Origin of the sequence: Parabacteroides massiliensis (genome assembly GCF_900155425.1) — a bacterium.
In the GTDB taxonomy this organism is placed as follows: Bacteria; Bacteroidota; Bacteroidia; order Bacteroidales; family Tannerellaceae; genus Parabacteroides; species Parabacteroides massiliensis.
This window is the reverse complement of sequence record NZ_LT700190.1, coordinates 401,788-459,458: the sequence shown is the minus strand read 5'-3', so window position 1 is coordinate 459,458 and position 57,671 is coordinate 401,788. Positions and strand designations below refer to the sequence as shown.

The window sequence follows — 57,671 nt, the reverse complement described above, 5'->3', positions numbered from 1 at the left end:
CCGACAGCCGTTATAACTTCGTAAGTCCGGAAAACGACCTGACCAATCTCGGTGTGCCTATCGTTACAGAGAAAACGACATCCGAAGAAGCGTCTAATAACCCTCGGGCTTCCGTAGATGCAGTATACGATCTGATCTTGAGCGATTTGCAACAAGCCGAAACTTATCTGACCGGATATAACCGTACGGATAAAACCCAGCCTAACCTGGCTGCCGTGTATGGCCTGTATGCCCGTGCCTACTCGAATCTTGCTTCACGCGTGAAGACATCGGTCGATCACAAGGATGAAGCCGGTTATTGGAAAAAGGTAGAAGAATATACGAATAAGGCTATTGCCATCGCGGACTGCACACCATTGACAGAAGCGGAATGGACCGATCCAGTGAACGGTTTCAATAATCGTAATTCACAGAACTCATGGATGTGGGCAACCTCGATTTCGGAAGGGAATACGTCCGCTTCTTCCACCGGATCATTCGTTTTCGCCATGATTTTCGGAACTGAAACAAACTTTAGCGTCTATGGCTGGCGTGTCGGACGTTCGCTTGACCGCAAATGGTATGAACGTCTTTCCGACAACGACTTCCGTAAGAAATCATGGTTGGCTCCTAATTTCTTCTATGAATCCAAGAATCAAAAAGAGAATGAACCCTATTTGGTGGAAAAAGATGCGGATGGAAAGTTCATTAACAACAAATGGTCTGTCAATGGCGTAAACACAAGTACGACCCAAAGTGATTGGAGCGACGATTATTCCGGATATGGACCGGCCAAATATCAATATCAGCTGAACAGCTCCGCTTCATGGATCCGCTCACGCATCAATTCATCCAACGGTTTCCAGTCATGGCCGTGGTTGTATGTGAATATAAAGTTCCGTCCCCACAACGGCGACTATAGGACTTACACGGTAGGAGGTGCAACCGATTATCCTATCATGCGTATAGAAGAGATGTATTTCCTGAAAGCAGAAGCGATTCTTCATACTACAGGAGTATCTGCCGCAGCAACTGCTTTGGAAGATATCGTGAAGACACGTAATTCGACTTATACTTGCACGGCTGCTACCGACGCTGCATTTTTGGATGAATATATTTTCCAGAAAGGCGTAGAGTTCTGGGGAGAAGGCATCAATTACTTTGACGCGAAACGTTTGGAAGTCGGAATCCATCGTGCATATAAAGGATCCAACTGCGAACGTTATCAGCATTGCCTTGATATGGACGGAGTATATGTTGGCTGGACCCCGGGGTGGAACCAGGCTGAGTTGAATGCCAATCCTGCCATCTATCATTACAATAATCCGTATACGACTCCAACGACTTATTATGTATTCAAGTCCAATGATGAACTCAGGCCCTATTATGGCACTGAGATAAAATAAGCATTTCAAAACACCGGTGTTTCGATTGCAAAACATATATGTTTTAAAATCAAATCACCGGTGTTTTGAAAAAGAGGGTCCTATCCTTTACTTATTTCTAAATCATGGTTCTAATAGAATAAATATTATCTTTGCAGATAAATTACTTATTCTATTAGACCATGATTAGAAAATCTATTTCAATTTTAGCTCTCTGCGGATGTTTGCTTGGAGGAGCTTCCTGCAAAAACTCCGCTGAAGAGGCCTCTGCCGATCGCGATCTCTCTATCGCCGATTCCATGTTTACCCACATCCTGGACAAGTATAACGTCGAGAAATACGGCTTGTTGCAGGAGACGTATCCGGCCAATCCCGAAAACAAGGTCACGTACCTGGCGGAAGGAGCCGAACAGAAACGCAACCAGGAAGTATCGTTCCTCTGGCCCTACTCAGGGATGCTCTCGGGCGGGATCGCACTCTACAAGACAACGGGAGACGAGAAATACCTGAAAATACTGGAAGAACGGATTCTGCCGGGGTTGGAACAGTATTGGGACAATATACGCGAACCGTTCTGCTACCAGAGCTATCCGATGTTCAACGGGGAAAGCGACCGTTTCTATGATGACAACGACTGGCTGGCGATCGACTTCTGCGACCTGTACGCACTGACGAAAAACGAAAAATACCTGGAGAAGGCACAGGCGCTATACAATTATATATACAGCGGATGGGACGATGTGCTGGGCGGCGGCATCTACTGGTGCGAGCAAAAGAAGACATCCAAGAACACCTGCTCCAACGCGCCCGCAACAGTTCTCTGCATGAAACTGTACAACCTGACAAAAGACAACGCTTACCTCGAACAGGCCAAGAAGACATACGACTGGACCAAAAACAACCTTCGCGACCCGGAAGATTTCGTTTACTGGGATAATGTCCGCCTGGACGGAAGCGTAGACAAGGCCAAATATACCTACAACAGCGGACAGATGATACAGGCCGGCGTCCTGCTCTACCAGCAATCGGGCGACGAAGCCTACCTGAAAGACGCACAGGAAACCGCCCAAGGCGCCTACCAACGCTTCACCGAAGTACGCAAGGCCGTAGACGGGACGGAAACCCGTTTCTACACCGCCAGCCCTTGGTTCAACGTGATCCTGCTGCGCGGCCTGACAGCCCTCTATGAAGTAGACCATAATCCCGAATATATCCGGACGATGGCGGACAATGCCCGTTATGCCTGGGATCATACCCGCGACGTGAACGGATTTCTCGACAACGACTGGACCGGGCTCAAGACCAAAGAGCACAAATGGCTGTTGGACAACGCTTGCATGGTCGAACTTTTCTCCGAAATCAACAACATCAAATAAATAACAAACAAGATGACAACACGCAGAAATTTTCTGAAAACAGGCGGCATCTCGTTGGCAAGCCTTATGGTCGGCCAACATTCATTCGCCCGCATGGCTGAAAAAGCCGAAGACAAATTGACGGGAACCGCCTCCACCATGCAATATGTTTGTAAACGTCCGGCTCCGGACAAACGGCAGTTCACATCCGAAGCCGTAGAAAAAGCAATCGCCACAACAAAGGCCAAGCTGAAAGACCCGAAACTCGCCTGGATGTTCGAAAACTGTTTTCCGAACACATTGGATACGACTTGCGAACACAAGATGCTGAACGGCAAACCCGACACTTTCGTCCTGACCGGCGATATCCACGCCATGTGGCTCCGCGACTCGTCGGCACAAGTATTCCCGCACATCCAGTTCGCCAATGACGATCCGAAAGTGAAAACCATGCTTGCCGGCGTTATCAACCGCCAGACTTGGTGCATCAACATCGATCCGTATGCAAACGGTTTCAACGAAGGACCGACCGGAAGCGAATGGAAAAGCGATTTCACAGACATGAAACCGGAACTGCATGAACGCAAATGGGAAATCGACTCGCTCTGCTACCCGATCCGCCTCGCTTACCATTTCTGGAAAAAGACCGGCGACACCTCGCCTTTCGATGCCGATTGGGACAAAGCGATGAAGACTGTCTACAAGACTTTTATCGAACAACAGCGTAAAGACAACCTCGGCCCGTATAAGTTCCGCCGCAAGACAGACCGCCAGGGCGACACCTTGCTGAACGACGGTTGGGGCAGCCCGGTCAATCCGGTCGGCCTGATCGTTTCGTCGTTCCGCCCGTCGGACGATGCTACCCTGTTCGGATTCCTGATCCCGTCGAACCTGTTCGCCATCACGTCGCTCCGCCAATTGGCCGAGATGATGCGTAAGATCAAAAACGACAACGATTTTGCCCGCCGCTGCGATTCTTTGGCTGACGAAGTGGCGGCAGCTGTCGAAAAATACGGCATTGTCAACCATCCGGTGTACGGCAAAGTGTATGCTTTCGAAGTAGACGGTTTCTACAACCATGTGTTTATGGACGACGCCAATGTCCCGAGTTTGCTCGCACTGCCTTACTTGGGATGCGTAGATATGGACGATCCTATCTACCAGAATACCCGTAAGATGGTTCTAAGCGACTCAAATCCTTATTTCTTCCAAGGCAAAGCCGGCGAAGGCATCGGCGGTCCGCATATCGGTTTCGGATATATCTGGCCGATGAGTATCATCATGCGCTGTAACACGACACATGACAACGAGGAAATCCGCAAATGTGTCAAGATGCTTCGCGACACGGATGCCGATACCGGATTCATGCACGAATCGTTCTACAAGGATGATCCTGCCAAATTCACCCGCTCCTGGTTTGCGTGGGTCAACACGTTGTTCGGAGAGATGATCTACCGTCTGGTAAACGAAGGCAAAGTCGATATCCTGAATCATTTAGGATAACAGGCTACACAGGATAATTTCATTGACAAAGGCCGGTGTATCAAATATACTTGTCTTCCATGTGCTTGGCACAGGAACAAATATATTTTGACACACCGGCCTATTTTGACATAGCTCCATACCCCACACATGGTTTTCTCATACAAAGCCGACAATACGTGCAACGATTCTTTCCCCACATTCATCTATATAATAGGAACATTAAAAACACGATTGTTTATGAAAACGATTTTACATTCAATGATTTTATTCACCTTTTGTCTCTTTTCTTGTACAAATGAGGACGACGGGAATTTCGGGAAAGACACTCCACGCCATGATATTCCTCTTTCTACCAAGTCAAACGAGCTCAATGCGCAAGTACAGAAGTTTTCTTTCGATCTCTATCGGGAAGTTGCCAAGGCGGAAAAAGAAGAGAACTTTTGCCTCTCTCCTTTAAGCGCAAGCCTCTGTCTCGGCATGATCATGAACGGCGCGGACGGCAATACCTATGCGGAAATGCAGAAAACCCTCGGATTCGAAGGGTTCACGAACCAACAGATCAACGAATATGTACAGATGATGCAAACCGAACTTCCCAAGCTGGACGGACGAACGATTTTCACGAACGCCAACAGCCTTTGGGTAAAAAACGGCTACACGTTGCTTCCCGAATTTATCCAGACCAATAAGACCTACTACGATGCAGAGGTCTGCAACGAACCTTTCGACAACAGCACGCTGGAAAAGATCAACAGCTGGTGCAACAAGAAAACAAACGGATTGATTCCGGATATTATCGACGAGATACCCGGTAGCGTAATCAGCTACCTCATCAACGCCATCTACTTCAAAGGCATCTGGACGAACGAATTCAAAAAATCCGATACCCAAGACAAGCCTTTCTACATGGCAAACGGACAGACCATAAAGGTTCCGACCATGACACAGACGCAAAGCAACAAATTCTTCGCCGACGAAGAAGTCATGACTGTCGAGCTGCCTTACGGAAACGAAGCATTCAGCATGTTTCTGTTCATGCCGGCCGACCCGGATAAAAAGAATATAGACGAGCTAATCGCCGGGCTGGACCAGCAGACATGGCAACGCTGGAATGAACAATTGCACACAGAGACAACAACGATCTATCTTCCGCGCTTTCTTGTCAAAACAGAAAAGGACTTAATCGAAACTCTAAACAGCCTCGGCATACACGCTGCGTTCGATCATTCTATGGCTGACTTCACTAAAATGTCTATCACAAACGATCTTTACATCGGACTCCTCAAACAAAAAACCTATATCGAGCTAAACGAATCCGGAACGGAAGCAGCAGCCGTAACAATAGGAGGAATGATGGAAAGCTCCGCTCCTTCTGATGACCCGCTCGAAATTCGTTTCGACCACCCCTTCGGATATGTGCTGAAAGAAAAAAGTACAGGAGCGATTCTTTTTGCCGGTAAAGTCGGGAAGCCGGAATGATTTTTCTTTTCTATATTTGTGAGAAATATAGAACAACTGCCTTATGAAAAAGAAATTAGTCGTACTGACCGGCGCCGGGATGAGCGCGGAGAGTGGGATCTCGACTTTCCGCGACTCGGACGGATTATGGGAGAAATACAGGGTGGAAGATGTGGCAACGCCGGAAGGCTTTGCTGCCAACCCGGAACTGGTACTCAACTTCTACAACCAACGACGCCGGGAATTATTGAACACAAAACCTAACGCCGGGCATATCGGGCTTGCCGACCTGGAGAAAGAGTTTGATGTCCACATCATCACCCAAAACATCGACAACCTGCACGAGCAGGCGGGAAGCAGCCATGTGATTCATCTGCACGGCGAACTGATGAAGGCCTGCTCCGTACGCGACCTGAACACGACTTACGACATTTCGCCCGAAAATCCGGACCTGCATATCGGAGACAAGGATCCTTACGGAGTCCAGCTCCGTCCCTTCATCGTCTGGTTCGGAGAACCGGTTCCGATGATCGACCCGGCAATCCGTCTGGTGGAGGATTGTGACATTTTCGTGGTGATCGGGACTTCGCTCAACGTATATCCGGCAGCCGGACTGCTGAACTACGTGCGCCGTGGCCAGCCTATCTACCTCATCGACCCGAAAGAGGTGAAAGCCTATCGCAACGACATACGTTTCATCCGGAAAGGAGCATCGGAAGGGGTGAAAGAACTGAAGGAGTTATTACTGCAAAATCATTAATACATTCTTAAAATCACTTACGTAATAGAAGTATTTCGAGGCTTTTCTATTACTTTTGCGACATAAACATATAGAATACGTATTATTGAGAATGGAGCATAATCCGACGAAGATTCCTTCGCCTTTACTTTCCTTGGTTCCCATACTTGTTTTGGTAACCTTCTTATTTGTGACAATACGCACATTCGGAAGTGACGCCCTCAGTGGTGGCAGCCAGATTGTGCTGCTTACCGCCACCGCCGTATGCTGCCTGATCGCCATGACCTACAGCAAAGTGCGCTGGAAGGCGTTGGAGTTGGCGATGATCAACAATATCACCGGTGTTGCGACGGCTCTGATCATCCTGTTGATCATCGGGGCGTTGTCGGGCAGCTGGATGATAAGCGGTGTTGTCCCCTCCTTGATCTATTATGGGATACAGGTCATTCACCCTGATTTCTTCCTGGTATCGACCTGCCTCATCTGTGCGGTCGTCTCGGTCATGACGGGGAGTTCATGGACTACCATCGCCACCATCGGGATTGCCCTCTTAGGCATCGGGCAGGCACAGGGTTTCTCCGACGGGTGGACTGCCGGGGCAATCATTTCGGGAGCCTATTTCGGGGACAAGATATCTCCGCTTTCCGACACGACTCTCCTTGCCTCATCGGTAACAGACACGCCTCTGTTCAAACATATCCGGTACATGATGATCACAACGGTTCCTTCCATGCTGATCACGCTCGTAATCTTCACGGTAGCCGGACTTTCGCACGAGGCGACGGCAACGGACCAGATCGGACAGTACTCGATCGCCCTGGACAGCACGTTCCACATCACTCCGTGGCTGCTGATCGTACCGGTCGTCACCGGCATATTGATTGCCAGAAAGGTGCCGTCGATCATCACGCTATTCATCTCGGCGGCACTGGCGGGCGTGTTCGCACTGATCTTCCAGCCTCATCTATTACAAGAGATTTCCGGTTTGCCGGTGGAAAATATCCAATCCAATTTCAAAGGCTTGTTAATGACATTCTACGGCAGCACAAGTATAGAGACGGGCAATCCGGACTTGAATGACCTGGTTGCCACGCGAGGCATGTCGGGCATGATGAATACGATCTGGCTGATCCTTTGTGCCATGTGTTTCGGCGGGGCGATGGCGGCAAGCGGGATGCTGGGCAGCATCACCTCCGTATTCCTGCGCTTCATGAAACGGACGGTCGGGTTGGTGGCATCGACGGTCACATCGGGACTGTTCCTCAATATCTGCACGGCCGATCAATATATTTCCGTTATCCTGACCGGAAATATGTTCAAGGATATTTATGAAAAGAAAGGATATGAAAGCCGCCTGCTAAGCCGTACGGTGGAAGACGCTGTTACCGTCACCTCCGTACTGATCCCATGGAATACCTGCGGTATGACGCAGGCCACGATCCTCGGAGTGGCAACATTCACCTACCTGCCCTATTGTTTCTTTAATCTAATCAGCCCGTTGATGAGCATCACGATTGCTGCAATCGGGTTCAAAATAAAAAGGAAAAATGAAAAAGCTGAAAGTCTCGTTACTGGCTAAGGTTGTCATTGCCATCGCAGCCGGTGTTGTGTTCGGGCAGTTTCTGCCCGGCGGGTTCGCCCGCATCTTTGTTACGTTTAACTCTTTGTTCGGTAACTTCCTGTCGTTTTCGATCCCACTTATCATCTTAGGGTTGGTGACACCGGCCATCGGGGAATTGGGCAAAGGGGCCGGCAGATTGTTAGCGTTGACCGCACTGATCGCATACGGCTCGACAATCTTCTCCGGTTTCTTCACCTATTTCAGCAGTTCGGCGATCTTTCCTCACATCCTTCCGGTCAACGCAGAGTTGACGGCAATGGAAAATCCCGAAGACTTCATGCTGCAACCGTATTTCGTCGTTGCCATGCCGCCATTGATGGATGTCATGACAGCTTTGCTACTCTCCTTCACCGTCGGGCTCGGCTTATCTTATATAGATGGAGGAACATTGCGTGAAGCCTTTTCAGATTTCCAGAAAATCATTACGAAACTGATCGAGACGGTGATCATCCCCTTGTTGCCGCTCCATATATTCGGTATTTTCCTGAACATGACGGTGAGCGGGCAGGTCATGAGCGTGATCACCATGTTCCTGAAGGTGATAATCGTGATCTTTGTCCTGCACGTGTTGCTGTTGCTTATCCAGTTCACGATTGCCGGCAGCATGAGTGGGAAAAACCCGTTGCGATTACTGAAAAACATGCTTCCGGCTTATGCGACCGCGCTGGGGACGCAGTCCTCAGCCGCCACCATCCCTGTGACATTGGCACAGGCGGTCAAGAACGGGGTACGGGAGAATATCGCGATCTTCGTCATTCCCCTTTGCGCCACCATCCATCTGGCCGGCAGCACGATGAAGATCACCGCCTGTGCGATGGCAATCATGTATATGTCGGGCGAACCTGTCACCTTTACTTCCCTTGCTGGGTTCATCATGATGTTGGGTGTCACGATGGTCGCTGCTCCCGGAGTGCCGGGTGGCGCTATCATGGCAGCGCTCGGATTGCTGCAAAGCATGTTAGGGTTCAACGAGACCTTGCAGGCATTGATGATCGCCCTCTACATCGCGATGGACAGCTTCGGGACCGCTTGCAATGTGACAGGCGACGGAGCGATAGCAGTCGTGGTAGACAAGATCGCCGGCAAGGACAATCCGTCACAAAACTCTAAAGTTCAGGCTTAACAGGAAGAATTCGTTTCATCACATCGACAAATATGGATGCCATCCGTTGTTGGATATACTGATCTTTTCCACGCTTCGGATGCCATCCGTATTTGACACCATCTGTCATTTGTGAATCCTGAGCATAAATCAAACTAATCTGTTCACCGGTTACGGGGTGTGGCACCTCTTTAGAGAAACCTATATTCTTATCAAACTCAACTAACGGCAATCCCCATTTGGCGGCCAATTGACGAATCGAACCGTTCAACCGAGTCCGTGCGTCATGCCAATGTGTACAAAGCACGATAACGGCTGGTTTACCTGTTTTGTTTCCATAATATCTGGATTTTTCGTCAAACTGAAGATTATAGCATTCCGTAATATAGCGTTTGATAACATAATCATAGGCGGCTGCATAGTTAGAGCGATCGAAAGGAATCGGGTAGTCTGTATACTTTGCTTTCAACATCGAATCTTCAAACACATCTTTATCATGTACTTGCATAATAACAAGCGCATCTATGTTTTCCAATTCTTCCGGAGAATAGAGCGTTCCATCTATCATTCGGTTTGCCGTGTTTGCAATTGCTTCCCCACCTATCGCCCTATTCAGGCAAACGGCATCCAGTTTTTCACAACCCAATTCAAACCAACCATTTTCAGGAGAAGCAAAAGAAGCGCCTGTCAATAAGAGCGTATACTTGCAGGTGCTTGGTTTTTCCTGACAGAAAAGAGGAGTAATGCCTATAAAGGCCAACAATACTAAAAATAATTTTTTCATAAAAACACGTTATACAAATATATCTGAACACAAATATACATGTATTTCATAGCTCGCACAACCTTTCGACTCCTTTTTCCCGCATCATTGTTGCTGCGATATGCGCACAGGCATAAGCGTCGGCCATGGCATGATGGTGATTGGTCAGGTCGTACCCGCAATGGGCAGCGACAGTCTGTAGCTGGTGGTTGGCCAAGAAAGGATACATACGCCGTGACAGACGACAGGTACAGTAGAACTGATATTTGGGATAGGCAAGATCGTAGGCTTCATGGGCAGCCCGCAGGCAACCTTCATCAAAGGAACTGTTATGGGCGACCAACGGAATATCCCGAAGTTTGCCGGCGATCCCGGCCCAGGCTTCCTCAAAGTCGGGAGAGTCGATCGTGTCCTGCATGGTTATGCCATGAACGGCGGTGGTAAACCGGGTGTAGAAATTCGGATACGGACGAACCAGGGTATAAATGGAATCGATCACCTTATTGTCCTCTATAATAGCAATCCCGATACTGCAAATACTGCTGCGTTTTCCATTAGCGGTCTCAAAGTCGATTGCGGCAAAACGTTCCATACTTTTCAAATTGACAATTGATAATTGAGTATTGGCAAGTAAGACAACGGACAACCGACAATAAAAAAAAGCTTCATTGCCCTTTCTTTAATTGTCAATTGTCCATTGCCTATTGTCCATTATTTACTGAAGTCTCTCGGTGCCGGAACTCCCGGAAGCGGCTTGCGGTTCTGGAGTTCCTTCATGACCTCCTGGATGGCACGGTCGAGCTGCTGGTCTTCACCGTTCCATTCCTTGACGGGATCATTATCGATCAGGATATCGGGATCGACACCGTGATTTTCGATAATCCAGCTGCCGGTCTTCGGGTCATAGCTCGTGAAGAAAGGAACGCGAATGTCCGTCCCGTCCATATAAGGCAAGGAACCGCTGATGCCGACGATACCGCCCCACGTACGCGTCCCGATCAGTTTACCCAATCCCAGCGCACGGAAGCCCCACGGGAAGAGGTCGCCGTCGGAAGCTGAATATTTATTGATCAAGCATACTTTCGGACCTACCTGCACGGCATCAGGAACAGTTCCGATACGGGCCGAACCGCGACGCATCGTCAGCCGGTACGGTTCGCGAGAAAGACGTTCGAGGATCATCGGCGAAACATTACCGCCGCCATTAGCGCGGTCGTCGATAATCAGACCTTCCTTGTCGAGCTGCGGATAGAAATAGCGGGAAAATTCGTTCAGCCCTTCCGGTCCCATGTCCGGGATATAGATATAGCCGATCTTGCCGTTCGATGCTTTGTCGACTTTCTTGATGTTATCCTGTACCCAGTTATAGTGATACAACGAATATTCTTCTTCCAGCGGACTGATCACGATCTTGCGTGCTCCCGCCAACTGCGGTTTGCTGTTCAGCGAAATCTCCGTCGGGACATCTGCCTTGCCGACCAGCAATGAATACATGTCCTTCACACTGTTTGTCGGTACACCGTCGATCGCCACGATAAACTCGCCCGCCTTCGCTTTGATGCCCGGCTCCGTCAACGGAGAGCGCAGCGACTTGCTCCAGGAAGCACCCGGCAGTATCTTTTCCAGACGGAAGAAACCGCTCTTATCACGGGATATTTCAGCGCCTAACAGCCCTGTTTTAATACGATCGGGACGTTCAACTTCACCCGGATTCACATACGCATGACCGCAATTCAGCTCGCCGATCATCTCGCCGATGATGTAGTTCAAGTCCAGACGTGTCTTGGCATACGGGACGAGCACCTGATATTTCGCCTTGATCGCATTCCAATCCACCCCATGCATATTCTCCAGATAGAAACCATCACGGTAAGCCCGCCATGCTTCATCGAAAATCTGTGCCCATTCCTGCGGATAATCGACCTTGATCTTCATGTTCGACAGGTTCACCGGATTGCTCAGGTCTGCTTTGCCCGAAGGAATATCCGTCACATAAAGAGCATTTCCCTTGAAGAAGAGCGCTTTCTTGCTGCCGGATCCGACACCCATAGAAGCACCGTCGGCCACCACGTCTTCTTTCTGTTTTTTCAGGTCGAATACTTTCGTACCACCACGTCCCCAGTAGTAAACCTTGTTTCCGTCCGAATAGAAATTTCCGTAATAGGAAGGGCTCACCGGCAACTTGACGATACGGTCCGTAATCCCGTCGAAATCGATCTTGACAATAGAAGCAGCAGGCTCGTTTTTCTTTGCCTCATCTTTCTTTGCCGGTGTATCTTTCTTTGATTCCTCTTTGGCCACGGCTACTTCCGCATCCTTCTCCATGAAAGGAGAAGGAGTGTCTTTTGACAACAACGCCAGGTAAACCCCGTACATATTATTATAGACATGGTTCCATTCCAACGATCCATAGGTCGGATTGAAATCGCGGGCAGATGCAAAGACCAGATATTTACCGTCCTCGCTGAATACCGGTGAAGAGGAATTGTACCACTTGTCCGTCACCGCGTATTCTTTCTTATCAGCCAGATTATAGACATAGACGATGCTATATTCATTGTCGCCCGTGCGAGTATAAGTCAGCCATTTGCTATCCGGCGAGAAAGTCACGCCCCGCGGTTCGCCCATCGGGTCCTGCAACAAGGTCGTCACTTGCTTTGTCGCGACATCCAGTAGGTTCACACGGTTCTTGCGATCCGTATAAACAATCATCTTGGAATCCGGACTCAGTTCGAAACTGCGGATATAGGTATCATTGTTTTTTGTCAGCCGGACAGGTTCACCGCCGGTCGCATCCTGCATATAGAGTTCCGTCTCTCCGGTCGCATCCGAAATATAGACGATAAACTTGCCGTCGGGCGACCATTGCGCATCGCGGTCATGTGCTCCAGGCGAACGGGTGATGTTCTTTGTCACGCCCTTTTCTACCGGCAGGTTGAACACCTCTCCGCGGGCAGTCACCACCAAGCGTTCACCGTCTGGCGAGAGGCTGGCCTCGGTAATATAGCCCGCTCCGTCCTTGATTTCGCTACGGGCATAGATATTGTCGGAAGTCAGGGTAATGTTCACCTTTTCCGGTTTCTTGCTACCGGCGTCCATCTTATAGATATAGCCGCCGTTCTCAAAGACGATCGTATTGCCGTTTGCACTTGGAAACTTCACGTCGTATTCGGTAAAGTCCGTGACTTTGTCCGTCTGTTTGGTCTTCGTATTATAAACAAAGAGATTCATTGTCCGGTCACGATCGGAGAGGAAGAAGATTTCGTCGCCGATCCACATCGGGATAATGTCCTGGGCGGGATTATCCGTAATGTTCTCGACTGTCTTCTTGTCGGGATTGTAGATCCAGACATCATCCGCCATTCCGCCTCTGTAGTATTTCCAAGTACGGAACTCACGCATGACACGGTTATAAGCCAACTGTTTGCCATCGGGAGAATAGCTGCAGAACCCGCCTTCGGGAAGAGGTATGACTTCTGACAAGCCACCTTCTTTATCCACCGTGAACAGTTTCCCGCTGAAACCGTCGCCGATACGGTTGCGATACACAATCCGGCTACCGTCAGGCGTCCAGTTCATCACGATGTTATTCGGCCCCATACGGTCACCCAGGTCATCCCGGCTATTTGTTGCCGTATAGGTCACACGCAAGGGTTCCCCTCCCGACACCGGTATGGTGTACACTTCGGTGTTACCATCGTATTGCCCGGTAAATGCAATCGTTTTACCGTCCGGTGAAAAACGGGGAAACATTTCGTATCCCACATGCGAAGTCAGACGACTGGCTTCGCCACCCGTAGCCGAAACCTTGTAGAGGTCACCCGCATACGAGAAAACAATCTCTTTGCCATTCGTTGCCGGGAAACGCAAAAGACGCGCCTCATCCGCCGCCATCAACAGTGAAGGGGCACCGGCCAGAACCAATAAAGAAAAGATAAGTTTCTTCTTCATACCTATTATCGTTTAGTCTACCGACAAAGGTAAAAAAAAGTAAAGTTCAAAGCATATTCCTGAGCGGAGAATCTCACATATCCAACAAAAACCCTATTAGATGGTTATTATAAAGAAACGTGGGAATTAACGACATACACTCGATCAAGGACCTCGAAAACCTATAACTAGTTGTATGCGATAATTACCCACGTTTTTTATCTTGACGGTGCGAGTGTATAAACACCCACCTTGCATGACAAGAAAAAACGCGAACAAAATTCACATACTATCCACCAGTTATTCAGAAATTTCGAGGTTTCAATCAAGAGATAATATATAAACTTCCATGTTCATCACCAAAGTTGTACCAGCAATAACGCCTTATCAAACTTACAGTACACGACAAAGATAAACAGAAGATTCAAGAAACGAATATTCCATGCTGAAGAAAATTTTGTTTCACACAGGTGAAAATTTATTTTCTCCGGCATGAAAATTTATTTTCACCTCATTCGTTCCTCCCACATATTGAGCCCGCAAAGAGAGAAATAAACTATCAAACGGTCACAATTAAGTTTATTTCAGTCTTTTTCTATAATAATACCGTATCTTTATGCCCACAAAAACGCGAAGTATGAAATCATTATTTATCCTGACTTCAGCACTACTACTTACGACTAACGTGCTGGCCGAAAACGATCCGCTATGGATGCGCTATCCGGCTATTTCTCCAAACGGCGAAACGATTGCCTTTACTTACAAAGGCGATATCTACACCGTTCCGGCAAACGGTGGTAAAGCCACCCAGTTAACAACCCACCCGGCTCACGACACGCGCCCCATCTGGTCTCCGGACGGCAGCAAGATCGCGTTTGCTTCTGACCGGAACGGAAATTTCGACATTTTCGTGATGGACAAAGAAGGAGGAAACCCGAAACAGTTGACCACTCACTCCGCGAACGAATATCCGGAAACGTTCAGCGATGCAAAACATATCCTTTATTCGGCTGCAATCCAACAGGACACGAAAGACAGCCAGTTCCCTTCCGGACAATCCCCTCAAATCTATGAGGTCAGCCTCGACGGAGGCCGTCCGGCGCTCTATTCTTCCTTAGCAATGGAAAGCCTGACATTGAATAAGCAGGGCGACAAACTCTTATACCAGGACAAGAAAGGATATGAAGACCCCTGGCGCAAACATCATCAGTCATCCATCACGCGTGACATCTGGTTGTGCACACTCGGATCGGAACGCACCTTCCAGAAAATCACCTCCTTCAAGGGAGAAGACCGTAATCCTGTCTGGGCACCGGATGGCTCTTCTTTCTACTATCTGAGTGAGGAAAAAGGAAGTTTCAATATATTCAAGAACGACCTGACCGGCAAAAACGACCGGCAGATAACAAACCATACCACACATCCGGTTCGCTTTCTGACTTCCGACAACAACGGTAAACTCTGTTACGGATATAACGGCGAGATATATACGGTCAAAGAAGGCGCAAAGCCCCAGAAAGTGGATGTACGGATCATTTCGGACAAGGTGGAAAACGACCTGATACACCAGCTCAAGACAAGTGGAGCCACCGATATCGCAGTTTCTCCTAATGGAAAGGAAATCGCCTTTATCGTACGTGGCGATGTGTATGTGACTTCGGTCGATTACGAAACGACCAAACAGATCACCAACACGCCACAACAGGAACGTGATCTTGATTTCAGTCCTGACGGACGTTCACTGGTCTACTCCGCCGAACGGGGCGAAACATGGGGTGTTTATCAGAGCAGTCTGGTACGCAAAGACGACAAATACTTCACATACGCACAAGAATTGAAAGAAGAACCGTTAGTGGTCACCTCGCAGACATCTTTTCAACCGATGTATTCGCCGGATGGGAAGGAAGTCGCATTCTTGGAAAACCGTACGACTTTGCGCGTAATCAACTTGAAGAGCAAACAGGTTCGTACCGTCCTGGATGGTAAATACAACTATTCTTATTCGGACGGTGACCAATATTATCAATGGTCGCCCGACAGCAAATGGTTTCTCGCCAAGTACATAGCAGTCGGCGGATGGAACAATACGGACATCGTTTTGGTGAAAGCGGATGGTAGCGGCGAAATGACTAACCTGACTGAAAGCGGCTATTCCGACAACAACGCCAAATGGGTGCTGGATGGGAAGGCAATGATCTGGTCGTCCGACCGTGCCGGTTACCGCAGCCATGGCAGCTGGGGAGCGGAAAGTGATATTTACATCATGTTCTTCGACAGCGAAGCATACGACAAATTCCGCCTTTCCAAAGAAGAGCAGGCTTTGCTGGACGAAGGGAAAGAGGACAAAGACAAGGAGGACAAAGACAAGGACGGCAAGAAAGATAAGAATAAAGACAGCGACAAGAAGAAGGACGAAAAAACCGACAAAACGGTCGAACCGCTTAAATTCGACCTGGCGAACCGTAAAGACCGTGTCATGCGTCTGACCGTCAACTCGTCATTCTTAGGTGACGCCGTCCTGACTTCGAAAGGCGACAAGCTGTACTATTGCGCCGCATTCGAAAGCGGCTACGACCTGTGGGAGCACAACTTCAAGGAGAACACCACCAAGCTGTTGATCAAAGGCGTCGGTGGCGGAACGATGTTTCCCGACAAGAAAGGCGAAAACATTTTCCTCGTTTCGAGAGGCCAATTGAAAAAGATTGAGATCAAGGACAGCAAAACGAAACCGATCGCATTCAAAGCCGAATTTTCGTATCGTCCGGCAAAAGAACGCGAATACATCTTCCATCACACATGGCGCCAGGTATTGGACAAGTTCTACGATCCGAAAATACACGGCATCGACTGGGCCGGATATGAAAAGGCATACGAAAAATTCCTTCCGCATATCAACAACAACTACGATTTCGCAGAAATGCTCTCTGAAATGTTGGGCGAACTGAACGGTTCACATACCGGTGCACGCTATCGTTCCGCATCTTCTGCTCCGGCAACCGCCAGTTTGGGCGCATTCTATGACAACAGTTACTCAGGCGACGGCTTGAAGCTTGAAGAGATCATCGCCAAAGGACCGCTGACTAAAGCCGGCACCAAGATCCAACCGGGCTGCATCATCGAAAAGATAGACGGCACGAGTATCAAGAATGGTGAAGATTATTATCCGTTATTAAGTGGCAAAGCCGGCAAGAAAGTGTTGCTGTCTGTTTACAACCCGGCAACCAAAGAACGTTTCGAGGAACAAGTCAAGCCGATCACCTACGGCGCACAGTCCGATTTACTCTACAAGCGTTGGGTGGAACAGAAGCGCCAGATGGTCGACAAGCTGTCGAACGGAAAAATCGGATATGTGCATGTCAAAGGCATGAACAGCGAAAGTTTCCGTGAAACCTATTCCGAACTGTTGGGCCGTTGCCGAGAGAAGGATGCCGTGATTGTCGATACACGCCATAACGGTGGCGGCTGGCTTCATGAGGACCTGGCAATCCTGTTGAGCGGAGAACTGTATGCCAAATTCACTCCACGCGGGCAATTCATCGGCAACGATCCGTTCAACAGATGGCTGAAACCATCATGTGTGCTGATGTGCGAAGATAACTATTCGAACGCCCACGGTTTCCCCTGGACGTACAAGACGCTGAAAATCGGCAAACTGATCGGTGCTCCCGTACCGGGAACGATGACAGCCGTATGGTGGGAATCCCAGATCGACCCGTCGATCGTCTTCGGCATTCCGCAGGTCGGCATGCAGGATTTGCAGGGCCGCTACCTCGAAAACCAACAGCTCGAACCAGACATCGAAGTCTACAACTCTCCCGAATCACAGTTAAAAGGTGAAGACCACCAGTTGGAAGAGGCTGTAAAAGAAATGTTGAAAGAGGTTAGTAAAAAATAATATATGTAGATATCCAAAGGAGGTATGTCAAACCTATCCGGAAAAAATAGGAAAACCTATTTCCGGATAGGTTTTCTTTTTAGGTCAAAAAAATCAAACTCGCTCCTCTATGTATAGGGATTTATTTATACTATATTTTATTTTATAAGATTTTTAAAAAGCGACTTAGTTCTAAAAGAACTCCGCACTAAATCCGTTGGCAAATATATTAATAATTTATCACATATTATTATTTTATATCAATAAAAAATGTTTCACTCATCCTTCTATCCTATCTAAAGATGAAACAAAACAATTCTCATTAGACTCAATTACCGAATTTACCCTTTGATACATATACATGTTATACACTTCTGCGATTTTATAAATTTTCATATTGAACGCGAATGCCAATATTTTTCGTTTGGTAATATTTACTAAAAATATCAAGAATAACAGAGAGATTTTTATCCAATGTTTTCTCATAAAAAGTGGCTTATAAAATTATTAACACAAATTTATTATACTATAAATCAATACATTATAGTTCCACAAGCGACTTAGTTCTTTTAGAACTAAGATCAAAAACAGAAACACACGTCAAATCTAATCGCAACTCCACTAATACGAGTATTATCAATAAATTTATCAATTATGTTAAAACAGTTCAAACCTGTCAGCTTAATTCTTATCGCAGGAGCTATGCCACTTTCCACAAGTGTGTATGCAGACTCTGCGTCAGAAAAAAGAGAAATGACGATCACCCAGCAAACTGGGAAAGTAAGTGGAGTTGTAGAAGATGATTTCGGCCCGGTGGCAGGAGCATCAGTAGTGATCAAAGGAACCACAAACGGCAGTATTACCGACGTAGATGGAAACTTCAGCCTGGAAGGTGTAAAAGATGGAGACATAATCCAAATTTCTTTTATCGGATATGTCACTCAAGAAATCACTTACAAAGGTCAATCCACGCTAACCATAAAATTTGTCGAAGACACTCAGAAATTAGATGAAGTTGTCGTAACGGCATTAGGAATCAAAAAAGATGCAAAAAAATTAGGCTATGCCGTTAGTAACGTTTCTTCTGAAGAATTGACCCGGACCGGTGGCTCAAATATCGCGACCGGACTCTATGGTAAAGCGACAGGCGTACGTATCCAGGCTGCCCCCGGCGGGGGAACTTCTGCCGTATCTATTTCCGTTCGTGGTCTATCTTCTATTACAGGTAACACTCAACCTCTGATTATCATGGATGGTGTTCCTCTTCATAATAGCAATACCAACAACGATGGCTACTGGGGTAATCAGCGCATCAACTCCAACGGTATGGTCGACATCAATCCTGAAGATATTGAGAACATCTCCATTTTGAAAGGGGCTGCCGCATCTGCTTTATATGGATCGGAAGCTGCCAACGGCGTTGTGATGATTACGACCAAAAAGGCCAAAGCCGGTTCCGGCACACAGATTGACTTCAGTGCAAACGTAAGTTTCGACAAAGTTGCTTATATGCCTGAAATACAAAAAGAATACGGCCCAGGATACGATAACTCACAATTAGGGAACAGCAACCAAGATGCATTAACCGGTTTCCGACAACTACGCGTAGATCGTAACGGCAACGCGATTGTCACGCCTAACCGCGAAACCTACTATTCGTGGGGAGCCAAATATGATCCCAGCAAGATGGTCACTTATTTTGACGGCACACAGCGTGCTTTCACACCGATCGACCACAATCAATGGGCAGACATTTTCCGTACCGGCGTTAACCAGACATACAACTTATCGTTGACCAACAGTTCGGAACGTAACAACATACGTTTCTCTTACACTTACAACGATGTGAAAGCGATGCAGTACAACTCTGATAACCACAAGCATAATTTCAACTTGAATGGTACATTCAATGTAACCAACACCATCAAATTGAACTATACGACCACCTATCAGAACCAATCCATCAAGAACCGCCCGTATCGTATCAGCCGTTTGACTAACAACTTCAGCGGTATGTTCGGAGGTTTCACCGATGTCGCTTACATACGCGACCATACAGTAACAAGCCTCGGTTATCAAAACAGTATTTCTTCTTACAACGGAGGGACAAGCGACACATTGACACCGGACGAACAATTCCTTTACACTCCAATGGGTTCCACGTCTTTAATGAGTGAATATTTCTGGAACGTCATGGGTAAAGAACAATTAGAAGAACACCAACGCTTCATCGGTTCCATCAACCCGACCTGGGAAATCATCCCCGGATTGACATTGAACGGGCGAGTGGCTGCGGACTTGACCATTGATAAGATCGAAAACAAAAACCGCACGGAAAATGCACACGTTTTCTCTACCAACGGTCAATATAGCGATTCTTACGGACTAAATAACAGTCGTTACCAGATTATTTACAGCGACATAATGTTGATGTTCGACAGGACATTCAACGACCTGCATAACGTAACAGCCAATCTGGGTTGGACAGCTCGCGAAGAATCTTTTTACAAATCAGATGTCAGTACCAGTCAAGGGCTGACACAGGAAAACTGGTTTCACCTGAATGCATCGGTCGGCACGAAAAATGCAAGCATGACCAGACAAAATCTACTTAAAACAGGAGCTTTTCTGACTGCAAGCTACGGTTACAACGGATGGGGATTTCTGGAAGGTTCTATCCGCCAGGAAAAAACTTCTACTTTGAAAAAAGGCAACAACTCTTTCTGGTATCCTTCTGCCAGTACCAGCATACTCGTCACGGAATTGTTTAAAGACCATACGCCGACTTGGTGGAATTACGGGAAAGTTCGCGCATCTTACGGTATCGTAGGTAATGCTCCTGATATCTATCGTGCCATCCTTGCATTCAAACAGGAATCATTGCTGAGAACGTCAACCTACAGCTACAACTATATTGCTTCAAGTATCGGTAATGAAAGTATCAAACCGGAGACCAAGTATGAATTTGAAATCGGTCTGGAAAACAAATTCTTCGGCAACCGGTTGGGTATGGAATTCAACTTTTACAGCAATACGACCAAAGATCAGATTCTTCAAACCACCAGTGCCGCCTCAATGGGTGCACAAAGCATGTTGATGAACGTAGGCGAATTGAGTAACAAGGGAATTGAATTTAGCGTATACGGCACTCCCATCGAAAACAAGAATTGGAAATGGGATCTGCGTGCCAATGTAGCTTGGAACAAAAACACAGTGAACAAGCTGGCCGACGGTTTGGATGTATTGAGCCATTCCGATATTGACGGTGGTGCCGCCTCCCTTGAATCACATGTAGGCGAATCTATGGGTGACTGGTATGCGTACACTTGGAAAACAGATGATAACGGGAACTACATTGTAGGCAGCAACGGGTTGTATATAACCGATACCTCCGAACGCCATAAAGTAGGAAACGCCATGCCTAAAGTAACCGGAGGTTTCGGCTCAAGCCTAAATTATAAGAACTTCACTTTTGATGTTTCATTCGACTTCCGTTTCGGAGGAGACGTTCTGAACACTCCCTGGCAATACATGATGAGTGCGGGTAATATCACAGATGCCGTAGGTGTCCGCGATCATTCTACAGGCGGTTTATTCTACTACAGCACCTCGGAAACTATGGATGATAAAAGCGCCATCCATGTTGTCAATGCAAATGAAGTAGGCAATTACAAACGTGGTGAAACTATGATAAACGGTCATTATGTGTGGGACAACGGCTTGATTCTTCCAGGAGTAAAAGAAGACGGTACTCCGAATGACATTATTGTCACTCAGATGGAAGCAAATACGGGTCAGTATGGTTGGGGTACAGGTGCCAGCATGAGCTATCAGGATGCCATCCAGAAGAACAGCTACATTAAATGTCGTGAAATCAGCTTAGGCTATACTTTACCGAAAGATTTGACTAAAAAGTTTGCCTGCAATAACCTGATGGTTTCAGCTTTTGTACGTAATCCGTTCTATGTATATCGCACATTAAAACTGTTCGACTCTGAAGCGACAGACGGTACTAACTGGATTTATCAGGCACAATTGGGCGGTTCAACGGCCAGTGCCCGTACATTCGGATTTTCTGTTCGTGCAAGTTTCTAATTTACATTTTATTAAATCAGACTAAAAAGTAGAATTTATGAAAAAGATATTTTCATTGTTAGCTGGAGGAATCGCATTGATATCATTAGCCTCTTCATGCTCCGATTCTGCGTATGAAGAAAAGTATGCAGATCCTTCCCAAACGACAACAGTTGGTATTCCACAGGTATTTACCGGTTTGATGTTCAAAGGGAATACATGGATGAACCCGATTTATTATCGCCACTGGGTGCAGTCTACCACATCCGGTCTCTTTTCCGGTATTATCGGTACTACCAACACACGTGCCCGCTATATGGGATCCGGCGAAGGCCGCTACAACGACCGTTGGAAGGAGTTCTACGATATGTTAACGCAGTTACGATTATTGGAATACACCTATGAAAACCTTTCTGAAGCAGAAAAACCTTCAAACATCGTATTCTATTATCTGGGCCGTACACTTGTCGAAGCACAATTGCATGAGATGTTGTCTTTATTCGGAGATGTCCCTTACCACGGTGCCGGTACGCTTTGGAGAGACGGGGATTATAACGCTGCCAAAGAAAAGTGTGTTTACGACGACGACACGGATCTTTACAAACAAACTCTTGCCAATCTGAAAGAAGTGGCTGATTATTTTGCAAGTGGAGATGTAAATACCATCGGCCTTACATCATTAAGCCGTCAAGATTATACAATTGCGGCCGGCGATAAAACCATGTGGCAGAAATACGTCAACTCGTTACGATTACGCATCGCCCTTCATTTGTCGACATCCGGCGATTGCATGGCTGAAGCTCACGCTGCCATTGCCGAAATATTGAATAACCCAAGCCAATATCCGCTAATTGACAACAATACGGAAAACATGGGTGTGACAGCCAATACCCAAAAGGATGAATTCAATTTTGGCAAATCACTCTCTCAGGCTCTTCGTTCAAGTGGTATGGCGGCCTGTTCACAAACGATCCTGAACGCAATGAACTTGCCGGAAAACGGTATACCCGACAATAATACAGATCCACGTCTGGAAGCCATGTATGACTGTAACCCCGATGGCCAATACATTGCCTACGATGTCATGATGACTGAAGCAGAAATCACGACTTTGAAAGACACAAAACAGAAAGAATATGTAGAAAGAGGCATGACACAAGCCAACTATTTCTGCGAAATCGATTCTATCGCCGCCGCAGGTTGGGAGACATACCAAGGAAATGAAAACATATTCGGCCTTTGGTTAAACGCAGCCGAGGTAAGTTTCAGCAAAGCAGAAGCCTATTTGATGGGATATGGCGTGGCGACCGATATCGACAAAGCGAAAGCGAATTTCATAGAAGGTGTAAAACTGTCTGCCGAATACTATTGGGATATGAAGGAAACAAGCTCTCTCCATAAAGAAGGCAACGATAGTTACAGAGGATTCCGTCCACTGACCAGGCCTTCCAATGATGCTATTGCGGTTTATGCCGAAAGCATTTGGAAACCAACACAAGAGGCTATCTGCACGCAGCTATGGTTAAACTTCGGTTTTATGAACAAGCTAGAAGCATGGAACGTCGTACGTCGTACCGGTTATCCTGTGGTTGAATTTGCAACAGACAACCAAGTAACAAGTTTCCCGACTCCTCCTAACCGTTTACCCTATCCCAACGACGAGCTGACTTACAATAGCGAAAACTGCCAGGCAGCTATTGCCAAGAACTACGAAGAGCCAAGCGGTTACTATACTAACCTCTTTTGGGCAAAGAAAACTTATTACAAAATAGTTAAATAATTAAACCATAAAAAAGGAACCATATCGGACTCTAACTTGAATCGCAATATGGTTCCTTTTCGTTTCGCACTTACAACCATAACTTTCCTAAGGTGTCTTTTGATGCCTCATTTTTTATTTCTCTCTCTTTTTACAACGAACAGAAGAACGACACAAAGAACGGAACCGTGAAATCTACAATAATCCCATGAAAAATTGAAATAAAAACAAGGTCTTTCCCCGAATAGCGGGTGATGATCGGCAAAGTCGTATCCATCGTCGTAGCCCCTCCGGCACAAATAGGGGACAACCTGCCAAAATACCGGACAAAAAGAGGCGTAGCGAGAAGGGCCATAATCTCGCGCATGATATTTGCCATTAAAGCGATCGTTCCTAATTCGGTGGCGAGCCGGATACCCCAAGAGGGTTCCTTCAGCTGAGTAATCAGAATAGACGAAAGAGAATAATAGGCAAAACCGCTTCCTACCGCCAGACAGTCAAAAACACTCCACTGCGTAAGCAACAAACTGGCCAATGCCGAAAAGACCAATGTCCCGGCAATCGTGGCAAAAGGGATCAAAAGCAATTTCGGACGGATACTGCCGAGAATTTCCTTTAGTTTCTTATCACTACCGATACTGAGTCCGACCTGAAACATGAGCAGGTATAAGACATATACCGTAATGTCGTTTTCAAGAATGACATCAGGCAACCAGCCGCCCCATCCTAACAGGCAGCCGAGTGCAAAGAATCCTACGACAATCAAACTTCCTTTCACCTGCGGCTCCTTTCTTTAAAGAACAGATGATAGACTCCCCAGCCGGCAAGCACGCTTCCCCCCGTACTTGCTACGGCAAGCAGGAAAGCCTGGCCTCCCAACGTGGCAAGGTTATCGACAATGTCTTTATTCGTACCGACAGATATTCCCAAGAGGAAAAGAAGCAAAAAGATCGTGTAAGAAATTGGTTTGCCGATCTTTTGCAAAAGTTCGATCTTGCGTAAAAGATACCCCATGGCAATACCCGCAAACATAATACCAATGACTGTGAACATATAATAAAAACGAATTATCGAGATTACACGGCTTTAACTGTTTTAGTGAATACAACAGGGATCACCATGCCTTCCGCATTTGCATTTCCGGTCAGCTTATTCTTGTCTTCCTGTTTAAAAGTCAGAGAGACATAGGTCCCGTCCACATAAAAATTACATTTATAGGAATTATTCTCCCTTTTGATTTCTTTTACAGTCATTTCAGCATTGCCGATCGTGAAAACGGCGGACAGGTTCTCACCGGTTTTCCTGATCTGGCAAGTTCCTTCCTGATAGCCGTAAGGAGCATTGGGAGCCGAAAAGTTCCACATTCCGACAACCATGCCGGGAGTAAGATCCTGTGCATTAAGCGACAAACACATCATCATACAAAGAAATGCCACAAATACTTTTCCCTTATTCGTCTTCATAATAAAATAGGATTAAATTAGACTTAGTGCTTCAAAGATAAGCATTATCAAATATAAAAGAAGCAGGATGTACACGTATATTGTTCTTTTTCATTATATTTGTAAAGTCAAAAATAATAATTTATTCATTTGGAAAATAAAACACAAATAATATAACATGAAGAAAACAATCCTATTCCTTCAAGCAGCAGTACTCGGCCTTTTGGTTGCCTGCAGCCAGCCTTCCGGCGAGGAACAACTACGCGATGAGATCCAGTATGTGAACCCGTTTATCGGAACGGGGTTTCACGGGCATACCTTTCCCGGTGCCACCCGTCCGTTTGCTCTTGTACAGGTCAGTCCCGATACGCACATCATGGGTTGGGATGCCAGTAGCGGATATCATTATGATGATAACCAGATATATGCCTTCAGCCATACACATTTGTCAGGTACGGGTATCGGTGACTTGGGAGATGTGGCGATCCTGCCTTTTTCAGGTGGCGATTCGATCAAGCCGGTAGCGACCTTCAAGAAGGAAACAGAGAAGGCAACCCCGGGCTATTATGCGGTGCGTCTCGACAATTTCGGAATTAACGTGGAACTGACCAGTACGGACCGTGTCGGATTCCACAAATACACATACGACAATCCGAAAGACCGCCGTGTCCTCCTCGATCTCGGCCATGTGCTGCAACCGAACTGGGGACATAAGTTAGTAGGGAACGAGTATCTTTTTGTAAACGATTCGACGGTAGAAGGGACTGTCAAGACGCAAGGATGGGCACATTTTCATGCTGTTTCTTACCGGATCACCTTCTCGGAACCGATCGAAACATTATACCAATATATAGACGGAAATTTACGGAAAGATTCGCTGTTTCTGCGTCTCAACACGACGGGAGACCTGAAATTCCATTACAAATTTGCGGAGAGTGACAAACCGCTGTATGTAAAAGTAGCAATCTCTCCTGTCGATACGGATGGTGCGGAAAGGAACATGTTGGCCGAGCTACCGGGCTGGGATTTCGATATTACACGAGCTGAATCCGCGCATATTTGGAACGAGGTTTTAAACGATATCCAGATTGAAAGCTCCGATCCGAAAGTGATGGTGAATTTCTATACGGCTCTCTACCACACAATGATCGCACCTTATGCTTATCAGGATGCAGACGGACGCTATTTAGGAATGGACAAGAAGGTGCATCGGGCAGAACCGGGCTATGTGAACTATTCTGTTTTCTCACTCTGGGATACTTTCCGCGCTTTGCATCCGCTGATGACGATTATCCAACCGGAACGGGCTGCCAACTGGGGGAAAGTGCTCGTGCAAGGGTATAAAGAAGGGGGAATCCTGCCGAAATGGCCGTTAGCATCCAGCTATACAGGTTGCATGGTCGGTTATCCGGCAGTTTCCGTGCTGGCAGATTTAGCGACTAAAGATCTGGCCGAAGGCGACTTGAACGTTTGGGCCGAAGCGGGTGCCCGTTCTTCTGTCTACCGGGACGATCTGGCAGAGAAGTTCAAAGGGACACGTGAGCTGGATTTGATCACCCGTCATCCTTATTATAAAGAGAAATACGGCTTTGTTCCGGCAGACTCGGTGCCCGAATCCGTATCCTGGGGATTGGAGATGGCCTACTATGACTGGTGTATCTCCCAAATTGCAGCCAAAGCAGGCAATACGGAACTGGCGAAAGAATATGCGGCAAAAGCAGAATACTACAAGCGCTATTTAGACCCGGAAACGAAGATGATGCGCGGGGTGATGGGAGACGGTTCTTTCCGGACGCCGTTCAACCCTCGTTACTCTTCCCACATGAAGAGCGATTATACCGAAGGGAATGCTTTTCAGTGGAGTTTTTTTGCACCGCATGATATGGACAACTTCATCGCCACGATCGGTGGTAAAAAGGAGTTGGAAACACGTCTGGACACTTTGTTCACTACTTCTTCCCAAGTTGATGGTGAAGAAGCCTCCGGTGATATCACAGGCCTGATCGGCCAATATGCACACGGTAACGAGCCGAGCCACCATATGGCTTATCTCTATAACTGGACGGATGCCCCTTGGAAAGGGCAGGAGCGGCTGGACCAGATCATGCAGAATTTCTATACCAACGAACCGGACGGCATCATCGGAAATGAAGACTGCGGACAGATGTCTGCCTGGTATGTAATGAGTGCGTTAGGTTTCTATCAGGTCGCTCCGGGTATTCCGGTCTATACATTGGGCCGTCCAATGATTGACAAAGCGCTTATTCATGTAAAAGGCGGTATATTCGAAATCCTGGCAAAGAATAACAGCGCAACCAACAAATACATCAAAGAGGTTAAACTGAACGGTAAAGTCCTCGACACCCCGTTCATCAGCCACAACGACATCATAAAAGGCGGCAAACTGGAATTTATCATGACCGATCAACCGATAAAATAAATTCAAATTGCCCCGTAAATTCATATAAAGAAACATTAAAACAAAGGGTAGGTCAGTATACTGGTCTGCCCTTTGTTTTATATTTGTCTCTAAACGACTAAATTTTAAAAGTTATGCTACTTACAACAACCAAACACGATTGAAGGAAAAGAAATTACCCAATACATCGGAATCGTATCCGGCGAAACGTTCATCGAAGCAAATGCATTAAACAGGCCATCGGAGCTCTTTACAAACAAAAGATAATAAATATCGAAACTGAAGGAATCCGATTAATCAATAAAGGGGGCAGTCTGAAAACCCTGTGGAATTGATGAGCTCAGGGTTACTTATTGCTAGATGGCACGGGATTTAGAGAACGATGAAATTCAGCGGTGCAAAGAACAAAATATAGAGTATGTCCCGTTTCGATATGCCAATGGTGATACCCGTAAGCAGCTGTTGGCAAGGGCCAAACATGTTCTTGTCAAGCATTATAGTAAATGGACTGAATCCCAAAGAATACGTGCGGAAATCATATTCGAACATTATCCGGAACTGAAATCAGTTTACGACTTGGCTATAGAATTGACCTATATATATAATAAGCACTATGACAAGGATGTGGCACGTGGAAAGCTTGCCTTGTGGTACAATAAAATAGAAAAGCTGGGATACGGATGTTTCAGAACCGTAACAAATACCATGCAGAACTATTATGAAACAATACTAAACTATTTCGTTAACAGGGAAACGAATGCATTTGCTGAATCATTCAATGCAAAAATTAAAGCTTTCAGAGCACAGTTCAGGGGAGTCGGAGATATACCATTCTTTATGTTTAGATTATGCAAGCCAACAGTGTAAATTTAACATACCCACAGGGTTTTCGGACTGATCCGGTTTCGGACTGATCCGTTTTTATATGCAGGCTGTACGAAAACGAAACGTAATCACCCGAGCAGATCGTAGTATAACGATACGAAAAAAGCCGACTCAAAACTGAATCGGCTTTCATCATCGAGTGTTGTTTTTGCCTGCACTCTCATTCTAAAACGGAAGTCTGGTCTACATTGCGATAGGCTGTATCCGAAATAGAAACAGGAATCACGCGTAATTGTACCGAGTCTTTCTCTACCGGGACATTCTCACAAGACGATTGGCGTCCATTATGACATGACATAAGGCACAAAAACAATAATATAATTGTGATATATTTCATAAAGCATTTTATTTGTTCGTTTATTACAAAATAAAAATCAATTCCCTTTTATCCTTCAAGGCATTCCTCCACATGGGACCGGAGTACAATTACAAGAAGGACATACATATTGGTCAACACAAACCCATGCAACGCTTGATGTAAAAGAGCTATCTGGATATGTATACATACATGGCACTTGATCTCGAACTTTTCCCGGTTCTACCGGTTGACCTGGATATATTGTTGTATCAAAATCACCAGTTACCGCAGCCAAAACCTGGACTGCCAAATTATCTGCCCAACCATAATCATCCAGCGCATACTGGAGATTTATTCCCATACCGAGGAGTAACATCAATGCTCCTATTAACAACACAGCTTTTTTCTTTAATTGTACCATCTTTCTAGTTTTTAATTTGTTCATACTTCAATCGCTATTTTCACGACCTTCTATATCTTTTTCTCTGGAATCACCCTTGTAGAAATTATGCAAATAATACTTCACGGTGTCCGTGTCCTTCCATTATTTACTGTAATGATGGGTATAGTAAAATAAAGGCTATAGAAAAGAATTGATAAAAACAACAGGAATTTTGAAAACACACGACACTTTTTTTTCTAGCCAACCAGTGATTTGATATGAAACTAACAACAAAATACCCGACAGGGACAAATAAAGGTAACGATCAGCAACTATTCCCAAACGAGGCATTGCAACAATATGTAACGACAGCAACAAATGAATATAATTCTTTACGTTGCTCTTCTGAAAGTATAAAATTTCCATGACGTACTATTTTATTAAATCTAACTTATAAGATTATGTTCTATTTTTCAAATATCGATACAAAGAGCTTTTACTTACACTTGTAGCCTGTTCTATTTCAGAAATTAAGTAATCCTTACTATCATACATCTTTAATGCAAGTTCTATTTTTTGTTGGGTCGTTTGGGGCGTCCGCCTTTTCTTCCTCTTGCTCTTGCGCTTGATAGGCCTTCCATTGTTCTTTGGCGGATTATATCACGGTCAAATTGACTTATTCCGGCAAATATTGTAAACAATAGTTTCCTTTGCGGTGTTGTTGTGTCAAGCCATGGCTCTTTAAGAGATTTTATATCTGCATGTTTGGAGTGAATTATTTCAACTATCCCAAACAAGTCTTTTACAGAGCGTCCTAATCGAGTCAATTCCGTTATTACCACAGTGTCACCAGTTCTAAGCATATCTATCATTCGATCCAGCTCAGGTCTTTCCTTTTTTGAGCCTGTAATTTTTTCCATAAATATACGCTCACAATCATATTCGGACAATTGATCTAATTGCCTATCCAAATTTTGGTCATTTGTACTAACACGTGCATATCCTATTTTCATAAATGTGTATATAAATCCCAAAATCGTAGTTTCTCACGAATAAAGGGAATTTGTTTTAAACAATAGTTTTGGGAATAAAGATATGCTATTTTAGGATAATCTCAAAACAAAAATAAGATATTTTCTTTAACCTTCGTTTTTGGAAATTATCGCAAATGTAAAAAATGCGATATAGATATTTACTTATGTTAAATAGTAGCATTTGTAGTAAATGTTGGTGATACCCTAGGTAGAACGACACCTTTACATTTGCCTGATTCATAACCAATTCCTTTGTTTGCAAAATTATTATATGCAGAGCAAATGAACGGCATGAAAAATATAGCGGAACGTAGAATAAGATCCCTCTGCTTGCAAACAAAGCTTGTATTTTTTTCTGATACAGAAAAATATGACTAAGTTTGCGTCAGCAGACATGGGAAAAACAGCGCTCTTTGCGGTGGTAAACGGGATAATCAATGAAAGACGAAAGCTGTTTTTCAAGCCTCTTTTCCAATCCCGAAAAGGCGACGGATAAGTAGCGATTTGTCCTCCTACCTCTACCTAAAACCTGCTAAAAGCTCTCTGCGGAAGAATGTGGTACAAAACGACATATCCCTTTTTGCAATCAGCATTTTACATTATTTTCTCCAAAGTTATCCGTATGTGAGCGAGTTTTGTATATTTGCAGGACGAAGTTACGAAAAGAGTGTATTTTATTGGAAATGAGCGTATGTTAATCGCTCATGATAGTAATAGGTTACGATTTGGTTAGTTATCTGCTGCATTATTCTTCTGCGCGTTGCGTAACCTTCAAAGAACTCTTCGTATGCAAAAGTAACAATAAAACGGGAGATTTTGATATGAATCTCCCTGATTTTTTTCTATCTCATACAAGTTTTTTCGTAAAAGCGGTTTTATTCGTCGGCACACCATCGCCCAAAAGGATTTTGAACGAACGTGTGCCGACTACTGCATAAGCGGAGAAAAGGGCTTTGCCTCACGCCTAAGCAACAGTTTAGACTGATGAGGCAAGACCCATTTCTTTTGTGCTTATGCCAGAGAGGTGCTTTTACGGCTTTTCAGATGATTTTTCTTTTTCGCTGTTCTTTTGAGCCGGAAGCGGAAAGCCGTGTATGACCGCTTGTCCATAAATGGAACAAGCCGTCACCCACAGCAGGCAAACCGGGAAGAATGATTTTATCTGCCCGCCCCGACACGTCTGGCCAGACAGATAAAACCATACTTCCTTGCAGATGGTTTGCCCGGTTTCACGCTACCGGCTATGTTCTTTTTTTGTTGGGGGCTTCCAGTTTTCACGGATTTCTCTTTTGAAGTTTTCTGTCTAATCTGCCTCTACTTCCGTTTACCTCCATTTTCGCGCCTTTCAGTGGGTCGCATCAGGCAGTCATTTCCGTTCTGGGCGCAAAGGTAACTCCGGGATTTGACGGGAAAGCAAGGTCAAGCCTCCTGTTTTCGGGAAAAATCTCCAGCCCTGCGGGTAGTATTTTCCCCGAAAAACCTTGCATTCCCTAATCCCTACCTTTTTAAGCACCCGAAACGAAAACGACCGATGCGACAGAAAGACGCATTAAAAAAAATGTCGGATAAACGAGAGGCAGATAAGATAGTTTGAAACTCAACTCCCTCAGCTCTTGAATCCGCATTAAAAACAAAAAATCAAAAACAGCAAAGATATGACAGCAACGGCAGACTTCAGACAAGTGGCGCAATACATAGGGCTTGCGATATGCGCCCTAATCATGCGCACCGCCCTTTGGGTGTTCGGCATCCTTTGGGGTATCGTCAGAGAGATAGTAAACGGAATGTTCCGAGTGGCGATAGGCATAATCGTGGCAATCTTTTCCACTATCGCCTTCTTCGGCTTCATCCTTTGGTTATTCACCCTTTAATCTTACCGATAGCGATATGAAAACGACAGACCATTTCAAGAGAACGATACAGATGTATTTGGAGCAACGTGCAGCGGAAGATGTGCTCTTTGCCAAGAACTACCGCAACCCTGCCAAAAACATAGACGATTGCGTGACCTACATTCTGAACTATGTGCAGAAAAGCGGTTGCAACGGCTTCACGGACGGGGAGATATACGGACAAGCCGTACACTACTATGACGAGAACGAGATAGAGGTGGGCAAGCCTATCCAGTGTCAGATAGCCGTGAACCATGTGGTGGAACTCACCGCAGAGGAAAAGGCGGAGGCACGGCAGAACGCTATCCGACAATACCAAGACGAGGAAGTCCGCAAGTTGCAGAACCGCAACAAGCCGAGAACCGCCACCAAAGCGACCACCCAAGAAGTACAACAACCCTCATTATTTGATTTAGGCTTATGAAACCGAGAACACGCATACAGCAGGAAGTCGCACATCTGAGCAAGCGACTACCGAGATTGACCGCCACGCAAAAGGCATACGCTTTCCTTCATTGCTTCAAGCATTACGCAATCAAGAGAGCGGACGGCACGAACATCTGCACTGAGTGCGGACATTCGTGGAAGAGCGACCACGACCTTGCGGACACCCTTTGCGGATGTACCTGCCCCCATTGCGGTATGCAGTTGGAAGCGTTGCGCACCCGAAAGAGCGTTCTCAGCGAGAATGAGTACTTCTCCATCGTCACCACCAGCAAGCAATACCAAGTGATACGCTTCTTCTTCGTCAAGTCCCGATACAAGGCAGGGCAAGCAGCCGAGTATTCCATTTATGAAGTGGTGCAGAGGTGGATTTCACCCGATGGAAAGACAACGACCGTTGCCCGACTGCGTGGTATGTCAATGTTGTATTACGACCAATGGTCTGAATACAGCGACATGGAGGTACGCAAGAACAACAGACTTCACGCATACGATATAGCACCTATGTGTACCTATCCCCGACAGCGTTTCATCCCCGAATTGAAACGCAACGGCTTCAACGGGGACTATCACAACACACTGCCGCATGAACTTTTCACGGCTATCCTTTCTGACAGCCGAGCCGAAACACTCTTGAAAGCAGGGCAATACGCCATGTTGCGCCACTATATCCGTAGTTCCTTTGATATGGGGCGATATTGGGCATCCGTCAAGATTTGCATCCGTAACGGCTACACCATTTCGGACGGCTCCGTATGGTGCGACACCATAGACCTCCTGCGTCATTTGGGTAAGGACACGAACAGCCCGAAATACGTCTGCCCTGCCGACCTCAAAGCGGAACACGACAAGTTGGTGAGAAAACGCAACCTGCAAAGGGAGCGTGAGCGGACGGAACAGCAACGGCAAAAGGCAATTGAGGACGAGAAGAACTATCTGAAAGCCAAAGGCATCTTCTTCGGACTTGTGTTCTCCGACAGCCTTATCTGCATCAAGGTCATAGAGAGCGTGGAGGAAATGGTGGAGGAAGGACGGATAATGCACCATTGTGTGGGCGGTTATCACAACAAGGCAAACTCCCTTATCCTATCCGCCACCATTGACGGCAAACGGATTGAAACGATAGAAGTGTCACTGAAAACGCTGAAAGTGGTACAGAGCAGAGGGGTATGCAATTCCAATACCGAGTACCACGACCGCATCATCCGGCTTGTGGAGGACAATACCGAACTTATCCGTCAGCGTATGAACGCAGCATAATATCAACCTATAATACAGAATAATATGGAAGTAAGATTTGAAAGCATGGTTTGCTTGTGGGACGATAAAATCCCCACGATATTCCTTGAGTTTATGAACCTCCTCACTTTTTGTCAGAGTGAGGAGCAGTTAAGGGCAAGTGTAAAGGACTTCGCCGAAAAGAACGAACTTGACAAGTATTTTCATTACGGCTTCGGCTCACACCATTTCTACCTGCACCAACGTTACACGAGTAACCCCGAAATGGTGATGCAAAACAGAGTGTTGTCAGTACATTTCTAACCTTCTAAAAACAACGATTATGAGTACACGAATGACCATCAACGGAGTAAGCACCTGCACAGAGGCAGGTACGGAGAAGTACGAGAAATTCCAAACGGGTATCGGCAGGCGCAAGCGGACACTTGTGCAGTACGACTACCGCCACACGGACGGAGAATTGTTCTCTTGTGTCAAACCCACGTTGGAGGAGTGCCGAGCCACACGGGACAAGTGGCTGACGGCAAAGGAAGGAAAGGAGGGCAAGCAATGAACGCAGCAGGCTACCAAACGCTGATAGTAAAGTTCAGCAAACCTATCGCGGAATTGGACGGCATCTTTGACGATGCCGAAGCGTGGGGAGTGGATACGCTTAAAGGATGGGTAGAGGACTATGAGAGCAGTCGGTTTACCGCCATTGACAGCCATACGGCAGTCATAACGAGCGAGTACAATATGGAGTGTGTGAAAACATGGTTGGAACGGAACACACCAATAGCCGAGAAAACAGAATATTGAGCGTTTAGGCGGTGTCCGCACCGCCTAAACATAACACCCAAAGAAGAATGAATATGATAGCAAAGACAATTTTGGAACAGATAGGTGGCAGACGCTTTGCCGCCATGACGGGAAGCAAAGACTTCATAGACATGGGCAACGGCTTACGCATGAGCCTTGCGAGGAACAAGACGAGTGCCAACCGTCTTGACATCATCTATGATGCAGGGGCAGACCTCTACAATATGCGTTTCTACCGCAGGACGTTCAGCAAAAAGACATTCGAGTGTAAGACGAAGGACATTGAATCGCACGAGGGGATATATTGCGATATGCTGGAGGAAATGTTCACGATGGTGACGGGGCTTTACACCCGTTTTTGAGCGAGGGGCGGCGAAAGCCGCCTACTTTCTTTCAGTGAGCATGATGGCGGACAAAGAAAGTAGCAAAGAAACCTTTGTCCCAATCTTCGATAGTATTCACAAAAACAATTTTTTATCATGGAAGCAATCAGACAGAACGGAGAAATCATCTTGTATAGTGATGACGGAATAGGCATGAAAATGATTTTCAGAAACCTCACGAGCAGTAATTTTCAAGGTCAGGAATATGTGGAGTATATCCAGCATATCGCAATCGGTGACATGGGATTTTCACCCGGTATTATAGAATATTGCAGAAATGGCGTTGGCAAAGAATAATCTCGAATGTATGAAAACGGAAACTCCGATGAAGCCGCAACTTCATCGGAGTTTATATGGAAGAGTATACATATATCTTGATTGCACTCACCTCCTAAATCCGTATTTTTGTTCACGCTTTTTAAAGGCTTCGCGTCCACCTTCCAAAATATCACAAATATGTTCTCGTATTCCTTGAGAAGATAATATTTGTGAATCTGTTTTATCTTTGCATTTAGTGTTCTCTAATGCTCCATGAATATATTGAAATTTAAAACCGCCCCAATTTGGGGAATCAGTACCATTTTGATTGGCAACAATTACATTCTCTGCATCTGCACTAACTACAACATTTGAATTGTGTGTTACCAATATTATCTGACGCTCTCGTTTTTTGCGTTTAATATATGCTACCAATTCGTTATATATGGCACGATTGTCTAAACTATCTTCAGGTTGATCTATAAGTATCGGACATCTTTTGTCGCTAAAATCTAAAAGTAATTTCAAAATAACAAAAGCTTGCTTCCCTTCTGACATATTGGCGAAAGTATCAGCCTGATACGTTATGCCATAATTAAGGCTATACCAGTTCCGTGATAAAAATTCTACAGCAACATTTTGTGCATCATATCCATTCTTTAACAGAACATCACCTGTTAGCAAGTCTTTCAAAAAGGCGTTGCTATTGCTTTCATTATTATCATCATAATTATTTAGCAACTCTTGCAAATATCCTTGTCGTTCATACCCTCTTTGATTAAGCCTGGTTTCCAAAAAATCCTGTAAATCCTTTTTATGGAAATTAATATCTATATGAATATCAAGACCGTCATACGAAATTGACAGTTGTTCTGAAACTTGGTTTGCACTTTTCTTAAAAGAACAATGAGCATTGATTATTTGTAAAATTGAGTTGTTTTGTTGTTGTAAAATTTTATCAATTTTACTCTGCATCATATCAATAGCAGCAAGAGTCTTTTCTTCTTCTTGGATTTTAGTATTTAAATCTTTGAGTTCTTTATTTTCCTCAAATATGCGGATTCCTTTTTTATAAATTTCTGAGCTTATGATAGTTTGTATTTCAGATGATAATTGTTCTTTCGCTTTTATTGTATTATTTTTAAGCTGGGTGATTATTTTATTCCATTCTGTTTCAGTCTTGATTCTCAGTTCATTAAATAATCTATATGTTTCAGATTGATTTAAGCCGAACTGCATACCCCCAAATTGACATTTTTCCTCATACGAAGCATCAAATGGAGTGGATATTAGTATTTTTTCAAATATTAATAAATCTTGTTCTGCATATGCAATCAATTTTTTCTTCTCTTGAACTTGTTTTATTGATGCATCTAATGCCAATCTTTCTTCGGGAGTTAATTCTGCACCTTTTTGCAAATCAGCAACTTTTGCTTTTAATAAACTTAATTGTTGATTGACACCTTCCCTTTTTCCTTTTTCAGATAAAGACTTTTTTAAAGAGTTTATTTCTTTCTGCATTTGGAAAACTGAAAATACTCCTTCTGAAATAGCCTTAGATAAATCCGTCAAATGTTCATAATACTTCCTTAATACACCCGTTTCGTCTTTAGATTGTATTATATTCTCCACAATTTTATTTGTCTTATCGGAATCGAATGCAATATCATGCATATAGCTCTGACGGAAATATTCAATCTCTCGACCAAGTTGATCATTCCCATCTTGCCAACGAATAGTAATACCATCCAAATGTTGTCTTATGAAATCATCTTTATCAACTTCTTTATTCCCATGTTTTGCAGCAATAGCTTTAAGTAAAGAAGATTTACCGGTAGAACGTCCTCCTACGATGGTGTTTAAATTCGGATTAAGAAGGATTGTCCCATGCCAAAAACCTTCTTCATCTAAAGTTACACTATCAATAACTTGATATATGTTTTTTTCATCAGGCTTTGTTGATTGAACACGAACTCGATCTTCCGGCTCAAACAATATCTGTTTTAAACCTTCAAATGTTGTATCTGCTTTTATCCATGTCTTGCAATTTCCTAATCTATCTTTAATTGCAATATTATCAGAGAAACAGTGTGCATCGCTACAATCCAATAATAATTCATTAACCTTTTGTTCATGCAATTTTTTCTTGGATTTGTTGTATTTATCAATGTCCTGTGCCGCCGTAAAAACGACATCAGCACCATTAATTATACTTTTTTTCTCGGCAATAGAATTATCATCCCATTTAAAATCATCCCATTCCGTTTTACCTATCGCTGTAATAAACTTACCATCAAATATATGATTAGCATTATTTAACGGATTCATTATTACTGAAAGTTCAAGATTCAAGTTATTGAATCCCTCTTTTAAAGGTGATGAATACTGACTCCTTTTTTCTTCTGGTACTGAATTTATTATCTTATTACCTAATTCTTCTAAACTTTCTTTTGTGACAACGCCACCCCATTGCTGATTACAATCAGGACTTAAAGTATAATGTGCGGTAAGGGCATTAAGAAATTGCTGTTGAATCTGATCTGGAGTTAATTCATTAGAGAAGATAATATGATAATTTATTCTTTTGAATTTTTCATTACCACAAAATTTTGCCAACCTAAATTCAACAACCGGTAAAACTAATTCAATATTTTGCAATCTGCCTTGTTCTCTATACTCAAGTACTTTACGATAACCATCAATAAAAAGATAGTCATTAATTCCCAAAACTTTTATATCAGTAGGAAGGTGTTCTAAGGCATCAATATATTTATCCCAAACATCTTCTCCGGGATTGCATTTGTAGTTATGTTCAAGCGAAAATGGAGTATGAACATGTAAATCCCAAATTCGCCATTCAGAGCCTCTATTCATTTATTGATAATGATATTTAATTGGTTTGCGAAGGTAGTCATTTTTAAGCGAATAGCCAAATTAAAAAAGAATGAATGCACGTTCCTTGTATGAAAATGCAAGGAACGTGCTTGATTACGGAATATAGAGCAGCGCAAACTCCGCCTTTCTCCGTTTGAGCAGCATGGCGTGCCGTTTCCCCTTGTAGTTGCAGAAGGCGATATACTCCCGATAAATGCTTCTGTCGCCAGCCTCCAGCTTTCGGATCAGCTTGCTTTTGGGTATCTTCCCGCTCCCCAAAAGACGGTATGGACCGACATTATGTAAAAGCTTACATAATGTGGGATACTATCGTTTGGTCGGCTATGGTAAAATTCCCCAAAGCAAGCTGATACGAAAATTAGAAGCTGGAGACAGGGATATCTATAACGAATATATCTCCTTCAGATGCTACAAAGGGAAGGTCGTTCCGAGCATCGATCGACGGCGGAAAAAGGGATTTGAACTGCTGTATATACCTTGATTTTTCTACGAATTGTTCAGACTAGGCATTGGGAAGACACCCGTTGCCTATTTTCTATTCTACGGTTCTTTTTCTTCCTTAGAATGCTTTTGGGGCCAATTCTCTATTATTTTCCTTGAAAAGTTTGCAAGATTAGAATAAAAGTATTACCTTTGTATTGAAAATTTCCGCCACGCCTCTTTTTAATGCGTACCAGGGCGGAACTTTTGCTTTTTATACACTATGGATTGTAACAGCAGAACAATGGCTGAAAACAACGATTTTATGTGTTCTTTTAAACGTTTGCCGCGGAAATCATTGATCGTGCGGAAATCGGGAGTACTATTACCAGACAACCACATGAAATGAATATTCTCCTGCAAAGCCTTTTCTATTTTACGACAAGAATAGATATTGTTCAGGTAGGCATAAAACAGAACTTTGAGCATCATACGGGGATGGTAGCTGCTGGTTCCTCCTCCTTTATATGCCCAAAGCAGACAACTAATATCCAAGGCGTCTACAACACTGTTTACAACACGAACGGGATGATTGGGAGCTATCTTTTCCGATAAGCTGACCGGAAAAAGTACATTTTGGTTGGATGTTAACTCTTTAAATACTATCTTAGCCATTGCTATAATGTTTGGTTTTTGCAACGGTAAGATAATACTTTTTACCGAAATAAACAATAGCAAAAGGGGCTGTCCGACTTTTTGGACAGCCCCTTCATTTCCCCTGCATGAAATCCCATGCTCTATTTTAATCGGTCTGCTCGGTTGTCGCTCACGCACTCTATTCGTGCGGCGATTTCCTTTTCTATCGTTCCTATCCATTCTTCTCCGACACCGGCCTCCCGGCCGTATTCCGGAAAACGCAAGATGATGCCTATGGCCTTTTCTATGAACGGTTCTGCAGCCTTTATACCATACCGGCGGGCTACTTCCAGCAAATCCTCCGCTGTAATGCCCTCCGTCTTGTTGTTGACTGTCATGCTGTGGCGGTTGACGTAATACGGTGCGTCCGGATCGACCGAGAACGTGTAGTCATAGGCCGGAGCAACGTGCCAACGCCCGTCGTCGTCCATCAGGAAGCTGAAATTCTTGTTGTGGTCATCGACATTTCCGCCCAGCACGTTTAGTACCATCGAGCGGAACAGTTGCCGGAGTTCCCCCGGCGGCACGCCGATACGGCAGGCCGTGTCGAACAAGGCTTCATAAGAATCCGCCGAGGGATTCATGGCCGCCAACGTTTGGATATGCACCTTCTTGCCGTTCCGGCGGTCGAAACGCTCGGTCAGGAAATGTGCAGTCTGGTCACCTTCGAGCAGGCGACTCGGCATCATCTGAAGCCCGGCGTCCACGGCCATCAGGTAATAGCTGTATTCTATCCGTGTTGTCGGCATCTTCTGATGTTCGTCGAACTTAACGATCATCGACGTGTAGCCCGGATAAGGGGTCTCTACCTGTCCGGAGTAGCATTGTCCCTCCTCGAAATTGACATTCACCACCGCCTTGGGGCGCCGTCCTCCAGCGGACGTTCCCACCTTGAACAGGCTTTCAACCATCAGGTTGCCCGATACCGGGACGTTAAATCGTCCGGCTTCCTTGAAAGCCTGCCGAGCCAGTTGGTAGAGGTCGGCGATTTCCACCTTGAACGGTGTCTCCAACTCCTCGGCAGTGGGTGGAACGAACTCCAATGCCCCCATGCCACGCCGTCCGATATAGGCGAGACGGTCGAGGGCGGACAAGTCCCTCATACGGATATGATGCACTTTGGCCCATTCGTTGAACACAGTATTTCCCCAATGATCGGGCAGCGAATCGGCTATGAACGACGGTAGGCCGCCGAAAAGCCGTTCTTCATCAGGATAGACCGGCAGGCCACGCTGTGCGGCAACCCCTTTTACTGGCGCACGAAGTGGGGCAATGTCATAGCCATCGCGGACATAGTCACTGTCGAAGTAGAAACAGGCTTTGCAGCGGTGTCCTTCCCGGCTGGCAACAAGCGTGCCTACCTTTTTATCCCACAAAATCACATCAAGACTTTCTATCATTTCTTACCCCTCCTTACTCGTTTAGGTATCAGTTTTTCAATTTCCCGAAGTGCCATCGGCGGCATGGGCAGTTCCGGCAGGATTTCCGCAAGCCGTTGTTCCTGACCGAGCGCACGCAACAAGGAAATGAAGTTGGCCAAAGTCAAGTTACGGCTCACACCTTGTTCAAAATGGCTGATCGTCGCCTGGCTCACTCCCGATTGTTCGGCCAGTTCCTTTTGGCTCATGCGAGCTGCCAGGCGATACTCCTTGACCCGCAGTGCCAAAAGCATCAGCATATCGCTGTTTGTGCTATAGTTTGTTGTACTCATGATATCAATATATAACTATTTATATGCAAATATAACGATAATTATCCATATATAGATATATAATTCCTCTTTTTAGCTTCCATCTGTCTTTTCTACCGTTTTCAGGTATTCATATTCTCTCCTGTTAGGCTTTCCTGTCCGTCACCGCATAGGTTTTATCGGTGCAAATATGGGCTGTCGCACCTGATTCCGTCGTTTTGAAGTATATTTCTTGCAAATTCTTCCTTCTGCGAAGTGTAATTGGTAATATACTGTAAAACGGCATCTGAATTGTCTCTGGTGCCGTTTTTTTCAATCCTAATGTTTTCTAGTCTGTCAGGTTGCCCACAAAGCCCGACCACGAGCTTTTCCCCGTCCTATATGCCAATACTAAGTGGGTCGAAGGGAATAACTAATTACGATTGATGAATTGTTCCTGTGAAATGCTAAAATGGAAAAGTATGAACCCTCTATTCAAGTGAGTGTATCTATCTATGTATTATAACATTAGAGCAAATACAGATATCTTTGTATCAGAGAATTAAAGAGATATGTAACCAATAGACCTAAAGAATATGGAATATATGAGACCCTTATTTGAGAATATGACTACCGATGTAAACCAATCAGCAAAAATCGGAGATTACGGTATCCATATTGGTGGTGCACGCAAGGAGCAAGTAACCGGCAGAAGTACCAAAACGTCGGATAAAGAAGGACTGGTAAAATTTACACACCCATTCTGGCTGCCTGTGGGTTATATGGTTGATCATCTGGATCATGTAAAAGTTAATCCGTACTACGAAGAATGTTCAAACCGCAACAAGGTCGGTGATGGGAAATATTGCATTATCTACCGGAAAGGCAGATATGACCGTATTATCAAATTCGGCTATACTGACATGACAGAAGCCGTGAATGCTCTTCCGACCGAATTTGTTGATTCGGTAATAAAAATAGGTGAGTCTGAAGGGGCTTACTATCTTTATAAGATCTTGAAAACTGCCAAGGAGAGATTGACAGTCAAGTCCGGATTTGCCACAGCAGAAGAGGCAAGGCAATATCGGGCTGAGAATGCGCTTTCTTTGCTTGAATTCAAGTTCGTCGCACCGGAGTTGCCGCATCTGAAATCAATCGAGCGTACCGGAACAGATTACCGCAATGGTAAGAACATTACCGCAAAAGATCTTTGCGATATATTCGGATTTCCCGGCATTGAATTTGGGAATTGGCTGACACAAAAGGAACGTCAGGCGGTGCTGAATTATGCTTTTGACGCATTTATGGATTTGGCACACGTCACCGGACTGCCCTACCGTGCCATGAGTTTTAACGGATTGTTGGCAGCTGCGTTCGGAAGCCGTGGCAAAGCAAATGCGTTGGCTCATTTTGAATCAGGCAGATATGTTTTCAACCTGTCAAGACTGAAAGGCGCAGGCTCCTTGGCGCATGAGTGGTTTCACGCATTGGATAATTTCGTAGGGGCATCCGCTGAAGGTATCCGGCTTTCAAGAAACGCCAAAGGGCTTATCTATGGTAATGAATCGGGTATTTTTGCTACCGACAGATATAAGACCGAATGCGATGAAAACTGGAAAGCTGTAGTAACTGAATTCACGTCACTTAGAGACATCATGCGCTTCCGTATGACAGAAGTTGACATGAATGAGACAGGCGAAATAGCCCAATTACAGAAACAGGCCGATAGATATCAGAGAATCGTGAAAGAACGCGGGGAGTCTATTCTGAATGAGCTGAAAGCAGATCACAGCAAATATTACAGACGTGGCGGGAAATCGGCTACTCCGGAGCAGTTGGCAGAGACAGAAGCAATCCTGCAAGAGATCTATGCAGGGAATCAGGGTGCAGAGTGTATCCATCCAAACCGCTCATTGTATCAACATGCGTGGTATTACCGTTCTTACGAGCAAGTGGAGAAACTTGCAAAGGTGGTCAAGGCTGTCCGTAATACGGATTACTTTGGAGATAACAAGATGATGTCGAATTTCTCAAACGCTATTTTCTGGAGAGAAAAGACCAAATCAGAAATTTCCCAAAAGAGCGAGCAAAAGACAGAGGTCAGAAGGGTAAGCACTGATTATTATAGTAACTCCCGTCAGATAGACAGATATCGTACATCCCCATATTGGGCAACAACAATCGAGATGGCGGCACGTGCGTTTGGCGCATATGTTCAGGATCGTTTGGAAGAAAAGGACAACAAATCTCAATATCTGGTGCACAGTCATCGCGATAAAGAGGGCAGCGAGTTGAAGGCATACCCAAGCGGTGAAGAAAGAGCTACCATAAACGCTCATTTCGACCATTTGTTTAAGCAGGTGAGAGAGTTGTTTGAGTGAGGTCTAAGCATCCGGCACGGTTAATAGCCGTGTCGGTGTTCCCAGTTGTGTCCGGACCCCGACCATCGGGCTCCTATGTGTTAGTGCCTGGTGCGCTTCAATGAGAGAGTCTGGGTTACCACTGTGTGATATTACACCTAATATTCTGTTTGTCATATTGTTATAAATGAGTAAATTTGTATAGATAAAAAATCAAATAGTATGGATTTAAAAAATATAGCAGCAAATTTTAATTCATTCAGCAGGTTACTGGACGATGAAATCCGGTCAAGAATTCCTGAAAGTGGCCAGATTGATATTGAACCGGAAGATAAATGTGTGTTCCACGATGATAATGACGATCGTCCGGAACACAGAATCGTCAAAGCCGTTTTTTTATCATCAGACGGCACCGGTTACGGACTGATAACAGAGGACGAGTATTGCCGTGAAGCAACGGTCTGCAGTGCGGAGTGTTGTTTGTCCATTGATGACAAATACAACATCCTGAGAGCGGTAGATGATAAAACCAAACCATATGGAAAAACCCAAAAGCCAATGGTATGTCTGGGGGTCGTTGTTGGCAGACCGATTAATGGTATCTCCCTGAATGGACTTGAATATTTGCTTGACGAGGATGGAGAAATCGAGATTTTTCCGTCACTTGAAGAAGCACATCAGGTACTGATAAACGGTGGAGTCTGGGAAGAGGATTTGGACGAATTTGAATACCGAAAGGTCATGGAGTGTCCCAATTGCAAACAACGGACATTCGTCCACCTGAATGAGAATGTAACAGGATGTACAGACTGTTAATCCCAAGGCTATGAACAAAAAGGAACAACTCAAATTTGTACATCGATATGTGAAAGGAATCACATGTCAGGTGATTGAACAGACCAGGACTGGATTCCGGGTAGTGGAAACGACTTTGGTTCACGGACGGAGAATAATCAAAGAAAAAGTGTTTGACAATATGGATTTTGACCCGGAATTTGGCTGTTGGGTCAAAGTGGAGTAAGATATACAATAATGCATGAAGTAAATGCCTGATTCTTTGGCTATTTCAATATGGATATATAATTTTGTGGTATAAATAAAACCGACTATGGACAAATAGTCAGAAATAACTCATTACACGCTAAATGCCTAACTTGCATTGTGTTTTCAAAACAACACTGAGATATATAACATATTATTAATTAAAACCTTAATCAAATGGATGTAACTTTTGTATCCGTAGCTGTATTGCTACTTTTGTTGTTGTTGTTTGCTTCTTATGTCAAGACTTCACCGAACATCGCCATGGTGATTTCAGGATTAACCAAAAAGCCCCGATATTTGGTGGGAAAAGGTGGATTCCGTGTACCGTTCCTCGAAAAGACAGACAAACTGTATCTGGGGCAGGTTACTGTGGACATCAAGACCAAGGAGGCTATTCCCACAAACGACTTCATCAATGTGAAAATCGACGCTGTAGCCAAAGTGCAGGTTGATATGTCCGATGAAACCTTTGTCTGTGCCATTAAAAACTTCCTGAACGTCGGTCCGGCAATCATTGCACAAGAAGTTCAGGATACCTTTGAAGGTAACTTACGTGAATCTGTGGGAGCAGTTTGTCTGAAAGAGTTGAATGTGGATCGGGATGCCTTCTCTGATCAGGTTCTTGCCAAAGCAACGAAAGACTTGTCTACCCTTGGTCTGAAAGTGCTTTCCTGTAATATCCAGAACATCAGCGACGAGAATGGATTGATCAAGGCCTTGGGTGCAGATAACACTTGGAAAATCCGTCAGGATGCCGCCATCACCAAAGCAAATGCCGAGAAAGCCATCGCTATTGCAGAAGCCAATGCAGCTCAAGAAGCCAACGATGTAAGAGTATTAAGCGAGACAGCTATCGCCGAGAAAAACAATAGTCTGGAGATTCGAAAAGCCGAACTGCAAAAGTCTGCTGACACCAAAAAGGCAGAAGCGGATGCTGCTTACGAAATACAGAAACAGGAGCAACAGGCAACCATTTACCAAAAGACCATCAATGCTGAAATCGAGAAAACCCAACGTGAACAGGTTCTTTCTCAAGAGAAAATCAAAATCAAGGAGAATGAACTGACTGCCGAAGTGAACAAACAGGCAGATGCACATAAATACGAGGTGGAGAAAAAAGCAGAAGCGGAGCGATACGAAGCGGAACAAAAGGCACAGGCAGAAGCAGCCAAATATGCCAAATTACAGGAAGCCGAAGGTATCCGTGCCGTCGGTGAAGCCAACGCATCAGCCGCACAAGCCATGTTTATCGCAGAAGCGGAAGGTCTGGAGAAGAAAGCTGATGCTTATGAACGATTCGGGCAGGCTGCCATTCTGGACATGGTTGTTAAGATTCTGCCACAGGTCGCAGCCGAAGTTGCCAAACCGATTTCTTCCATCGACAGCGTAAATATCTACGATGGTGGTGTGGACAGAGTTTCCGGAAACGTCCCTGTTGTACTCAAACAGACATTCGACACAATTGAGTCGGCTACAGGCGTAAACCTAACTGACATTGTTCGCGCTAAGACCATCACTGCCAAGACAGACCGTAATATCAACATTTCTGGAGACTTGATTGGAGGTCGTAAAGAAACAGCGGAAGAAGAACCACATAATTGATAGACTAGTTAACCCTCTCCTAATTTCATTAAGGTTTCATTCCTGAAATGGGATGCTGGAATACATATATGCCGGACAACTGGATGTGCAATGTTGTCCGGCATATTTGTTATCAGAGACCTACAAAAGGTCTCTTCTGTAGCCCGGATGTACAACACGGAATACACCTTGGCTTTTATTTTTGTCTAATGTAGAATGACGGGGAGTACAACAATAAAATACATGCACGCTATATTGGAAAAGTTCGTTCTGTGCCGTCTTCAGGATTCATTCCTGGATGCGCGATAGATATAGGGATAGATTTTGTATCTTTGTAATAAAGATAGACAACTGATAATCAACATTTAATTATGAATAGACCAGATGAAATACTAAAAGAAATCGCCAATGTGATTTGGGAACAGATATGGGCATCTACCGAATGGAATGTTGTCGGTTCATGGGGGACTAATAAGTTGGCTTACACAGAAATTCAGGATTACCCAGCTCTGACGTTTCTTGTAAGAGGAATAAAATTCCAAGGACGTGTATTCGTTGCTTTGGATGAAAGTAACGATACTTACAAACTCTTCCTTATGAAAGAGGAGGGTGAGGAGCCCCAGTTGGTATGCGAAACAATCAACTGCGACCAGTTGGGAGAAATTATTGACCAATATGTCGAATCAGGAGATGATGAAGATGAATATCAGGCATCTCTTGCCAAAATTTTGGAAGATCTGATAATGTGATTAACAACAAATATTTTTGAATATGAGAAAGAAAACTGTAACGCTTACCGTCAAGCTGACGGTAGAAGTAAAAGACGGATATGACGAGATGAATGCCGAAGAACTGGAAGGCGTTCTGCAAGATATGGATTACCGGTTCACCCCGTCGGACGAACATCAGGCATCCGGAATCTCATTCAACGAGATGGAAACAGAAATTACGGATTGGGAATATTAGAGTACAACAATGAAATTTGCAAAATGTAAGACACCAAAGAAGCTCATTAGTTCGCTCTACTCTCCTACCATGAGGAAAGAGCCGGCTAATCCGTTGGAAACTCCTTCGGCTGTGTTCTGGAGGCAGATGTGCAGAAAATACCTGCCAATATCCCATTGCAATCCAAGATTTCAAGGGAGAGGCTTGCATGAGTTCATAGATCGTAGGTATCGTAGATGCTGCCGATACCAACGCGAGCAGCGCGTTGTGCTGACAGACGAACGCTTTGGCAGACTTATCGGAGAGATAGTCGAGATACAATCCTGTTGGAGTTATTTTGAATTAAGAATTCGTGTTTCGCAAGGTAGGTTCAAAAACATGGCACTTAAAGTCGGCAAAGATGTCACCGAAATTCGGTTGGCAAAGCCTACCCCCCTCTCCCCTACTTTGTTCTGAGCATTTCCTTGGTTACCGTGGAAATGCCATAGATCGGAAACGCACCTACGTTTCTTATTCAGAAGAAGATAATAACAATCAAAACTTAACAATCATGTCAAAGAATAAAGAGAATCCTGTGAAACTTGATTTGGAACGTTTCGAACAGCTGTACCCGAATGAGGAAGCCTGTGTCAAAGTGCTGGAAACCCATCTTTGGGATGGAGTGCTCCGGTCGCCTGTTGACGGGAATACCAGAGTGATCCGCATTAAAGGCAACCCAGGTTTTTATCGGGACCTTAAACATAGACGAAATTTCAGTATTAGAAAAGGAACGGTGTTTGAGGACAGCTAGTTGAAACTGAAAGTATGGTTCCGCGCAATTCACGAGTTCTGTATTTCCCCGAACGGCATAACCTCATACGATCTGGCGCGTTGCTGTGGTGTAACGCAAAAAACTGGGTGGTATATGAAAAGGCGTATAGTAAAGAACCTCGAACAGTGCCGCAAAATACTGACGTATGGCTATAATGGGAATGCGCAGGTTGAATAATACAATCTAATCTCTTGAATTATAATTGGTTGAAAAGACAAATCTTCGTATCTTTGAGTATTGAAATTAAAACCTATGAAATATGAACAAAGCGATTTTCATCCCCGACTCATGGGGCATTCCAAAGAACATTGGCACTACCGAACTGGTAAGACAAGTACAGGAAAAGCGATCTCTCAATAGAAAAGACCACGAGATCGCACTTGAATGCTGGCTTACTGATTTGAATGCTAAGTCGAAGCAGACATCGGATAATAAGTGGATCTGTTTCTTCGATACGGTAAGCCACTTCACAGAATTGATTCGTGAAGCCAACGACCTGTTGTATAAACAGCCTGTAGGGTTCAAGGTGGTCTTTAACGAGGCTGACGAAATTGCCTCCTTGGTGCAGATGGACGAAGGCTTCCTGTACAAGGTCGGCAAGGACTTCGGCATCACGACCGATTTGACATCGGTAGTCCGCAAGCTGGAAGAATATGTCTGCAAGGCAGACATTCGGGTGCTGGACATTACAACCACAACCGCCATGCCGGACGATTTTCTTTTTGACATTCATATGTTTGCAGAGGAAATGGAAATCAAGATGCTGAACCATGTCTTTGAAAAGCACCAGCAAGACGGCAAGATGTCGCTCATAGATGCGGAACGTAATGTGGGCGAGGACGATTTGCTCAGACTGGCCGTCCTGTCCGGGCTGGACTTTGAATCATTCAGCATTGAGTCCATAGAGAGGGAAAAAGACTTTTTCTTCTTTTGCGGAAAAACTGAATGCAGCAAGGCGATTCGGGTGGGCTACGATTTAATGCCCCCGAAAGGTATCTCGTACCTGATTGAATGGTTCTACCAACACAATTTCTAAATCATCGGATATGGGGATGGCTCAGCCGGTTGTTCCCTATCCAAATTCATAAACCATAAATTGTTAGCTTGTAGATATGAAAAAGTTCGATTTTATTAAACCCGGGAGAAAGGTTTTTTGGCGTGATCCGGATCATGGAATTTCCAGTGGAGAATATGAGGTTGTATCGGTTCCGGAGGTGATTGAAAAGGACAGCGTTATCATGATTGCATCAGAGTTTTCAGAAGCGGAAGTCTATCCCAGTGAGTTGCAACCCACATAATCCGGTTATCCTAAAGTATCCAGTTCGTCCGGCATAGCTTGGCGATTGGATACTGACCGGAACCAGATCCACTGGTTCCTAAAAGCAGCACAGTTTCTATATTGAATGGGACGCTTCATTGGCAAAGTCTGTGTCGTTCCCTAAAAGTGTACTATCCTGCCCACAATTAGATTATCCTGTAGTTAATTTGTACCTTTGAGTATTGAAAATCAGCTGATAACAAAAAAAGGCTATGAAGATTATTTGTACAAAGTGCGGAAGCACAAACATAATTTGCGAGGTATGGATGAATCCTAACACTGGTGAGATCCATCATTTTTCAGACGAATCCTTGGAATATGAGGCTTGCTGGGATTGCAATGAATATTGCCTTCTCACGGATGTGGATGACACCAAAGAAACCCTACAGGAATTATACAAGTCCTTTAAGGGATCCAACAAACGCGAGCCGGGCTATCTCCACTGTGACGTGATGAAGAAGGACGGCATGAAAGGCGTAAATGTATATATCAAGATTGGCAAGACTGGCATCGCGGACAAGACATATGGAATTGACTCCATTTATACCTGCAAAGATCTCGATGAACTGTCAAGTTTGTGCGATTTCAACAAGCACGGATTTTCAATTGTAAATTGTATATGCTTTATGTGATCCTTTGGAGTTCCAATCGCTAAAAAAGATATGAATATTATTGAATATTATAACGCAAAGGTAGCCTATTTCAAAAGAATGAGTTATCTTTGCTCCATAATTGAAAAACAAAATTTTAACCAAAATAATAGCTATGGCAGCAACGAAAGATTCTAAAAAGCTCCTTATCCGGTGCTTAACTCAAGAAATACCCGTGTTTGTTCTGACCGGTTCAGACAAGTGTGCAATGGCAGCGTTGAATGCATATCTCGCCGAAGCAAAACGCTTGGGTTGTGTTCCCGAATTTATCAAGGATTTGGAAACCAATGTCCTTCCCGATTTTAATGATTTTCAGGAACAGGAACCAGAGAAAGTAAAATTGCCTGACTGACGATATATTGGGTGGGAAACCGCCTGATCCTTTGTTGACCTTGACCGGGAGCAGCGGCTTCCGGGTTATTTTCCGTGAAGGGAGGGCGCTTAAATGGAGAAGTATTATCCCTAACCTTACACACAGAATACATTTAACAATGTATATATCAAAAGATTAAATAGTTATCTTTGTATAAAGATAATAGGAAAGGCAATGGAAACAATAAAAATCAAAGATTTCACCGGCAGTTGCTTCGGTTTGTTCATGGAAGGGGAATTTGTATGCTCCGATGATTGGCAGGCGATGCGGGAACAGGCAGTCCGTTTGGCTTATAGACAGGAGAAAAAGGTATCCATCTCGGCTATCAAATATGAAGGGACGGATGAAGATCCAGTCATAAAGGAAGGACAGCCCATCATGCAGTTCAGCAAGCACAACGATACAGTGTATATCGTAGGTGGAATAGACTAAGTAGAATATTAAACAATAATACAATGGGGAATACTTTAACTTTTGAAAGAATGACCGAAAAATCGGTGATGAATCTCGTTGAGAGAATTGCGGACTCCAATAAAGATGCAGGCGATCAACTCCATCGGTTGAAGAAGTCAATGCTTAAGAGTTTGCACTCTTTGGTACATTCCTTCCCTAATGAGTCCTTCAGCTTCAAGGAGCTGGTGGAAAACGAGCGATTCAGCCTCTATATGGGCGGTTCACTGGACTATCCGGTGGCACAACCGGATCCGTTAAAAGACCCGCAGCCGGTCTATCGTGTGTTCATAGATGACGGAAAACTCTGGTTTAACCAACCGGACGAATATATTATTCCGGCGAACAAACTCTCAGTAGAAGCAATCTGTGAGATACAGAACTCTCTGCATGAGTTCTGTCATACCTATTTCGAGTTTATGCAGCAGGACGAACCTGAGGGTATGGACATTTACGAAGAAGAAACAATATTCGAATATTAAAGAAACCGTTATGAAAACCATACAAACCTCTATCAGTGTAGGTGAATCTATTAGGGTTGCCGGAATCGACATGAACGTCATATCCGTTGATCATAAGTACAGCTTTGCCAAACTTCAAGCAACAGATAAAAGCGAAATGGCAACCATCAATATCAGTGTGTTGGAAGAAATCAAAAACAGGATGAAATAAACAAACAATCATGGTAGAAGCAATAGTCAACATAAGTACTTTCAGAGGAAGTTGTGTGGAAGCCACACATTACTACGGATCGCTTCATGTGATAAGCTCGGAGTTTATCGAATTGAAGCGTCCCATCACCCAAGAAGAAATAGACAAGAATCCGGATCGTTGGTATAATTACGATGAAGGTGATCTGACGAACTGCTTCAAGTCATGGCGCGATGTCATTATCGCAGCTGGCAAGAAAGCCAAGGAGATCGGTCTGGACCTTGATACGATTGCGGTAGTGGGGATTCCCAATACAGAGAGGTTGTCTTACCGCGATTCTTTGAAGCCACTGGATACACGCCCGAAGTGCAAGCGGTGTGGAAAGGTATTCAAACCCGGTGAACCATGCTACAACACTCCCAGCGGGTTGTTTTGTGTAACATGCTATGAAACAAGAAATGATACTCACAACAGAAAAACTGGTATTTGTCACCGATCCTGACGAATCGGACAAGAATATAGAGAATCTGGTCACTGAGTTCAACACGAACCTGTACCGGATTAAGATAGACAGGACTCTCAAGCCTCCTTATTATGAATTGTTTCATGAATGGAAAGAAGGCAGGAGAGTTCTGCATAACCGTTTGTTTGCATCAGGCAAACTGGAGAAAGTGGTGGATTTCATTAACCTAAACATACAGTAAAGATGGGAGTCAAACTTAAGTTCCGTCCCTCTTCTTCCAAGGGGAAGAAAGGATCAGTCCATTTTCAGTTTATTTACAGGAATGAAATAAGGCATGTCCCGTCCGGATACAATGTATATCCGGATGAATGGCATGATTCTTTTGCATGTATTGTCATACCTGAAAATACAGATTCTGAACGGAAAGAATATCTGAGGGAGGCGTTCAAGGACTTATCAGAAAAGTTAGCCACTTTCAAAAAGGTTTTTGCTGCACTGAAATGGCAGAAGCGGATTATACCGTCGATCAGATCATTGAATTATGCTTCAAACCGGCGGCAAACTTTCACTTCCTTGCTTTTGCTCACAAGCTGGTCGGTGAGACCAAACTTGCCGGCAAGACAAGAACGGTCGAGACATACCAGACCGCTTTGAACAGTTTCGAGCGGTTCTTGAAAGAAACAGATCGTAACGGGCTGGAAGAGATGGGTAGCGGGCTGGTTGGTAAATACGGTGAATGGCTCCAGAGAAACGGCATTTGCCTTAACACGATGTCGTTCTATATGAGAAATCTGCGGTCAATGTACAATCAGGCTGTTGCCAAAGGTGTATTGGAACAACAGCAGCCTTTCAGCAATGTCTATACCGGTTCCAAGGAGGTGGTAAGATTTGCCGTTCCTTTGGATACAATCAGGAGAATACGCGACTTAGATCTGTCCGCTGATCCCCGTCTGGATTTTGCAAGGGATATTTTCATGTTCAGTTTCTATACCCGTGGCATGTCTTTTATAGATATCGCCAACCTGAAAAAGGAGGATTTGAAAAACGGTTTCCTGACGTATCATCCCAGAGAGTCGAACAAGATACTGTCAATCAAATGGGAAAAGCCAATGGCAGACATCGTAGCCAAATACGCCAAGCATGAAACTCCTTTTCTGTTGCCTATTATCAGCGAGCCAGTGAGTGTCAACAGGAAAGAATACACAAATATACTTCACGCCATCAATACAAGGTTGAAAAGAATAGGGCTGATGCTAAATCTGGATGTGCCCTTACAAACAAATATGGCCCGGCACGCATGGGCTTTGACAGCCAAGAACATGAACATACCCATACCGGTTATCTGCGAAGCTCTGGGGCAGAATTCCGAGAACACCACTTTGAGCTATCTGGCGACGATTGAAACGTCTCAGTCAGACAAAGCGAACAAGAATATTCTTGACTCCCTATAAAGGAATGTAGAAACACTGAACAATAACTAATATCAGACACTCGGTATTATTCATTGGCTTTCTATTTTATGTGTGTCGGGGGTGTGTCGTAATGCACGATGCACCCCCTTCTTTTTTCGTTAGCTATAAAAATCAGTTACTCTTCTTTAAGCTGCGATATTTTGACTATTACTTCGGTTTATGTGTTCCCAGCATCTAAATAGAGCAGCTGTAAGCTCATGAAACAGTTTAATCAGCCAGTTTATACCTTCTTCTTTCATTTTAGCACACATTTTCTTTATATTGAAGGCCATGGCAAAGAAGCAAAAGTCCATGAAAACCTTATCCTTTCCAAAATGACGGAAACGTTGGTAGTTCATATTGTATTTTATTTGTCCGAACACAGCTTCCGGTTCTATACATCTTTGTTTTCTATGTTTCAGCCCTTCCTCGGAACAGAGCAACTCTTTGGCTTTCTGCTTGTATCTTCTGAGCCTGTGATTCAGTTCTATCGTTCTGTTTCCTTTTGCTTTAAAACATCGGCATCTTAGCGGACAGCCTTCACATCTGATAGCTCTGTACCTGGCATTTTCGCTTACATATCCAGATGCAGTTTTCTGATGTCTGGTCCCTATCCTCTGCATCCTTTGTCCCATGGGGCAGATACAATAGTCATGTTCTTCATTGTAGTAGAAGTTTTCTGCCTTGAACGGATCCGGTTTGAATCTCGGCCGCTGTTCCATGTGGAAGTAGTTGTATTTGACGTAGGCTTCCATGCCATTTTCTGACATGAAGCGGTAGTTCTCCTCAGAACCATAGCCGGAATCGGCAACCACCGTATGCGCTGCCCTGTCATATCTGTCTGAAAAGGATTTTAGGAAAGGTATCATGGTCAGTGTATCCGTAGGGTTCGGGAAGAATGCAAAATCAGTAATGAACTGGTTCTCGGTACCAATCTGAAGATTGTAACCGGGCTTCGTCTGACCATTGCGCATGGCATCTTCCTTCATTCTCATAAAAGTAGCGTCCTTGTCTGTTTTGGAATAGGAGTTCCGGTCCTGCAGAGTATCCAGATGATTGTCGTATTCCTGCAGTTTATCTCTGTGTTCTTCCAACTCCTTCAGTTGTTTGCGTTTCTTTTTCAGCTCAGTCTTTGCCTCTTTGGTGGAAGGCTCTGGAACCTGTTCAAGTGCATGACGCAACTCTCCCGCCATTTCGGTCAGCATAGCCGGAGTGAATCTGGCTTCCTCATTACTTTCCGATGATTTCTCCTGGACGATGACATCGTCTATCTGCCCTAACAGGACGTGTATCTTCTTCATTAGGCGTTCACGGTTCCGCTCAACCGTTTTTCTCCAGACGAAAGTGTACTTGTTGGACCTGGACTCAATCTTTGTTCCGTCAATGTATTCCACATTCAGACTGATGAAGCCTTTGGAAGAGAGCAGAAGTACGGTTTGGGTAAACACCTCGTTGATTTCCTTCTTCACACGGTTGCGGAAACGGTTGATGGTAATGAAATCCGGTTTCTCATATCCGGCAAGCCAGATATAATGAATGTCACGATGAAGGAGTTTCTCTATTTTCCGGCAGGAGTAGATGTTGTTCATGTAGGCATACAGAATGACCTTGAGCATCATTTTGGGATGGTAAGGGCTACGACCGCATTCTTTATATAACTTCCTGAAACTTTCAAGATTCAAGCTTTCAACCAGAGCGTCAACCATGCGCACCGGATCGTTTTCTGCAATATCCTCATCAATTCTTTGAGGAAATAGCACTGTTTGATTGGGGATGTAAGGACGATAATGTATCTTTGCCATAGTAAAATTTGTATGCTTAAAGATACAAAATCTTTAGGTAATAACAAAGCCCCAGCTTGTGAAAGTCGGGGCTTTGTGCATAAACAACAAGAAGGTGTGCTTTTTGACACACCTTCTTTTGTTGCCCCGATTGATATGGGCGCTTATATGGAAATGTATGATGTGTATCCTCTGGTTTTTAATCCCTGCCTTTTAGTGTGATTCACACCTCATTTTCAGTAACTTTACGTCAGTAAACAATTAAACACCCAGCCTTATGAATATAGATGAACTAGTAAAAGAGCAAAGAGCCAAAGAAGAAACATATGACAATGAAAGAACAGATGTGAGAAATAGAATTGCTCACTTGGAACAACGATTGAAAGATATGAAGTTTCCCCACTGGAGCGATATGCTGTCCCAGATTATGAAAGAGGTGAACAAAATAACAGAACCTAGGGGTATAGTGTTCAAAACTAGTAATTACCGTACTTTGGGTTTAGACCCAGGCATATTGGTATTTCAAGATTACATGCATAGCAAGAAGCAGATGTATGGGAATCTGAAATTTGAATTTTATGAAGCTTTGTTCTATACTTATGACCGTAGGCGTATTGCCATCCATTCTGTAGATGATATTATCAAAATTATAGATGGGTTTGAAAAGAAGCATGAGGAAGAGTTAGACGAAACATTACAAAAATATGGCAGCTGGGAAAAGGCAAAAGAGGCTGTGTTCAACAAACAGTTATATTATGGTATGGTTCCGGATAGCGAACAGACCGAGGACTATTTTATTGAATGCGTCCGTCGTGGTATTGATCTATGTTCCTTTCCGGCAGGTATGATGACATACAAAATTTTGGAAGAGATATTGAAGGAAGGCAGTAACAAATTTGGGTTGTACGTTGCAGATAGCGAACATGTCCGGAATCTGTTCGACAAGCGTCTGTTCGATCTTGCCTTTGAACATAAAGAGAATATTTCTGATCGCTTTAGCCCTGAGAAGTTAAAGGAGTTCGGATTTTATCAACATGAAAATCTGATGAAAAGGATATTGAAATTTCCAGAAACTATATTGGAAATTCCTTTGAATATGATGCGAGAGGATTATTTTATCCAGCTTTCAAAATGCAAACGCTCTTTAGAATATTTTGAATGGGACAAGATCAAAGGTTGGGGACTGGTATCACAGCCTACCGCACAGCTCCTATGTGATATTACTTACCGAGTAAAAACTATATAATACATAACATATTGAAACATAATACATAAAGAATTATTATTACTTCATCAAGTAACAAATAAGAAACAAATCTCACCCAATATAAAGTACTTGTTAATTGTTGTTTTCTGTTGTTTTCACATAGCGTTTCCGTTCTTTTCAGATGCTTGGTTATTGTTTTCATTATTCTGTTTTCACGCTTTCGTGACCTCGTATTATTGGTTGCTGACCAAAAGAAAAAAAATTATCGCATCAAGACTTGTTATCCTGATGTCTGGTATTTCGGTGTTTCGCTTTGCAGACATTGCCATTCCGTAATACACATAAATAGTTTATTTATCCTTTGTATATATAGACAAAGAGAGTGGACGGATTGAATTATGACGATTCAATCCTTTTTCTTTTCGCCAGCCAATAGAAAATCTATTTTGGCTGTATTCTCCATATCCTCCCTTTGTAATTCGTCTTTTGAGTAAAGCGACTCTCCTGTTCTAAATTCAACTGTTATAACAAGGGCAGACTATTCTCTTCATGTTTCACATCGTCTTTCGGGTTGGCTGATAAGAATTGTGTCGCAAAGGTATATATCCCGTCATTCTTCCTTGCAAGGTCAAGCCTATCGGTTCAAGCCAAAATCTCCACACTCGGTTTTCAACTGAGGTCGTATTTTGTCTGTGAAGCCTTGCAGGAAGAGCCGGGACACCTTGCAAAGCGACATAATTTTAATCAAACCCGAAAGTAGCTGATGCTAACAGAGGGAAAAGTAAAAAATCAAATCAAAAGCGATTATGGCAAATTATGCGACTAACATCTTCTACGCAAGTACGGAGAACGAGAAAGACCTTGATAGGGTGGAGAACTTTTTGGAAGACACATTTTGCGACTGTTACCTTGACAGGTCGGAAGATAGTATCGAGGGCGAGTTTTCGTCAAAATGGGACTATCCCGAAAAAGAGATAAACAAGATGATTTCTCTTTTGGAGGACAAAGGCAATATCTACATTCGAGTGCTGACACACGAACTATGTAACGAGTATGTGAACTTTCAAGTATTCTCTAATGGAGAATGGTCATACCGATAACCCTTAAAAACTCACTGATTATGTATTACGAGGACGAACAAGATACGGACATTATCGGGTGCTTATGCACATTACTGACTCCTTATAAGGGGCATACAGAGGGTGAAGTCGTGGGAGACTACGGCAACGAGATAGTGGTAAGGCTCACCAACGGCAAGGAGGTGGTGGAATACCGGGATGAAGTGTTAATCTATGACTAATGGAGGATTGCTTTATGGTGACACCGATAGCGACAAGGTTTGTGGATTGGGATATTCCCGAACTTTCAACCCTGCAAGACAGCAAGGTCTATCAATTGAGAGTGCAACTCAATGAGGGTACGCCAATGAGCCGACAACAGAAGAATTGGCTTACGGACAGCGTGAACAGCAACACCTATTTCAAAAGGTCAGTGCCACTTATGGGCTACCGCTTCGACTTCTCGGACATACTGAAATGCTACTTTGTCAAGCAATACGGACATATAGCCGAATACTATGCTGTGGACAAGACCGCTTTACGGACATTCCTTTGCGGTCGGATTGATGAAATAATTGAGATAACAGATTAAAAGAAAGATTATGCTGTACGATTACAGAAAAGAAAGCAAATCGCCTATGCTTCTGACTTTGGCGAATGGCAATACCATTGAGGGCGAATTTATTGATTTGCGGATTGCCACCGAAACCTTGCCCAAGGGTAAACTGTGGTATCATATCCGACATACGGACGATGATTGGAGTGAACCTGCCTCTCTGAAAAACGGCTGTGTAGTAGTCAATTTCTGTGGCACGTTCATTTGTGACCCTATCATTAATTTCCCCTGTGG

The 57,671-nt window shown here is 44.4% G+C and carries 58 protein-coding genes and 4 pseudogenes (2 of these 62 only partly in view); 47 read left to right on the top strand and 15 right to left on the bottom strand.

The annotated features are described in order from the left end of the window. From BQ9893_RS09310 to BQ9893_RS09280, 7 genes are all read left to right on the top strand, one after another. On the top strand, positions 1 to 1,385 hold the 3' portion of the coding sequence (locus BQ9893_RS09310) for a RagB/SusD family nutrient uptake outer membrane protein (RefSeq protein WP_075965776.1). The gene continues 496 nt to the left of window position 1, outside the view; the window shows 1,385 of its 1,881 coding nt (coding positions 497-1,881); the start codon falls outside the window, past its left edge; it ends in the stop codon at positions 1,383 to 1,385. A 161-nt stretch (positions 1,386 to 1,546) separates the two neighbouring features. Then, the gene (locus BQ9893_RS09305; RefSeq protein ID WP_075965775.1) at positions 1,547 to 2,740 is read left to right on the top strand and encodes a glycoside hydrolase family 76 protein; all 1,194 of its coding nucleotides are present in this window, start codon (positions 1,547 to 1,549) and stop codon (positions 2,738 to 2,740) included. Between the two features lie 12 nt (positions 2,741 to 2,752). After that, positions 2,753 to 4,222: a glycoside hydrolase family 125 protein gene (locus BQ9893_RS09300; RefSeq protein WP_075965774.1), complete on the top strand. Its 1,470-nt coding sequence runs from the start codon at positions 2,753 to 2,755 to the stop codon at positions 4,220 to 4,222. 219 nt (positions 4,223 to 4,441) lie between these two features. Then, complete coding sequence (locus tag BQ9893_RS09295; protein ID WP_075965773.1) at positions 4,442 to 5,683, top strand: serpin family protein; 1,242 nt, start codon at positions 4,442 to 4,444, stop codon at positions 5,681 to 5,683. Between the two features lie 43 nt (positions 5,684 to 5,726). Then, complete coding sequence (locus tag BQ9893_RS09290) at positions 5,727 to 6,422, top strand: SIR2 family NAD-dependent protein deacylase (protein WP_075965772.1); 696 nt, start codon at positions 5,727 to 5,729, stop codon at positions 6,420 to 6,422. A gap of 91 nt (positions 6,423 to 6,513) precedes the next feature. Then, positions 6,514 to 7,980, top strand: coding sequence for a Na+/H+ antiporter NhaC (nhaC, locus tag BQ9893_RS09285; protein ID WP_075965771.1), 1,467 nt, complete (start codon positions 6,514 to 6,516; stop codon positions 7,978 to 7,980). Beyond that, positions 7,949 to 9,145 (top strand): dicarboxylate/amino acid:cation symporter, encoded by a 1,197-nt coding sequence (locus BQ9893_RS09280; RefSeq protein ID WP_075965770.1) that lies wholly within the window; start codon positions 7,949 to 7,951, stop codon positions 9,143 to 9,145. The genes nhaC and BQ9893_RS09280 overlap by 32 nt, the downstream gene beginning before the upstream one ends. Here the strand turns inward: BQ9893_RS09280 and BQ9893_RS09275 are convergent. The 3 genes from BQ9893_RS09275 to BQ9893_RS09265 all read right to left on the bottom strand — a co-directional run bounded on the left by BQ9893_RS09275 (position 9,129) and on the right by BQ9893_RS09265 (position 13,838). Further along, a complete protein-coding gene (locus tag BQ9893_RS09275) occupies positions 9,129 to 9,908 on the bottom strand; it encodes a DUF5040 domain-containing protein (RefSeq protein WP_075965769.1) in 780 nt (259 codons plus the stop codon). The two genes, BQ9893_RS09280 and BQ9893_RS09275, sit on opposite strands and share 17 nt — an antisense overlap. Before the next feature lie 46 nt (positions 9,909 to 9,954). Beyond that, positions 9,955 to 10,479: a 3'-5' exonuclease gene (locus tag BQ9893_RS09270; RefSeq protein WP_075965768.1), complete on the bottom strand. Its 525-nt coding sequence runs from the start codon at positions 10,477 to 10,479 to the stop codon at positions 9,955 to 9,957. A 119-nt stretch (positions 10,480 to 10,598) separates the two neighbouring features. Beyond that, positions 10,599 to 13,838 (bottom strand): S41 family peptidase, encoded by a 3,240-nt coding sequence (locus BQ9893_RS09265; protein WP_075965767.1) that lies wholly within the window; start codon positions 13,836 to 13,838, stop codon positions 10,599 to 10,601. A gap of 616 nt (positions 13,839 to 14,454) precedes the next feature. Between BQ9893_RS09265 and BQ9893_RS09260 the strand changes: the two genes are divergently transcribed. The 3 genes from BQ9893_RS09260 to BQ9893_RS09245 all read left to right on the top strand — a co-directional run bounded on the left by BQ9893_RS09260 (position 14,455) and on the right by BQ9893_RS09245 (position 23,545). Beyond that, positions 14,455 to 17,712 carry a S41 family peptidase gene (locus tag BQ9893_RS09260; RefSeq protein WP_075965766.1) on the top strand — a complete coding sequence of 1,086 codons (3,258 nt, stop codon included), beginning with the start codon at positions 14,455 to 14,457 and terminating at the stop codon, positions 17,710 to 17,712. Positions 17,713 to 18,345: 633 nt separating this feature from the next. Beyond that, positions 18,346 to 21,786 (top strand): SusC/RagA family TonB-linked outer membrane protein, encoded by a 3,441-nt coding sequence (locus BQ9893_RS09250; protein WP_075965764.1) that lies wholly within the window; start codon positions 18,346 to 18,348, stop codon positions 21,784 to 21,786. A gap of 37 nt (positions 21,787 to 21,823) precedes the next feature. After that, on the top strand, positions 21,824 to 23,545 hold the full coding sequence (locus BQ9893_RS09245; protein ID WP_075965763.1) for a SusD/RagB family nutrient-binding outer membrane lipoprotein: 1,722 nt from the start codon (positions 21,824 to 21,826) through the stop codon (positions 23,543 to 23,545). A gap of 130 nt (positions 23,546 to 23,675) precedes the next feature. Here BQ9893_RS09245 and BQ9893_RS09240 read toward each other — a convergent pair whose 3' ends face one another. The 3 genes from BQ9893_RS09240 to BQ9893_RS09230 are packed head-to-tail and all read right to left on the bottom strand — an operon-like array spanning position 23,676 to position 24,987. Continuing rightward, positions 23,676 to 24,302, bottom strand: coding sequence for a LysO family transporter (locus tag BQ9893_RS09240; RefSeq protein WP_075965762.1), 627 nt, complete (start codon positions 24,300 to 24,302; stop codon positions 23,676 to 23,678). Next, positions 24,299 to 24,577, bottom strand: coding sequence for a LysO family transporter (locus BQ9893_RS09235; protein ID WP_075965761.1), 279 nt, complete (start codon positions 24,575 to 24,577; stop codon positions 24,299 to 24,301). The genes BQ9893_RS09240 and BQ9893_RS09235 overlap by 4 nt, the downstream gene beginning before the upstream one ends. A gap of 23 nt (positions 24,578 to 24,600) precedes the next feature. Further along, entirely contained in the window at positions 24,601 to 24,987 is a 387-nt protein-coding gene (locus tag BQ9893_RS09230; RefSeq protein ID WP_075965760.1) for a hypothetical protein, read from the bottom strand. 157 nt (positions 24,988 to 25,144) lie between these two features. Here BQ9893_RS09230 and BQ9893_RS09225 point away from each other — a divergent pair, with 157 nt between their 5' ends. From BQ9893_RS09225 to BQ9893_RS09220, 4 genes and pseudogenes are all read left to right on the top strand, one after another. Further along, positions 25,145 to 27,406: a GH92 family glycosyl hydrolase gene (locus BQ9893_RS09225; RefSeq protein ID WP_075965759.1), complete on the top strand. Its 2,262-nt coding sequence runs from the start codon at positions 25,145 to 25,147 to the stop codon at positions 27,404 to 27,406. A gap of 113 nt (positions 27,407 to 27,519) precedes the next feature. Beyond that, a pseudogene (locus BQ9893_RS22520) lies at positions 27,520 to 27,610 on the top strand (heavy metal-binding domain-containing protein); the annotation flags it as partial. Further along, a complete protein-coding gene (locus BQ9893_RS21710; RefSeq protein ID WP_167369868.1) occupies positions 27,568 to 27,720 on the top strand; it encodes a hypothetical protein in 153 nt (50 codons plus the stop codon). The pseudogene BQ9893_RS22520 and the gene BQ9893_RS21710, both read left to right, overlap by 43 nt. Before the next feature lie 25 nt (positions 27,721 to 27,745). Beyond that, positions 27,746 to 28,252 (top strand): transposase, encoded by a 507-nt coding sequence (locus BQ9893_RS09220; RefSeq protein ID WP_394333234.1) that lies wholly within the window; start codon positions 27,746 to 27,748, stop codon positions 28,250 to 28,252. 410 nt (positions 28,253 to 28,662) lie between these two features. Here the strand turns inward: BQ9893_RS09220 and BQ9893_RS09215 are convergent, their stop codons facing one another. The 3 genes from BQ9893_RS09215 to BQ9893_RS09210 form a co-directional block, all read right to left on the bottom strand. Then, on the bottom strand, positions 28,663 to 29,013 hold the full coding sequence (locus BQ9893_RS09215; protein ID WP_075965758.1) for a hypothetical protein: 351 nt from the start codon (positions 29,011 to 29,013) through the stop codon (positions 28,663 to 28,665). 396 nt (positions 29,014 to 29,409) lie between these two features. Beyond that, on the bottom strand, positions 29,410 to 29,523 hold the full coding sequence (locus BQ9893_RS22105; protein WP_237976649.1) for a helix-turn-helix domain-containing protein: 114 nt from the start codon (positions 29,521 to 29,523) through the stop codon (positions 29,410 to 29,412). Further along, complete coding sequence (locus tag BQ9893_RS09210) at positions 29,520 to 29,963, bottom strand: recombinase family protein (RefSeq protein ID WP_227226050.1); 444 nt, start codon at positions 29,961 to 29,963, stop codon at positions 29,520 to 29,522. Before BQ9893_RS09210 ends, BQ9893_RS22105 begins: the two co-directional genes overlap by 4 nt. 1,676 nt (positions 29,964 to 31,639) lie before the next feature. Between BQ9893_RS09210 and BQ9893_RS09190 the strand changes: the two genes are divergently transcribed. From BQ9893_RS09190 to BQ9893_RS09155, 8 genes are all read left to right on the top strand, one after another. After that, complete coding sequence (locus BQ9893_RS09190; RefSeq protein WP_075965757.1) at positions 31,640 to 31,855, top strand: hypothetical protein; 216 nt, start codon at positions 31,640 to 31,642, stop codon at positions 31,853 to 31,855. 16 nt (positions 31,856 to 31,871) lie between these two features. Further along, on the top strand, positions 31,872 to 32,300 hold the full coding sequence (locus BQ9893_RS09185; RefSeq protein WP_075965756.1) for a PcfK-like family protein: 429 nt from the start codon (positions 31,872 to 31,874) through the stop codon (positions 32,298 to 32,300). Further along, positions 32,297 to 33,580, top strand: coding sequence for a PcfJ domain-containing protein (locus BQ9893_RS09180; RefSeq protein ID WP_075965755.1), 1,284 nt, complete (start codon positions 32,297 to 32,299; stop codon positions 33,578 to 33,580). The genes BQ9893_RS09185 and BQ9893_RS09180 overlap by 4 nt, the downstream gene beginning before the upstream one ends. A gap of 24 nt (positions 33,581 to 33,604) precedes the next feature. Continuing rightward, positions 33,605 to 33,862, top strand: a complete 258-nt coding sequence (locus tag BQ9893_RS09175) for a hypothetical protein (protein WP_075965754.1) — start codon at positions 33,605 to 33,607, stop codon at positions 33,860 to 33,862. Positions 33,863 to 33,881: 19 nt separating this feature from the next. Continuing rightward, positions 33,882 to 34,112 (top strand): DUF3873 domain-containing protein, encoded by a 231-nt coding sequence (locus BQ9893_RS09170; protein ID WP_075965753.1) that lies wholly within the window; start codon positions 33,882 to 33,884, stop codon positions 34,110 to 34,112. Beyond that, on the top strand, positions 34,052 to 34,357 hold the full coding sequence (locus BQ9893_RS09165; protein ID WP_185117679.1) for a DUF6956 domain-containing protein: 306 nt from the start codon (positions 34,052 to 34,054) through the stop codon (positions 34,355 to 34,357). The genes BQ9893_RS09170 and BQ9893_RS09165 overlap by 61 nt, the downstream gene beginning before the upstream one ends. Positions 34,358 to 34,410: 53 nt before the next feature. After that, a complete protein-coding gene (locus BQ9893_RS09160; RefSeq protein WP_075966093.1) occupies positions 34,411 to 34,719 on the top strand; it encodes a hypothetical protein in 309 nt (102 codons plus the stop codon). A gap of 117 nt (positions 34,720 to 34,836) precedes the next feature. Then, entirely contained in the window at positions 34,837 to 35,037 is a 201-nt protein-coding gene (locus BQ9893_RS09155) for a DUF7688 family protein (RefSeq protein WP_075965751.1), read from the top strand. Positions 35,038 to 35,124: 87 nt separating this feature from the next. Here BQ9893_RS09155 and BQ9893_RS09150 read toward each other — a convergent pair whose 3' ends face one another. Next, on the bottom strand, positions 35,125 to 37,872 hold the full coding sequence (locus tag BQ9893_RS09150) for a TrlF family AAA-like ATPase (RefSeq protein WP_075965750.1): 2,748 nt from the start codon (positions 37,870 to 37,872) through the stop codon (positions 35,125 to 35,127). Positions 37,873 to 37,986: 114 nt separating this feature from the next. After that, positions 37,987 to 38,190 (bottom strand): annotated as a pseudogene (locus BQ9893_RS09145) (lysozyme); the annotation flags it as partial. On the opposite strand from BQ9893_RS09145, the pseudogene BQ9893_RS09140 reads away from it, so the two are divergent. Further along, positions 38,186 to 38,374: pseudogene (locus BQ9893_RS09140) on the top strand (glycoside hydrolase family protein); the annotation flags it as partial. The pseudogenes BQ9893_RS09145 and BQ9893_RS09140 overlap by 5 nt on opposite strands. Before the next feature lie 215 nt (positions 38,375 to 38,589). Here BQ9893_RS09140 and BQ9893_RS09135 read toward each other — a convergent pair. The 3 genes and pseudogenes from BQ9893_RS09135 to BQ9893_RS09125 all read right to left on the bottom strand — a co-directional run. After that, positions 38,590 to 38,988 (bottom strand): annotated as a pseudogene (locus BQ9893_RS09135) (transposase); the annotation flags it as partial. A gap of 122 nt (positions 38,989 to 39,110) precedes the next feature. Beyond that, entirely contained in the window at positions 39,111 to 40,409 is a 1,299-nt protein-coding gene (locus BQ9893_RS09130) for a type II toxin-antitoxin system HipA family toxin (protein WP_075965749.1), read from the bottom strand. After that, a complete protein-coding gene (locus BQ9893_RS09125) occupies positions 40,406 to 40,720 on the bottom strand; it encodes a helix-turn-helix domain-containing protein (RefSeq protein WP_075965748.1) in 315 nt (104 codons plus the stop codon). The genes BQ9893_RS09130 and BQ9893_RS09125 overlap by 4 nt, the downstream gene beginning before the upstream one ends. A 563-nt stretch (positions 40,721 to 41,283) precedes the next feature. On the opposite strand from BQ9893_RS09125, the gene BQ9893_RS09115 reads away from it, so the two are divergent. The 18 genes from BQ9893_RS09115 to BQ9893_RS09030 all read left to right on the top strand — a co-directional run bounded on the left by BQ9893_RS09115 (position 41,284) and on the right by BQ9893_RS09030 (position 52,775). After that, a complete protein-coding gene (locus tag BQ9893_RS09115) occupies positions 41,284 to 43,059 on the top strand; it encodes an LPD1 domain-containing protein (RefSeq protein WP_139322590.1) in 1,776 nt (591 codons plus the stop codon). A gap of 201 nt (positions 43,060 to 43,260) precedes the next feature. Continuing rightward, positions 43,261 to 43,854: a hypothetical protein gene (locus BQ9893_RS09110; RefSeq protein ID WP_075965746.1), complete on the top strand. Its 594-nt coding sequence runs from the start codon at positions 43,261 to 43,263 to the stop codon at positions 43,852 to 43,854. 10 nt (positions 43,855 to 43,864) lie between these two features. Then, positions 43,865 to 44,059 (top strand): hypothetical protein, encoded by a 195-nt coding sequence (locus tag BQ9893_RS09105; protein ID WP_075965745.1) that lies wholly within the window; start codon positions 43,865 to 43,867, stop codon positions 44,057 to 44,059. Positions 44,060 to 44,256: 197 nt separating this feature from the next. Further along, positions 44,257 to 45,684, top strand: a complete 1,428-nt coding sequence (locus BQ9893_RS09100; protein WP_075965744.1) for a flotillin family protein — start codon at positions 44,257 to 44,259, stop codon at positions 45,682 to 45,684. Between the two features lie 350 nt (positions 45,685 to 46,034). Further along, positions 46,035 to 46,412, top strand: coding sequence for a hypothetical protein (locus BQ9893_RS09095; protein WP_075965743.1), 378 nt, complete (start codon positions 46,035 to 46,037; stop codon positions 46,410 to 46,412). Positions 46,413 to 46,434: 22 nt separating this feature from the next. Next, a complete protein-coding gene (locus BQ9893_RS09090) occupies positions 46,435 to 46,629 on the top strand; it encodes a hypothetical protein (RefSeq protein WP_075965742.1) in 195 nt (64 codons plus the stop codon). Between the two features lie 9 nt (positions 46,630 to 46,638). Then, positions 46,639 to 47,064: a hypothetical protein gene (locus BQ9893_RS09085; protein WP_075965741.1), complete on the top strand. Its 426-nt coding sequence runs from the start codon at positions 46,639 to 46,641 to the stop codon at positions 47,062 to 47,064. A gap of 94 nt (positions 47,065 to 47,158) precedes the next feature. Beyond that, entirely contained in the window at positions 47,159 to 47,398 is a 240-nt protein-coding gene (locus tag BQ9893_RS09080) for a hypothetical protein (RefSeq protein WP_075965740.1), read from the top strand. Positions 47,399 to 47,678: 280 nt separating this feature from the next. Further along, positions 47,679 to 48,455 carry a hypothetical protein gene (locus BQ9893_RS09075; protein WP_075965739.1) on the top strand — a complete coding sequence of 259 codons (777 nt, stop codon included), beginning with the start codon at positions 47,679 to 47,681 and terminating at the stop codon, positions 48,453 to 48,455. A 76-nt stretch (positions 48,456 to 48,531) separates the two neighbouring features. Further along, on the top strand, positions 48,532 to 48,717 hold the full coding sequence (locus tag BQ9893_RS09070; RefSeq protein WP_075965738.1) for a hypothetical protein: 186 nt from the start codon (positions 48,532 to 48,534) through the stop codon (positions 48,715 to 48,717). 286 nt (positions 48,718 to 49,003) lie between these two features. Continuing rightward, positions 49,004 to 49,369 (top strand): hypothetical protein, encoded by a 366-nt coding sequence (locus tag BQ9893_RS09065; protein WP_122298688.1) that lies wholly within the window; start codon positions 49,004 to 49,006, stop codon positions 49,367 to 49,369. Positions 49,370 to 49,502: 133 nt separating this feature from the next. Next, entirely contained in the window at positions 49,503 to 49,739 is a 237-nt protein-coding gene (locus BQ9893_RS09060; RefSeq protein ID WP_075965736.1) for a hypothetical protein, read from the top strand. Positions 49,740 to 49,934: 195 nt separating this feature from the next. After that, positions 49,935 to 50,192, top strand: coding sequence for a hypothetical protein (locus BQ9893_RS09055; protein ID WP_075965735.1), 258 nt, complete (start codon positions 49,935 to 49,937; stop codon positions 50,190 to 50,192). 23 nt (positions 50,193 to 50,215) lie between these two features. After that, positions 50,216 to 50,692 (top strand): hypothetical protein, encoded by a 477-nt coding sequence (locus BQ9893_RS09050; protein ID WP_075965734.1) that lies wholly within the window; start codon positions 50,216 to 50,218, stop codon positions 50,690 to 50,692. 10 nt (positions 50,693 to 50,702) lie between these two features. Beyond that, a complete protein-coding gene (locus BQ9893_RS09045) occupies positions 50,703 to 50,882 on the top strand; it encodes a hypothetical protein (protein ID WP_075965733.1) in 180 nt (59 codons plus the stop codon). A gap of 10 nt (positions 50,883 to 50,892) precedes the next feature. After that, positions 50,893 to 51,363 carry a hypothetical protein gene (locus tag BQ9893_RS09040; RefSeq protein ID WP_075965732.1) on the top strand — a complete coding sequence of 157 codons (471 nt, stop codon included), beginning with the start codon at positions 50,893 to 50,895 and terminating at the stop codon, positions 51,361 to 51,363. Beyond that, positions 51,320 to 51,565 (top strand): hypothetical protein, encoded by a 246-nt coding sequence (locus BQ9893_RS09035; protein WP_075965731.1) that lies wholly within the window; start codon positions 51,320 to 51,322, stop codon positions 51,563 to 51,565. The genes BQ9893_RS09040 and BQ9893_RS09035 overlap by 44 nt, the downstream gene beginning before the upstream one ends. A gap of 259 nt (positions 51,566 to 51,824) precedes the next feature. Then, positions 51,825 to 52,775 (top strand): tyrosine-type recombinase/integrase, encoded by a 951-nt coding sequence (locus BQ9893_RS09030; RefSeq protein WP_081415418.1) that lies wholly within the window; start codon positions 51,825 to 51,827, stop codon positions 52,773 to 52,775. Between the two features lie 146 nt (positions 52,776 to 52,921). On the opposite strand, the gene BQ9893_RS09025 is transcribed toward BQ9893_RS09030, so the two are convergent. Continuing rightward, complete coding sequence (locus BQ9893_RS09025) at positions 52,922 to 54,577, bottom strand: IS1182 family transposase (protein ID WP_075965730.1); 1,656 nt, start codon at positions 54,575 to 54,577, stop codon at positions 52,922 to 52,924. A 12-nt stretch (positions 54,578 to 54,589) separates the two neighbouring features. Between BQ9893_RS09025 and BQ9893_RS21690 the strand changes: the two genes are divergently transcribed. The 6 genes from BQ9893_RS21690 to BQ9893_RS09000 form a co-directional block, all read left to right on the top strand. After that, positions 54,590 to 54,778, top strand: a complete 189-nt coding sequence (locus BQ9893_RS21690; protein ID WP_081415417.1) for a hypothetical protein — start codon at positions 54,590 to 54,592, stop codon at positions 54,776 to 54,778. Between the two features lie 55 nt (positions 54,779 to 54,833). Continuing rightward, a complete protein-coding gene (locus tag BQ9893_RS09020; RefSeq protein ID WP_075965729.1) occupies positions 54,834 to 55,802 on the top strand; it encodes a hypothetical protein in 969 nt (322 codons plus the stop codon). A gap of 767 nt (positions 55,803 to 56,569) precedes the next feature. Next, a complete protein-coding gene (locus BQ9893_RS09015) occupies positions 56,570 to 56,863 on the top strand; it encodes a hypothetical protein (protein WP_075965728.1) in 294 nt (97 codons plus the stop codon). Positions 56,864 to 56,883: 20 nt separating this feature from the next. Further along, positions 56,884 to 57,063, top strand: coding sequence for a hypothetical protein (locus tag BQ9893_RS09010; protein WP_008771328.1), 180 nt, complete (start codon positions 56,884 to 56,886; stop codon positions 57,061 to 57,063). 14 nt (positions 57,064 to 57,077) lie between these two features. Beyond that, entirely contained in the window at positions 57,078 to 57,413 is a 336-nt protein-coding gene (locus BQ9893_RS09005) for a molybdenum ABC transporter ATP-binding protein (RefSeq protein ID WP_075966091.1), read from the top strand. A 10-nt stretch (positions 57,414 to 57,423) separates the two neighbouring features. After that, on the top strand, positions 57,424 to 57,671 hold the 5' portion of the coding sequence (locus BQ9893_RS09000) for an LPD28 domain-containing protein (RefSeq protein WP_075965727.1). 40 nt of this gene lie beyond the right edge of the window; only the first 248 of its 288 coding nucleotides appear in the window; it begins with the start codon at positions 57,424 to 57,426; the stop codon falls past the right edge of the window.

Excerpts from the sequence above, each read along its gene's own strand:
- BQ9893_RS09305 (WP_075965775.1), top strand. The coding sequence starts at position 1,547 with ATGATTAGAAAATCTATTTCAATTTTAGCTCTCTGCGGATGTTTGCTT.
- BQ9893_RS09300 (WP_075965774.1), top strand. The coding sequence starts at position 2,753 with ATGACAACACGCAGAAATTTTCTGAAAACAGGCGGCATCTCGTTGGCA.
- BQ9893_RS09295 (WP_075965773.1), top strand. The coding sequence starts at position 4,442 with ATGAAAACGATTTTACATTCAATGATTTTATTCACCTTTTGTCTCTTT.
- BQ9893_RS09290 (WP_075965772.1), top strand. The coding sequence starts at position 5,727 with ATGAAAAAGAAATTAGTCGTACTGACCGGCGCCGGGATGAGCGCGGAG.
- nhaC (WP_075965771.1), top strand. The coding sequence starts at position 6,514 with ATGGAGCATAATCCGACGAAGATTCCTTCGCCTTTACTTTCCTTGGTT.
- BQ9893_RS09280 (WP_075965770.1), top strand. The coding sequence starts at position 7,949 with ATGAAAAAGCTGAAAGTCTCGTTACTGGCTAAGGTTGTCATTGCCATC.
- BQ9893_RS09275 (WP_075965769.1), bottom strand. The coding sequence starts at position 9,908 with ATGAAAAAATTATTTTTAGTATTGTTGGCCTTTATAGGCATTACTCCT.
- BQ9893_RS09270 (WP_075965768.1), bottom strand. The coding sequence starts at position 10,479 with ATGGAACGTTTTGCCGCAATCGACTTTGAGACCGCTAATGGAAAACGC.
- BQ9893_RS09265 (WP_075965767.1), bottom strand. The coding sequence starts at position 13,838 with ATGAAGAAGAAACTTATCTTTTCTTTATTGGTTCTGGCCGGTGCCCCT.
- BQ9893_RS09260 (WP_075965766.1), top strand. The coding sequence starts at position 14,455 with ATGAAATCATTATTTATCCTGACTTCAGCACTACTACTTACGACTAAC.
- BQ9893_RS09250 (WP_075965764.1), top strand. The coding sequence starts at position 18,346 with ATGTTAAAACAGTTCAAACCTGTCAGCTTAATTCTTATCGCAGGAGCT.
- BQ9893_RS09245 (WP_075965763.1), top strand. The coding sequence starts at position 21,824 with ATGAAAAAGATATTTTCATTGTTAGCTGGAGGAATCGCATTGATATCA.
- BQ9893_RS09235 (WP_075965761.1), bottom strand. The coding sequence starts at position 24,577 with ATGTTCACAGTCATTGGTATTATGTTTGCGGGTATTGCCATGGGGTAT.
- BQ9893_RS09230 (WP_075965760.1), bottom strand. The coding sequence starts at position 24,987 with ATGAAGACGAATAAGGGAAAAGTATTTGTGGCATTTCTTTGTATGATG.
- BQ9893_RS09225 (WP_075965759.1), top strand. The coding sequence starts at position 25,145 with ATGAAGAAAACAATCCTATTCCTTCAAGCAGCAGTACTCGGCCTTTTG.
- BQ9893_RS09220 (WP_394333234.1), top strand. The coding sequence starts at position 27,746 with ATGGCACGGGATTTAGAGAACGATGAAATTCAGCGGTGCAAAGAACAA.
- BQ9893_RS09215 (WP_075965758.1), bottom strand. The coding sequence starts at position 29,013 with ATGAACAAATTAAAAACTAGAAAGATGGTACAATTAAAGAAAAAAGCT.
- BQ9893_RS09210 (WP_227226050.1), bottom strand. The coding sequence starts at position 29,963 with ATGAAAATAGGATATGCACGTGTTAGTACAAATGACCAAAATTTGGAT.
- BQ9893_RS09190 (WP_075965757.1), top strand. The coding sequence starts at position 31,640 with ATGACAGCAACGGCAGACTTCAGACAAGTGGCGCAATACATAGGGCTT.
- BQ9893_RS09185 (WP_075965756.1), top strand. The coding sequence starts at position 31,872 with ATGAAAACGACAGACCATTTCAAGAGAACGATACAGATGTATTTGGAG.
- BQ9893_RS09180 (WP_075965755.1), top strand. The coding sequence starts at position 32,297 with ATGAAACCGAGAACACGCATACAGCAGGAAGTCGCACATCTGAGCAAG.
- BQ9893_RS09175 (WP_075965754.1), top strand. The coding sequence starts at position 33,605 with ATGGAAGTAAGATTTGAAAGCATGGTTTGCTTGTGGGACGATAAAATC.
- BQ9893_RS09170 (WP_075965753.1), top strand. The coding sequence starts at position 33,882 with ATGAGTACACGAATGACCATCAACGGAGTAAGCACCTGCACAGAGGCA.
- BQ9893_RS09160 (WP_075966093.1), top strand. The coding sequence starts at position 34,411 with ATGATAGCAAAGACAATTTTGGAACAGATAGGTGGCAGACGCTTTGCC.
- BQ9893_RS09155 (WP_075965751.1), top strand. The coding sequence starts at position 34,837 with ATGGAAGCAATCAGACAGAACGGAGAAATCATCTTGTATAGTGATGAC.
- BQ9893_RS09150 (WP_075965750.1), bottom strand. The coding sequence starts at position 37,872 with ATGAATAGAGGCTCTGAATGGCGAATTTGGGATTTACATGTTCATACT.
- BQ9893_RS09130 (WP_075965749.1), bottom strand. The coding sequence starts at position 40,409 with ATGATAGAAAGTCTTGATGTGATTTTGTGGGATAAAAAGGTAGGCACG.
- BQ9893_RS09125 (WP_075965748.1), bottom strand. The coding sequence starts at position 40,720 with ATGAGTACAACAAACTATAGCACAAACAGCGATATGCTGATGCTTTTG.
- BQ9893_RS09115 (WP_139322590.1), top strand. The coding sequence starts at position 41,284 with ATGAGACCCTTATTTGAGAATATGACTACCGATGTAAACCAATCAGCA.
- BQ9893_RS09110 (WP_075965746.1), top strand. The coding sequence starts at position 43,261 with ATGGATTTAAAAAATATAGCAGCAAATTTTAATTCATTCAGCAGGTTA.
- BQ9893_RS09105 (WP_075965745.1), top strand. The coding sequence starts at position 43,865 with ATGAACAAAAAGGAACAACTCAAATTTGTACATCGATATGTGAAAGGA.
- BQ9893_RS09100 (WP_075965744.1), top strand. The coding sequence starts at position 44,257 with ATGGATGTAACTTTTGTATCCGTAGCTGTATTGCTACTTTTGTTGTTG.
- BQ9893_RS09095 (WP_075965743.1), top strand. The coding sequence starts at position 46,035 with ATGAATAGACCAGATGAAATACTAAAAGAAATCGCCAATGTGATTTGG.
- BQ9893_RS09090 (WP_075965742.1), top strand. The coding sequence starts at position 46,435 with ATGAGAAAGAAAACTGTAACGCTTACCGTCAAGCTGACGGTAGAAGTA.
- BQ9893_RS09085 (WP_075965741.1), top strand. The coding sequence starts at position 46,639 with ATGAAATTTGCAAAATGTAAGACACCAAAGAAGCTCATTAGTTCGCTC.
- BQ9893_RS09080 (WP_075965740.1), top strand. The coding sequence starts at position 47,159 with ATGTCAAAGAATAAAGAGAATCCTGTGAAACTTGATTTGGAACGTTTC.
- BQ9893_RS09075 (WP_075965739.1), top strand. The coding sequence starts at position 47,679 with ATGAACAAAGCGATTTTCATCCCCGACTCATGGGGCATTCCAAAGAAC.
- BQ9893_RS09070 (WP_075965738.1), top strand. The coding sequence starts at position 48,532 with ATGAAAAAGTTCGATTTTATTAAACCCGGGAGAAAGGTTTTTTGGCGT.
- BQ9893_RS09065 (WP_122298688.1), top strand. The coding sequence starts at position 49,004 with ATGAATCCTAACACTGGTGAGATCCATCATTTTTCAGACGAATCCTTG.
- BQ9893_RS09060 (WP_075965736.1), top strand. The coding sequence starts at position 49,503 with ATGGCAGCAACGAAAGATTCTAAAAAGCTCCTTATCCGGTGCTTAACT.
- BQ9893_RS09055 (WP_075965735.1), top strand. The coding sequence starts at position 49,935 with ATGGAAACAATAAAAATCAAAGATTTCACCGGCAGTTGCTTCGGTTTG.
- BQ9893_RS09050 (WP_075965734.1), top strand. The coding sequence starts at position 50,216 with ATGGGGAATACTTTAACTTTTGAAAGAATGACCGAAAAATCGGTGATG.
- BQ9893_RS09045 (WP_075965733.1), top strand. The coding sequence starts at position 50,703 with ATGAAAACCATACAAACCTCTATCAGTGTAGGTGAATCTATTAGGGTT.
- BQ9893_RS09040 (WP_075965732.1), top strand. The coding sequence starts at position 50,893 with ATGGTAGAAGCAATAGTCAACATAAGTACTTTCAGAGGAAGTTGTGTG.
- BQ9893_RS09035 (WP_075965731.1), top strand. The coding sequence starts at position 51,320 with ATGATACTCACAACAGAAAAACTGGTATTTGTCACCGATCCTGACGAA.
- BQ9893_RS09030 (WP_081415418.1), top strand. The coding sequence starts at position 51,825 with ATGGCAGAAGCGGATTATACCGTCGATCAGATCATTGAATTATGCTTC.
- BQ9893_RS09025 (WP_075965730.1), bottom strand. The coding sequence starts at position 54,577 with ATGGCAAAGATACATTATCGTCCTTACATCCCCAATCAAACAGTGCTA.
- BQ9893_RS21690 (WP_081415417.1), top strand. The coding sequence starts at position 54,590 with ATGCTTAAAGATACAAAATCTTTAGGTAATAACAAAGCCCCAGCTTGT.
- BQ9893_RS09020 (WP_075965729.1), top strand. The coding sequence starts at position 54,834 with ATGAATATAGATGAACTAGTAAAAGAGCAAAGAGCCAAAGAAGAAACA.
- BQ9893_RS09015 (WP_075965728.1), top strand. The coding sequence starts at position 56,570 with ATGGCAAATTATGCGACTAACATCTTCTACGCAAGTACGGAGAACGAG.
- BQ9893_RS09010 (WP_008771328.1), top strand. The coding sequence starts at position 56,884 with ATGTATTACGAGGACGAACAAGATACGGACATTATCGGGTGCTTATGC.
- BQ9893_RS09005 (WP_075966091.1), top strand. The coding sequence starts at position 57,078 with ATGGTGACACCGATAGCGACAAGGTTTGTGGATTGGGATATTCCCGAA.